The organism is Streptomyces sp. NPDC048419 (assembly GCF_043200415.1).
GTDB lineage: Bacteria > Actinomycetota > Actinomycetes > Streptomycetales > Streptomycetaceae > Streptomyces.
Map to the genome: position 1 here is coordinate 169,216 of NZ_JBICXT010000002.1, position 55,523 is coordinate 224,738.

A 55,523-nucleotide genomic window follows, 5' to 3' on the forward strand; every position below is an offset into this window, starting at 1 on the left:
TGAGATGGTGCCCGCGGATGACTGGCCGCGAACGGCGCGGCATTGTGGGGACCGGGACCGTACACGTCCGGTTCGGAGTCAACCCCCAGCGGGAGGCATCACCACCATGGCGCGCGAGTCGGAGTCCGGACTGCCCATCGAACCGGTCTACGGGCCTGAGGACCTGGCGGGCTGGGACCCGGGCGGGAAACTGGGCGAACCGGGGTCGTACCCCTTCACCCGCGGTGTCTACCCGTCGATGTACACGGGCCGGCCCTGGACCATGCGCCAGTACGCCGGATTCGGTACGGCCACGGAGTCCAACGCCCGCTACCGGCAGCTGATCGCCCACGGCACGACCGGCCTGTCCGTCGCCTTCGACCTGCCCACCCAGATGGGCCACGACTCCGACGCCCCCCTCGCGCACGGCGAGGTCGGCAAGGTGGGCGTGGCGATCGACTCGATCGACGACATGCGGGTGCTGTTCGGTGGCATCCCGCTGGACAAGGTCTCGACCTCGATGACGATCAACGCGCCGGCCGCCCTGCTGCTGCTCCTGTACCAACTGGTGGCCGAGGAGCAGGGGATCGAGGCCTCCCGGCTCACGGGCACGATCCAGAACGACGTGCTGAAGGAGTACATCGCGCGCGGGACGTACATCTTCCCGCCCAAGCCCTCGCTGCGGCTGACCGCCGACATCTTCAAGTACTGCCGGGCCGAGATCCCGAAGTGGAACACGATCTCGATCTCCGGCTACCACATGGCCGAGGCGGGCGCGTCCCCCGCGCAGGAGATCGCCTTCACGCTCGCGGACGGCATCGAGTACGTCCGCACGGCGGTCGCCGCCGGCATGGACGTGGACGACTTCGCGCCCCGGCTGTCCTTCTTCTTCGTGGCCCGTACGACGATCCTGGAGGAGGTCGCCAAGTTCCGTGCCGCGCGCAGGATCTGGGCCCGCGTGATGCGGGAGGAGTTCGGCGCGAAGAACCCGAAGTCGATGATGCTGCGCTTCCACACGCAGACGGCCGGGGTGGAGCTGACGGCCCAGCAGCCGGAGGTGAACCTGGTGCGGGTCGCGGTCCAGGGCCTGGGCGCGGTGCTCGGCGGCACCCAGTCGCTGCACACCAACTCCTTCGACGAGGCGATCGCGCTGCCGACGGACAAGTCCGCGCGCCTCGCGCTGCGCACCCAGCAGGTGCTGGCGTACGAGACGGACGTCACGGCGACGGTCGACCCCTTCGCGGGCTCGTACGTCGTCGAGAGCATGACCGACGACATGGAGGCGGCCGTCGTCGAGCTGATGCGCAAGGTCGAGGACCTCGGCGGCGCGGTCGAGGCCATCGAGCGCGGCTTCCAGAAGGCCGAGATCGAGCGCAGCGCCTACCGGATCGCGCAGGAGACGGACTCCGGCGAGCGGGTCGTGGTCGGCGTCAACCGCTTCCAGCTGGACGAGGAGGAGCCGTACGAGCCGCTCCGCGTCGACCCGGCCATCGAGGCCCGGCAGGCGGACCGGCTGGCCGGGCTGCGCTCCGAGCGCGACCAGCCCGCCGTGGACGCGGCCCTCGCGGCGCTGAGGAAGGCGGCCGCGGGCGAGGACAACGTGCTGTACCCGATGAAGGACGCCCTGCGCGCCCGCGCGACGGTCGGCGAGGTGTGCAACGCACTGCGGGAGATCTGGGGCACCCACGTGCCGTCGGACACCTTCTGACATGTCACACTCCCTTCCATGCTCGGCGTCATAGATCTCCCCACCTACCTGGCAGGACTCGTCCTCATCGTGCTGCTGCCCGGTCCCAACTCGCTGTACGTGCTCTCCGTGGCCGCCCGCCGCGGGGTGCGCGCCGGATACACCGCCGCGGCCGGCGTGTGGTGCGGCGACACGGTCCTGATGACCCTCTCCGCCGCCGGCGTCGCCTCGCTGCTGCAGGCGAACGCCGTGCTGTTCGGGATCGTGAAGTACGCCGGCGCCGGGTATCTGACGTGGCTCGCCATCGGGATGATGCGGGCCGCGTGGGGGATGTGGCGGACCCGGCGCGAGCGCGCCCTGGAGCAGGAGGCCGCACCCGCGGCGGCCGACGAGCGGCCCTACCGCCGTGCGCTGGTCGTCAGCCTCTTCAACCCCAAGGCGATCCTGTTCTTCGTCGCCTTCTTCGTGCAGTTCGTCGACCCGGGGTACGCCTACCCGGCGCTGTCGTTCGTCGTGCTCGGCGCCTTCGCCCAGATCGCGAGCTTCCTCTACCTCAGCGCCCTGATCTTCGGCGGCACCCGCCTCGCCGCCGCCTTCCGCCGCCGCAAGCGCCTGTCGGCGACGGCGACCTCGGCGGCCGGTGCGCTGTTCCTGGGCTTCGCCCTGAAGCTGTCGCTGGCGAGCTCGTAGCGGCGGTCAGCGCAGGCCGAGCCTGGTGACGTAGGACCGCAGCGCGCCGTCCGACTCGCCCGCCCAGCCGACGTATCCGTCCGGGCGGACCAGGAACAGGCCCTGTCCGTACGGCTGCTGGGGCGGGCCCTGGACGACGTGGACCGACCGGAGGTCCAGGGCCGGTGCCTCGGTGCCCAGCGCCAGCAGGGTCCAGTGCGGGCCGCGGAAGGCGTCGAAGAGCCGTACGTCCGCCTCCTGGGCGTCGGGGGCGCGGTCGCCGGCCCGTGGCGTGGCCGCGGCCGGCCGTGTGTCCTCGCTGAGGGTGGACTCCCGGTAGCCCAGGCCCAGTTGCATCGTCGCCGCGCCGCGCCGTACCTCGCCGCGGTGCACGCCGGTGGAGACGCCGAGCATCTGGGCCGCGATCGGGCGCCGCTCCTCCTCGTAGGTGGCCAGCAGTGCCGGGTCCGCGCCGTCCGAGAGAACGGCCCCCAGCTTCCAGCCGAGGTTGTAGGCGTCCTGGACGCTGGTGTTGAGGCCCTGGCCGCCCGCGGGGGAGTGGACGTGCGCCGCGTCCCCGGCGAGGAACACGCGCCCGGAGCGGAAGCGGTCCGCGAGGGCCGCGCGCGGGCGGAACTCCGAGGCCCAGCGGACCTCCGTGACGTCCTCGGGCGCCAGGTGCGAGCGGGCGGCGGCCACCTTGCGGATGCCGTCCAGGGAGGTGTCCAGGACGCTGCCCTCCGGGAACTGGGCGACCAGCTGGAAGTCCTCCGTGCCGGCCAGTGGGCAGATCGCCATGTAGCCCGCGCCGTCCCCGCTCGGCGGGAAGACGTGCCAGTTGTCGCGGTCCAGGCCGGTGATCCGCACGTCCGAGACGAGGACCGGGTTCGGGTCGACCGTCTCCCCGGTCATGCCGATGCCGAGCGCGCGCCGCACGGCCGAGCGGCCGCCGTCCGCCGCGACGACGTACCGGGCGCGCAGGTCCGGCCCGGAGGCGAGGTGCAGGGTCACGCCGGTGTCGTCCTGGTCCAGCCCGGTGACCTCCTGCCCGAAGCCCACCCGGCCGCCCAGCTCCACCAGCCGCTCGAACAGGATCTCCTGCGTCCGCCACTGCGGGACCATCCACGGCTCGGTGAACGCCGAGTCGCCCGCCGCGTTCTTGATCTCGTCCCGGTCGAGCATCACGTGCTCGCCCGCCCGCTCGCCGTCCTGCCAGATCATCCCGACCGGGTAGGGCCCGCCGGCCGCGAGGATCGCGTCCAGCACGCCGAGGTCCTCCAGGACCTCCATGGTGCGCGGCTGGAGGCCCTTGCCGCGCGAGCCCGGGAAGAGGGCGTCCGCCTTCTCCAGGACCAGCGCGTCCACGCCCCGCCGGGCGAGGTCGACGCCCAGGGCCAGCCCGGTCGGGCCCGCGCCCACGATCACGACATCCGCAGTCCTCATGATCCAGTCTCCTTAACGCTGTTAAGTGCCGTCGCCCACGAGAGTGCCCTTAACGCTGTTAAGCTGTCAAGCGTGAGTACGGAGAAACGCGCGCCCCTCGACCGCAAGCGGGTCGCCGACACCGCGCTGAAGCTGCTGAACGAGGTCGGTCTCGACGGCCTGACCCTGCGGGCCATCGCCAAGGAGCTGGACGTCAAGGCACCCGCTCTGTACTGGCACTTCAAGGACAAGCAGGCGCTGCTGGACGAGATGGCGACGGAGATGTACCGGCGGATGGTCGCCGGGACCGCGCTCGACCCCGCCGACACCTGGCAGGAGCGGATGCGCAAGTCCTGCCACGGGCTGCGCGCGGCCCTGCTCGCCTACCGCGACGGCGCACGCGTCTACAGCGGCTCACGCTTCACCGGCACCGACCACGCTCGGGAGATGGAGGAGAACCTGCGCCTGTTCACCGCCGCCGGCTTCACCCTCGCCCGGACGGTCCGCGCGAACGCCACCGCGTACGCGTACACCGTCGGCTTCGTCATCGAGGAACAGGGCGTCCAGCCCCTGCCCGGGGAGCGGCGTGAGGGCTACGACGTGGCGGACCGCGCCCGCATGCTCGCCGACTTCCCCCTCGCGGCCGCGGCCGGCACGGAGATCTTCGAGGACTACGACCGGCACTTCGAAGAGGGCCTGCAGCTGGTGATCGCCGGGGTCGAGGCGCGGTACGCCGGGTAGCCCAAGGGTGGCACCGCGCAAAAGCGACGGGGCGGCCTCCGGGATCCGAGGATCAGGAGGCCGCCCCACCGTCGTGCCGAAGGCGTGAGCGTCACATGGTCTCCCTGCGGGACTCGCTCACCGCTTCACGGACTTCTTCAGGGCCCGGGCGCGGCGGACCACCCGGCGGGCCGTGGAGTTGCGGGGGAGGAAGGCCAGGCGCTCGGGGAGGCCGCCGGGCAGGCCCAGCGAGGTGAGGCGCTTGCGCTTGAAGTAGCGCTTGGTGCGCGGCTTGAGGTGCCGGGAGAGATAGCGCTCCGCCGCCGTGCGCAGACCCGGGTGGATCTGGGACTGCATGGTGTAGCTGAGCGCGGCCATCAGGCCGTCCAGCGTGTCCGCGGCGACCGTCGCCTCGCTCTTGCTGCCCTGAAGGTCCGGGATCAGCGCGTCGGCCAGGACGGCCGGGACCCGGTTGCTGTTCTGGTACGGCGTCAGGCGCTCCAGGAGCGGCTCGGTGCCGATGCGGGCGACCGGGAGGCCGTAGAACGAGGACGCAGTGAACAGCGCCGTGGAGAAGCAGCCCACGACCAGTGCGGGCGGCGACTTCTCGAAGAGGAGCTCGGCGAGGACCGGCAGGTCCAGCACGGTGAGGTCGACGCCGAGCTTGTCCGCCTCGGTCTCCAGCGCACGGCTGTAGCGGGCCGGTGCCGTCGGGTGCGGCTTGAAGACGATCGCCCGGTGGCCGCGCTCGACCGCCCCGCGCATCATCCGCACATGCAGGTCCTCCTCCTCCTCGGGGGAGAGGATGCCCAGCGCGGACAGGTACTGGCCAAGGAGCAGCGCCGAGTCGTCCGGCAGGACGGGCAACTCCGGTACGGAGGCCGTGAGTTCGCCCATCACCTTCAGGAAGGCCTCGGCCGGCAGGACCTGCGCGGGGACCCCGAACTCGGTCAGCAGCATCGGGGTGAGCCCCGGCACCAGATCCAGGTGCAGCAGCCGCCGCACCCGCGTGCCGACCAGCGGGTCGAGCTTGTTGCGCGTGGGGCCGTAGCTCATCAGGCCGTCGGCGTAGACATCGACGGGCGCGTCGGTGAACAGCTGGGCCACGCTCAGCGCGGGGGCGACCTGGATGGACTCCAGGACCAGCTCCACCCGGTCCTCGCCCAGGTCCCAGAGCATGCGCAGATAGCGCTCGAACAGCGGGACGTCGTCCGAGCGCGGGGTCCAGGACCCGGGGTGGAAGGGACGGATGGCCTCGTTCCAGGACACTATGGCGTCGAAGCGGTCGCGCAGCGGCTCGAAGCCCGGCATCTCGTCCACGGGCACGGTGACCTCGGGCGTCGCGGAGTTGTTGAAGACCAGCAGCAGCCGGCGGGCCGGCTCCTGACCGTCCCTCTCCTGGAAGCAGTCCGAGTCGATCGCCGCGGCCAGCGTCGCGGCGCCGTACAGGGTCGAGACGCAGAAGATACGAGTGGTCCGGGACATCAGGCAGCCGCCTTCGCAGTGGTGACCCGGCGGCGCAGCCGCCGCAGCTTGGAGGAGCGGTGGAAGTCCATGGTCTCCAGGACGTCACCGAGGGCGTCCTGCGGCATCCGCTTGATCGCCGCCGCGCTCATGCTCCGCAGCTGCCTGGCCACCGACGGCTCCCACTTGCTCTCGTCGGAGAGATGGTGGGCGATGATCGCGCAGTACGTCCGCACGGCCTTCGGCAGCAGCTTGTCCGCGTCCGGATCCTGCGCGGTCTCCTCGATGACCTGGTCGAAGGCGCGGATGAAGTCGAGCTGGCGGACGTCGCCGATCTGGGTCAGCGAGGAGGCGACCCCGCGCCGGTAGAAGACGCCGAGCAGGCTCACCACGGCGAAGGACTCCGCCTCGCGGTGCAGCTTCCAGATCCACGGCCGGTCCTCCGCGGTGCGCAGGCCGTCGGTGAAGTGGAGCAGGCCCTTGTCGAGCAGCCTGCGGTGGTAGGCGCCGGCCCACGCGTACGCGTAGTCGACGGAGGTGCTGCGGTCGGCGGGCAGGATGGCCTCACGCGGGTCGAACGCCTCCCAGCGGCGCCCGATCGGTACCCGGTGCACGCTGCGTGCGCGGGCGGTGGCCTGGACATGGTCGGTACGGACGAAGTCACAGCCCAACTTCTCGATGGCACCGACCAGTTCGGCGAAGTAGCCGGGGGCCAGCCAGTCGTCGCCGTCCAGGAACGTCAGGTACTCGCCCTGCGCGGCGTCCAGGCCGGTGTTGCGCGCGGTGGCGAGACCCCCGTTCTTCTCATGGCGGATGTAACGCACCTGCGCGACGTCCGAGAGTTGCTCGGCCGCGCGTTCGAGAATGGCCGGAGTTTCGTCCTTGGAATGGTCGTCGACCAGGATGAACTCGAAATCCTGTCGAGCGTTCGACCGAAGGCTTCTAAGGGTGTCCGGGGCGTATTGCTGCACGTTGTAGAACGGCACGATGACGGAAAGCTTTGGCACGTGCGAAAGCGTAGGAGGCCGTCCGTCGGGGGAACTTTCCGGTACCCGTACAGAGGGTGAACTGAATGTGTCGGATCGGTGCATCGCATGTACTTCCGGGGCTTCGGCGAGCCAGTTCGGCTCTCGGCGGGGTGTTGTTAACTTTTTGTTGAGGTGCGGTTGGGCCGCTCCTCGGAATTGCTTCCTAGCGTCTTCGATGTGCCACCAAGTACCTCGAAGCCCACGCGAATCGCCGTACTCGCGGACTCCGACACCCGCTGGAAATGGGGTGCGCTGACCGCGACTCGTATCGCTCCGGGTCCGTCCATGGAAGCCGCATCTCTTGACGACGCGCAAGTCGGTCTCGAGCTGAACGGATTTCTGCTGCGCGGACGGGCGACCCCAACTGCCCGCCAGCTGGCGGAGGTCGGCGTGCGCGCGGACTCCGTCAAGGAGGTCTCGGCCGTCGAGTTCCTGCGCGCCATGGCCGAGGAGTCGTACGACGTCGTCGTGCTCGCGCTCGTCGGCGGCGGCGTCCAGGCGATGCTGCACGGCCTGGGGCGCGTGTGGGAGGGGCGCGCCGACCGCCCCGTGGTCGTCACCGGCTACGTCGGCGTCGTCTACGAGAAGCTCGCCGACGGCCTGCTGCTGCGGCACGGCGCGGACCTCGTCCTCGCCAACTCCCGCCAGGACGCGGAGCGTTTCAGGGCCGTCTACGAGGGAGTGGGCGCCGACGCCTCGTCGGTGACCGAGGTGGCACTGCCGTTCCTCGGCGGTGCTCCCTACGAGGGCGAACGCGAGCCGTCTGCGGAGCAAGGGCGCAGGCCCTACACCGTGGTGTTCGCCGTGCAGCCGTCCGTCCCGGACAACCGCAGGGACCGGGTGTACCTGCTGAACCGGCTGATCCAGCACGCCCGGCTGCACCCCGAGCGCGAAGTACTGCTGAAGCTGCGCTCGCGGCCGGGCGAACACACCACCCACATCGAGGAACTGCCCTACCAGAAGCTGGTCCAGCGGCTCGAGCCGCCGGCCAACTTCCGCCTGGTGTACGGGAACATGGGCGAGGTCCTCGACCGCACCGACCTGCTGGTCACCATCAGCTCGACGGCCGCGCTGGAGTCCCTGCACCGCCGCATCCCCACGGTCGTCCTGACCGACCTGGGCGTGCGCGAGACGCTCGGCAACCACCACTTCGTCGGCTCGGGCTGCCTCGCCTCCTGGGACCAGCTCGACGACGGGCACCGGCCCGTCCCCGACGCGGAGTGGGTGGCCCGGCAGGGAGTCGTGGCCGCGGGTCCCCCCTCCGGGGGAGGGTCCTACGAGGCGGCCTTCGACGCGGCGCGCGAGCGCATCGCCAAGCTGCTCGGCCGGCCCGGCGGCCTGGCGCCGCTGACCCCGTACTACACACCCGCGACCGCCCCCGGCTACCTGCCCGGGATCCTCGCCCGCCACCACCTCGGCCCCGACGGCAGCCCGCTGCCCGGTGCCCCCGCCGCCGGCAAGGAACCCGGACCGGTCCGGCAGATCGTGCGCAGGGCGGCGCGCGGTGCCTACCGGCACGGAGTGCAGCGGGTCGCGCCCGTCATCCGGCGGATGGGCGAGCTGTGAGCCGCACGACCCCATTTCAAGGAGCTGACCCCATGTTCAACCCGCAAGCGGGCCAAGGCGTTTCGGTACGCCGGGTGCTCGCGGTGATCCCCGCGCGCGGCGGCTCCAAGGGCGTGCCCGCGAAGAACCTGCTGCCCGTCGGCGGCGTCCCGCTGGTGGCGCGTGCGGTGCGCGAGTGCCGGGCGTCCCGGCTGGTGACCGACGTCGTGGTGTCCACCGACGACCAGGCCATCGCGGCGGCGGCCCGCGAGGCCGGCGCCGAGATCGTGCTGCGGCCCGCGGCCATCGCCGGGGACACGGCGACCTCCGAGGCGGCGGTGCTGCACGCCATGGACGCGCACGAGGCGCTGCACGGCTCGCCCGTGGACGTGGTGCTGCTGGTGCAGTGCACCAGCCCCTTCATCATCCGCGAGGACGTGGACGGAGTGGTCGAGGCCGTCGTGCAGAACGGCGCCGACACCGCCCACACCGTGGCCCCCTTCCACGGCTTCGTGTGGCGCGACGCGGACTCCACCGACGACATGGCCGTGGCCGGCAGCGTCGCCGAGGCCGACGCGGCCACCGGCGGCGGCTACGGCGTCAACCACGACAAGTCCTTCCGCCCGCGCCGCCAGGACCGTCCCCAGGACTTCCTGGAGACCGGCGCGGTCTACGGCATGGACGCAGCCGGCTTCCGCAAGCACCAGCACCGCTTCTTCGGCCGCACCGAACTGGTCCGCACGGACCCCGCGCGCGTGCTGGAGATCGACGACCCGCACGACATGGCGCGGGCCCGGGCGCTGGCGCCGCTCTTCGACGCGGACCGCCCCGGTTCGCTGCCGACCGCCGACGACGTCGACGCGGTCGTACTGGACTTCGACGGCACCCAGACCGACGACCGGGTGCTGATCGACGCCGATGGAAAGGAGTTCGTCTCCGTGCACCGCGGAGACGGCCTCGGCATCGCCGCCCTGCGCAAGAGCGGGCTGAACATGCTGATCCTCTCCACGGAGAAGAACCCGGTCGTCGCCGCACGGGCCCGGAAGCTGCAGATCCCGGTCCTGCACGGCATCGACCGGAAGGACCTCGCACTGAAGCAGTGGTGCGAGGAGCAGGGCATCGCGCCCGAGCGCGTGCTCTACGTCGGCAACGACGTCAACGACCTCCCGTGCTTCGCCCTCGTGGGCTGGCCCGTGGCGGTCGCGAGCGCCCACGACGTGGTACGCGGCGCCGCCCGTGCGGTCACCACCGTCCCCGGTGGCGACGGCGCGATCCGAGAGATCGCCAGCTGGATCCTCGGCCCCTCTCTCGACTCCCTAACCAAGTAAGGACAGTTCTGCCATGAGCACCAACTCCCGCCTGCGTAAGTTCGGTTCCTCGCGCCTTGCCGGACCGGGCCAGCCGGTCTACATCTGCGGCGAGATCGGCATCAACCACAACGGCGAGCTGGAGAACGCGTTCAAGCTGATCGACGCGGCCGCCGAGGCCGGCTGCGACGCCGTGAAGTTCCAGAAGCGCACCCCCGAGATCTGCACCCCGCGCGACCAGTGGGACATCGAGCGCGACACCCCCTGGGGCCGGATGACCTACATCGACTACCGCCACCGCGTGGAGTTCGGTGAGGACGAGTACCGCCAGATCGACGAGTACTGCAAGGAGCGGGACATCGCCTGGTTCGCCTCCCCGTGGGACACCGAGGCCGTCGCCTTCCTGGAGAAGTTCGACATCCCCGCCCACAAGGTCGCGTCCGCGTCCCTGACCGACGACGAGCTGCTGCGCTCGCTGCGCGCGACGGGCCGCACGGTCATCCTGTCCTCCGGCATGTCGACCCCGAAGCAGATCCGCCACGCGGTCGAGGTGCTGGGCAGCGACAACATCCTTCTCTGCCACGCCACTTCGACGTACCCGGCGAAGGCCGAGGAGCTCAACCTCCGCGTCATCAACACCCTCCAGGACGAGTACCCGAACGTCCCGATCGGCTACTCCGGCCACGAGACGGGCCTGCAGACCACCCTCGCCGCCGTGGCCCTCGGCGCCACCTTCGTCGAGCGCCACATCACCCTGGACCGCGCGATGTGGGGCTCCGACCAGGCCGCCTCCGTCGAGCCGCAGGGCCTGACCCGCCTGGTGCGCGACATCCGCACCATCGAGGCCTCCCTCGGCGACGGCGTCAAGAAGGTCTACGACTCCGAGCTCGGCCCGATGAAGAAGCTGCGCCGTGTCGCGGGCGTCGTCGCCGAGGCGGAGATCGCCGCCGCCGCGGGCGAGCCGGTCTCGGTCTGAACGGTCTGAACACCCTGTAACGCTCTACGACGGGACGGTCGTACGAAGGATGAGCCCCCGCGCCGGGTCAGCCGGCCCCCACACTCTCGCGTTCGTCGAGAGCCCGGTACAGCTGCTCAACGTGCTGGAGTGGGCGCACCTCCATGCCCTCGGGGCCCCGGAGGCATCCGACGCGACATCAGCTCTCACGCTCGTCGTGCTGTCCCCGACCGACCCCATGTCCCGCGGCCAGCTGCGCCGGATGGCCGAGCTGGCGCGGGACGAGGGGCATCAGGTCCGCTGGGAGGAGGCGCGCGGAGGTCCGGGCGCCCCCTTCCAGACCATCGGCGGCCTGACGCCGCTGCTGCGGCGGGCGCGGCGGGTCGTGATGGGCGACCCGTTCTCCCGCTACGTACAGCTCCTGCTGACGATCACCAAGGCCCGTGACCTCGTCGTCGTCGACGACGGCACGGCCACGATGGAGTTCGTCGCGCAGCTCGCCCGCGGGGAACGCCTGGTGCGCTGGCACCGCAAGGGCGGCCGCCCGGGCGCCCGCGACCTGATCTTCGCGCCCGTCTCCTCCTCGGCCCGCCGCCGGCTGACGCCCAGCGACAGACGCAACGTGGAGGTCTTCTCCTCCATGCCGGTGGACGAGAAGCCGGAAGGGGTGACCGTGACGGCGAACGACTTCGCCTGGACCCGGGCCCGCTTCGGCCCGCCCCGGATCACCAAGGGCGCCGACATGGTCGGCACCTCGCTGGTGGAGACCGGCGTGGTCGACGGCGACCACTACCTGGAGGCCGTCCGCTCCCTGGCCAAGGCCCACGGCGCCACCCGCTATTTCGCGCACCGCCGCGAAAGCACCGACAAGCTCCACCGCCTGGCCGCGGAGACGGGCCTGGAGATCGTCCGTCCCGACCTTCCGCTCGAGCTGATCGCCCGCCGCGGCCCGGTGGGCCGCGTCATCCTCAGCTTCCCCTCCACGGTCGTCCACACCCTCCCGCTCGCCCTGGCCGGCACGGAGGTCCGCGTAGCGGTCTGCGACATCGACCCGGCCTGGCTGACCGAGAACGCCTCGCCCCGGGCCCAGGGCTTCCTGTCCGGCGTGACGGGCAAGGCCCGGGACGTGACGCGCCTGTCGGCGGTCACAGCGGCCTGAACGCTCCGTGAGGGGGCCCGGCCCCCCTCAGCCGTCCTTCTGTGCCAGCAGGTACGCCCGCGGCCGCTTCTCCTCGCCCGTCGGCTCCCGCAGGACGCGTGCCCGTAGGTGCAGGCCGGCCTTGACCAGGTGCTCCGCGACGGAGTCGGGCGTGCGCCAGTAGTAGTCGAGGGCGATGTCGTGGCCGAAGCGCTCCGTCATGCGGAGGTGGCCCTGCTCGTCGCCGCTCTGGAAGCCGAGCAGAACGTGGCCGCCGGGCACCAGGACGCGGTGGAACTCGGCGAAGGCCGTCGGCAGGTGGTCGTCCGGGACGTGGATGACCGAGTAGAGGGCGAGCACACCGCCCAGCGTGGCGTCCGGCAGATCCAGCGACGTCATCGAGCCCACGTGGAAGCGGATCCCGGGATGCGCCTGCCGGGCGAGGGCCACCATGCCGGGGGAGACGTCCACCCCGAAGGCCGGGACACCGAGGGCGTCGAGCCGCGCGGTGACATACCCGGGACCGCTGCCGACGTCCGCGACGGGCGCCGTACCGGACGCCCGGACGAGTTCGGCGAAGGCGGTGACGAGGGCCAGATCCAGCGGCCGGTCACCCAGATGGTCGGCGAACTGCTCGCTGTAGGGCTTGGCGATCGCGTCGTAGGAGACTCGTGTGGTGTACAGGAAATCCGGGCCGGCCGGTTTCTCGGAGCTCACGCGCCGCACCCTACTGGGGGGCGCCAGGCACCCGGGCGCCGTCCCGACAGATGGAACAGAACCGCCGAGGCGGTGCGGAGCGTGGTATGCGTAGAGAAAACACAGGTTTACCCATCTCAACTCGCAGCCATGCGTCGAGCGGCCAGTTTTTCTTCCCCTCAGGGGTTGAACTTTTGTTGATCGAGGGTCGGTCGGCCACTGTGGCGTCCTACCCTGCAGAGGGTGAAGCAACTGATGTCTCTTGAGCCCGAGGTCGATCTTCCCGGGGAAGCCGCGCTTCCCGGCACGCTGCCCGAGGATCTGCGTGCCGAACTCGTAGCCTTCCGGCGCGACTTGCACATGCACCCCGAACTCGGCAACCAGGAGTTCCGCACCACCGCCGCGATCAAGGAACGGCTCGAGGCCGCGGGCCTGGCGCCGCGCGTGCTCGCCATGGGTACGGGACTCGTCTGCGACATCGGTGAGTGGGACGGCGCGACGCCCATGCTCGGCCTGCGCGCCGACATCGACGCCCTGCCCATCCCGGACATGAAGACGGAGTGCGCCTACCGCTCCACCGTCCCGGACCGCGCGCACGCGTGCGGGCACGACGTGCACACCACCGTGGTCCTCGGCGCCGGCCTGGTCCTGGCCGGCCTGCACCGCCGCGGCCTGCTCCCGCGGCCGGTCCGGCTCATCTTCCAGCCCGCCGAGGAGGTGCTGCCCGGCGGCGCCGCCGACGCGATCGGGTGCGGCGTGCTCGACGGCGTGGGCCGGATGATCGCCGTGCACTGCGACCCCAGGGTGGACGCCGGCCGTATCGGCCTGCGTGAGGGCGCCATCACCTCCGCCTGCGACCGGCTCGAGATCGGCCTCGACGGACCCGGCGGGCACACCGCCCGGCCCCACCTGACCACCGACCTGGTCACCGCCGCGGCCCGCGTCGTCGTCGACGTGCCCGCCGTGATCGGCCGGCGCGTGGACACCCGCAGCGGGCTCGCCATCACCTGGGGCCGGATCGAGTCCGGGCACGCCCCGAACGTCATCCCGCAGCACGCCGAGCTCTCCGGGACCGTCCGCTGCCTCGACCTCGCCGCCTGGCGGCAGGCACCGGACATGGTCGTCGCCGCCATCGACGAGGTCGCCAACCTGCACGGCGCCAAGTCGGAGATCAACTACGTGCGCGGCGTCCCGCCCGTGGTCAACGACCCGGACGTGACGGAGCTGCTGCGCGACGCCATGACCGCGCGCCGGGGCGCGCAGTCCGTGGAGAGCACCGAGCAGAGCCTCGGCGGCGAGGACTTCTCCTGGTACCTGGAGCACGTGCCCGGCGCCATGGCCCGCCTCGGCGTCCGCACCCCGGGCGAGCGCACGGTGCGCGATCTGCACCAGGGCGACTTCGACGCCGACGAGTCGGCGATCACCGTGGGCGTGGAGCTGTTCACGGCCGCGGCACTGCTGGACGCGGACGCCCGCTGAGCGGCCGGGGCCCCCGCGGGGGCCCTCCGCCGTCCGGCGCAACCCGGTTGTAAGCCATTCGTTCACCCATCGAAATCAACCGCGGACGACCGCAAGGCACCAAGTTCAGACGGTGTTTGCCTCGAATCGATAACGGCTTCGCGAGAGGTGTTTTTCTGACATCTACGCGCGTTACGATGCCGCGAAGCCAACGCCGCCGGGGCGTTCCGGCTCGAGCACTGGCATGGTGCTCACATCAAGCGCCGACGAGGCGCTCAGGTCAGGTGAAGGAGCCTTCCCGTGCGCCGGGTAGCCAAGCTTTCCGCTGCGTGTATCGCCACCGCAGCTCTCGCACTGTCTGCCACTGCATGTGGCAGCACCTCGTCCGACAGTGGCAGCTCCTCGTCCGCCTCCTCCGGCGGCGGCAAGGGTGTCAAGATCGGCCTCGCCTTCGACGTCGGCGGCCGTGGAGACCGTTCCTTCAACGACTCCGCCGCCCGTGGCGCCGACAAGGCCAAGAACGACTTCGGCGGCTCGATCAAGGAGCTGACCGCCAAGACCTCCGACACGGAGGCCGACCGCGAGCAGCGCCTGACCGACCTGGCGGACGCCGGTTACAACCCCATCGTCGGCGTCGGCTTCTCCTACGCCACCTCGATGCAGAAGGTCGCCGCGAAGTACCCGAAGATCAACTTCGGCATCGTCGACTCGGTCGTCGAGGGCAAGAACGTCAACAGCATCACCTTCACCGAGGAGCAGGGCTCGTACCTGGCCGGTGTCGCCGCGGCGCTGAAGACCAAGAAGAACCAGGTCGGCTTCATCGGTGGTGTCGACACCCCGCTGATCAAGAAGTTCGAGGCGGGTTACGTCCAGGGCGTCAAGGACACCAACGCCAAGGTCAAGGTCGACGTGCAGTACCTCACGCACGGCTCCGACCTCTCCGGCTTCTCCAGCCCCGACAAGGGCAAGGAGGCCGCGCAGGGCATGCTCGACAAGGGCGCCGACGTCATCTACACGGCGGCCGGCTCCTCGGGCAACGGCGCGATCGAGGCCGTCCACGGCGTCAAGGGCGCCTGGGCCATCGGCGTGGACTCCGACCAGTACAACATCCCTGGTCTGGCCGCGTACAAGAGCTCGATCCTGACCTCGATGGTCAAGAACGTGGACGTCGGTGTGTACGACTTCATCAAGTCCGTGCACGACGGCAAGCCGCTGACCGGCAACCAGGTCTACTCGCTGTCCAAGGGCGGTGTCTCCCTGGCGACCAGCGGTGGCTTCATCGACGACATCCAGCCCAAGCTGGACGCCGCCAAGAAGAAGATCGTCGACGGCTCCATCAAGGTCAAGACCACTCCGTGACCTGACGGTTCCCGCCGGACCACGGCTCGGCGAAGGGGCGCTCGACAACCCCCTCGCCGAGCCATAACAATGTGTCAACTCTACGCGTGTAGCGTGGAGTTGCCGCGCTAGCGTCGCCGACGCCTGCCCTCGCCTACGCAGCCCCTTTCCCCCAGGAGAGTGCGCCATCAACGCGTCCAGCCCTCCCGCAGCCGTCGAACTGCGCGGCATCACCAAACGCTTCCCCGGTGTCGTCGCCAACAAGGACATCGACATCACCGTCGCCGCGGGCACCGTCCACGCGCTCTGCGGTGAGAACGGCGCCGGCAAGTCCACCCTGATGAAGATCCTCTACGGCATGCAGCAGCCGGACGAGGGCACCATCGCGGTGGGCGGCGAGCGGGTCGTCTTCAACAACCCCGCAGACGCCATCGCGCGCGGCATCGGCATGGTGCACCAGCACTTCATGCTCGCCGACAACCTCACCGTGCTGGAGAACATCGTCCTCGGCGCGGAGAAGCTGCACGGCATCGGCGCCAAGGCCCGCGCCAAGATCAAGGAGATCTCCGAGGCGTACGGTCTGAACGTACGGCCCGACGTCCTGCTGGAGCAGCTCGGTGTCGCCGACCGTCAGCGCGTGGAGATCCTCAAGGTCCTCTACCGCGGCGCCAAGACCCTCATCCTCGACGAGCCCACCGCCGTCCTCGTGCCGCAGGAGGTCGACGCCCTCTTCGACAACCTGCGTGAGCTGAAGGCCGAGGGGCTCACCGTCATCTTCATCTCCCACAAGCTGGGCGAGGTGCTCTCCGTCGCCGACACGATCACCGTCATCCGGCGCGGCACCACGGTCGGCACGGTCGACCCGCGCAGCACCACCTCCAAGCAGCTCGCCGAGCTGATGGTCGGCAGCGAACTGCCCACGCCCGAGACCGAGGAGTCCACGGTCACGGACGTCCCGATGCTGGCGGTGTCGGGGCTGCACATGAGCCAGACGGACCTCGACGGCGTCGAGCGGATCATCCTCGACGAGATCGACTTCACCATCCACAAGGGCGAGGTCCTCGGGATCGCCGGTGTGGAGGGCAACGGCCAGTCCGAGCTGGTCGAGGCGATCATCGGCATCCGCGACCCCGACGCCGGCTCCGTCACGCTCGACAGCACGGACATCTCCCACGCGCCCACCCGCCGCCGCCGCGAGGCAGGCGTCGGCTACATCCCCGAGGACCGCCACCGCCACGGCCTCCTCCTCGAGGCCCCGCTGTGGGAGAACCGTATCCTCGGCCATGTCAGCGAGCGCCCCAACTCCCACGGCCAGCTGCTCGACATCAAGGGCGCCCGCGCCGACACCGAGCGCATCATCGAGGCCTACGACGTCCGTACGCCGGGCATCGAGGTGACCGCGGCGTCCCTGTCCGGCGGCAACCAGCAGAAGCTGATCGTCGGCCGCGAGATGAGCCACTCGCCCAAGCTGCTCATCGCCGCCCATCCCACCCGCGGTGTGGACGTCGGTGCGCAGGCCGCGATCTGGGACCACATCCGCGAGGCCCGCCGCGAGGGCCTGGCCGTGCTGCTGATCTCCGCCGACCTGGACGAGCTCATCGGGCTCTCCGACACCCTGCGGGTGATGTACCGCGGCCGTCTGGTCGCCGACGCCGACCCCGCCACGATCACCCCCGAGGAGCTGGGCTCCGCCATGACGGGTGCGGCCTCCGGCCACCTGGAGCACGCAGAGGACGACGACCGATGAAGAAGCTGACCCAACGCATCGACAAGGAGCGGCTGCTCCTCGGCATCGCGGCGCCCCTGCTGGCGATCGTCGCCGCGATCGTCGTCACCACGCTGGTCATCCTCGCCACCGGCAAGAACCCGGGCGACGCCTTCAGCGACATGGTGACCTACGGCTCCGCCAGCGACAGCCAGGTCTACATCCTGAACAAGGCGACGACGTACTACCTGGCGGGTGTCGCGGTGGCCATCGGCTTCCGCATGAACCTGTTCAACATCGGCGTCGACGGCCAGTACCGGATCGCCGCGTTCTTCGCCGCGGTCCTCGGCGGGGCGCTGACCCTGCCCGGCTGGATCTCCATCCCGCTGATCATCCTGTGCGCCATGGCCACGGGTGCCCTGTGGGCGGCCATCGCGGGTGTGCTGAAAGTGACCCGAGGGGTCAGCGAGGTCATCTCGACCATCATGCTGAACTCGATCGCCACCGCGGTCATCGCCTACCTCCTCCAGCCGGGGAAGCTCGCCGAGCTGCAGAGCGGCGGCACGGTGGTCTCCACCAAGCCGCTGCCCAAGAGCTCGTACTTCTTCAGCTTCAACACCGGCGCCTCCGGTGAGCTGTGGGGCTTCATCGTCATCGCCGTGCTCGTCGGCATCGCGTACTGGTTCGTGCTCGGCCGCACCCGCTTCGGCTTCGACCTGCGCACCGTCGGCCAGTCCGAGAGCGCGGCCTCCGCGAGCGGTGTGTCGGTGAAGAAGATGGTCGCCACCAGCATGATCATCTCGGGTGCGGTGGCCGGTCTGATCGGCATGCCGACCCTGCTCAACGACAGCCACCAGTTCAGCAACGACTTCCCGTCGGGCATCGGCTTCACCGGTATCGCCATCGCGCTGCTCGGCCGCAACAACCCCGTGGGCATCGCCCTCGGCGCCCTGCTGTGGGGCTTCCTGGAGCGCACCACCAACCACCTGGAGTTCCAGGGGTACGACAAGGAGATCCTCGGCGTCATCCAGGGCGTCATCGTCCTGTGCGTCGTCATCGCCTACGAGGTCGTACGCCGCTACGGCCTCAAGCGCCAGCAGCAGCGGGTCGGCGCCGAGCTCGCCGCCCAGGCCGCCGCCCCGACCGAGAAGCAGGAGGTGGCGTGATGAGTGCCACGATGACCGACACGCCGCCGCCCGCGGCGCCCAAGGCGGACACCGGCCGCTCCGGCTCGGGCCGCCCGATCGGCCGGATCCTCACCATCCTCGCGGCCGGCCTGGCCCTGGTCGCCGTGGTCCGCATCATCACCGGCGCCGACCAGCTCACCTCCGAGGGGCAGATCTCCGCGGCCCTCGGTCTCGCCGTGCCGATCGGTCTCGCCGGTCTCGCGGGTCTGTGGTCCGAGCGGTCCGGCGTGGTCAACATCGGCCTCGAAGGCATGATGATCCTCGGCACCTTCGGCGCCGGCTGGATCGGCTGGCAGTCCAGCCCCTGGCTCGGCCTGCTGTGCGGCATCGGCTTCGGTGTCCTCGGCGGCCTGGTGCACGCCGTCGCCACCGTCACCTTCGGCGTCGACCACATCGTCTCCGGTGTCGCGGTCAACCTGCTCGCGCTGGGCGCCACCCAGTACCTCGCCAAGCTCTTCTTCTCGGAGGGCAAGGCGGCCGACGCGGGCGGCAACCCCAAGCAGTCCCCGCCGGTGGGCTCGCTGCCCAACTTCGACATCCCCGGCCTCTCGGACGCCCTGCACTCCGTCGAGAACCACCACTGGTTCGTGATCTCCGACATCGCGGGCATCCTCGGCGGCCTGGTCACCGACCTGTCCGTGGTGACGATCCTGGCCATGGTGCTCTTCATCGGCAGCTGGTGGGTGCTGTGGCGCACCTCGTTCGGTCTGCGCCTGCGCTCCTGCGGCGAGAACCCGATCGCCGCGGAGTCCCTCGGCGTCAACGTCTACCGCTACAAGTACGTGGCCGTGGCCATCTCCGGCGGCCTCGCCGGCCTCGGCGGCGCCTTCCTCGCACTGGTCACCTCGCACACCTACCTCGAGGGCCAGACCGGCGGGCGCGGCTACATCGGCCTGGCGGCCATGATCTTCGGCAACTGGCGGCCGGGCGGACTCGCCATGGGCGCGGGCCTGTTCGGCTACTCCGACGCGCTCCAGCTGCGCAACGGCGGCGAGACCGTCCACGCCCTGCTGCTCCTGCTGTTCGTGCTCCTGCTGGCCCTGGCCGGCTGGAAGCTCTACAAGAAGGCGCTGTGGCAGGCCGCGACCAGCGCGGTCATCTCCGTGCTGATCCTGGCCTGGTACCTGACCACCGACGAGGTCCCGAGCGACTTCGTGGGCGCCACCCCGTACGTCGTCACGCTGCTGGTGCTGTCGCTGTCCGCGCAGCGCCTGCGGATGCCGAAGGCGGACGGCATGCGCTACCGGAAGGGCCAGGGCAAGTGACCTCGCAGGCCGGCGTCGACTGGGAGGCGCTGCGCGCCGTGGCCCGCGAGGCCATGACCCACGCGTACGCCCCCTACTCGGGCTACCGCGTCGGGGTCGCCGCCCTGGTCGACGACGGCCGGACGGTCTCCGGCTGCAACGTGGAGAACGCCAGCTACGGCCTCGGCCTGTGTGCCGAGTGCGGGCTGGTCTCGGAGCTGCAGCGCACCGGGGGTGGCCGCCTGACGCACTTCACCTGCGTCGACGGCCGCGGCGAGATCCTGGTCCCGTGCGGCCGCTGCCGCCAGCTGCTCCAGGAGCACGGGGGCCCGGACCTGCTGCTGGAGACCCCGGCGGGGATCCTCCCGCTCTCGGAGATGCTGCCCCAGGCCTTCGGCCCGGACCATCTCACCCAGTAACTCCCGTGCGGCCCCTCCGACTTCGGCGCAGGGGCCGCGCACTTCCAGGAACCTCGGAAGGAACGCACGTCATGGCCATGGACGTTATCTCCGTCATCCGCACCAAGCGGGACCGCGGCGAACTCAGCGACGAGCAGATCGACTGGGTCATCGACGCGTACACCCGCGGGGAGGTCGCCGACGAGCAGATGTCCGCACTCGCGATGGCCATCCTGCTCAACGGCATGAACCGCCGTGAGATCGCCCGCTGGACGGCCGCGATGATCGCCTCCGGCGAGCGGATGGAGTTCTCGTCGCTGTCCCGCCCGACGGCCGACAAGCACTCGACGGGCGGCGTCGGCGACAAGATCACGCTTCCGCTGGCGCCTCTGGTGGCCGCCTGCGGCGCGGCGGTGCCGCAGCTGTCGGGCCGCGGCCTCGGCCACACCGGCGGCACCCTGGACAAGCTGGAGTCGATCCCGGGCTGGCGCGCCCTGCTGTCCAACGAGGAGATGCTGAACGTCCTCGACACCACCGGCGCGGTGATCTGCGCGGCGGGCGACGGCCTGGCCCCCGCGGACAAGAAGCTCTACGCGCTGCGGGACGTCACCGGCACGGTCGAGGCGATCCCCCTGATCGCCTCCTCCATCATGTCCAAGAAGATCGCGGAGGGCACGGGCTCCCTGGTCCTCGACGTGAAGGTCGGCACCGGTGCCTTCATGAAGACCATCGAGGACGCGCGGGAGCTGGCCTCCACCATGGTGGGCCTGGGCACCGACCACGGCGTGAAGACGGTCGCGCTGCTGACGGACATGTCGACCCCGCTGGGTCTCACGGCGGGCAACGCCCTGGAGGTCCGCGAGTCGCTGGAGGTCCTGGCGGGCGGCGGCCCCTCGGACGTCGTGGAACTGACCCTGGCCCTCGCCCGCGAGATGCTCGACGCGGCGGGCGTGCACGACGCCGACCCGGCGAAGGCGCTGGCCGACGGCTCCGCGATGGACGTCTGGCGCCGCATGATCGCGGCCCAGGGCGGCGACCCGGACGCCGCACTGCCCACCTCCCGCGAGCAGCAGGTGATCAAGGCTCCCTCGGCGGGCGTCCTGACCCGCCTCGACGCCTACGGCATCGGCGTCGCTGCCTGGCGCCTCGGCGCGGGCCGCGCCCGCAAGGAGGACCCGGTGCAGGCGGCGGCGGGCGTCGAACTCCACGCCAGGCCGGGCGCCACGGTGGCCGCGGGCCAGCCCCTGCTGACCCTGCACACCGACACCCCCGAGCGCTTCGAGTACGCGCTCCAGGCCCTGGAGGGCTCCTACGACATCGGGGCCGCGGACACGGAGTTCAAGGCGGCGCCCGTCGTGCTGGAGCGAATCGCCTGACCCTCGCCGCGTCGCGAAGGGGCCGGTCCCGCGGGACCGGCCCCTTCGGCCTGTCCGGGCTCAGCCGAGCAGGGCGGCCACCACCACGAGTACGGGCACGGACAGGATCGTCGACAGCAGGATCGAGTCCCGCGCCAGGCCCTCCGCCACCCGGTAACGGCTCGCGTACGTGTACAGGTTCTGCGCGGCCGGCAGCGCCGACGTCACCACCACGTCGAGGAGCCGGGAGCCGTGCAGGCCGAAGACACCTGCAGCGAGCGCCCAGGCGACCACCGGCTGGCCCACCGCCTTCAGGGCCACCGAGAGGAACACCGGGCCCTTTTCGGCGCCCCGGCCCGGCATCGTGCTGCCGCACAGGGAGATGCCGAACGCCAGCAGGACCGCCGGGACGGACATGTTGGCGATCAGCGTCAGCGGGTCCATGACCGGGTCCGGGACGCGGACACCGGCCGCGGCGACCGCGACGCCGGCGAGCGAGCAGACCGCGATCGGGTTGCGCAGCGGCGTGAGCAGCCGCATCCACAGCGGGCCCTTCTCGCCCTTGCCGGACAGGTCGAGGATCGTCAGCGCGATCGGGGTGACCGCGATGATCTGGAACAGCAGCACCGGCGCCACCAATGAGGCGTCGCCCAGCACGTACACGGCGATCGGGATGCCGAGGTTGCCGGAGTTGACGTAGCTGGAGCACAGGGCGCCGATCGTGGTGCGGCCCACGCCCCAGCCCCGTACGGCACCGACCGCGACGAAGACACCGGCGGCCGCCGCCGTGCTCATGGCCGTCACCAGCAGCCGGCTGGAGAAGATCACCGACAGGTCGGCCTTCGCGAGGGTCGTGAAGAGCAGCGCCGGTGACGCCACGTGGAAGGCCAGCTTGGTCAGCACCTCGCGCCCGTGCTCGCCGAGATGGCCCCGCCGGCCGATGACGTAGCCGACCGCGATGACGACCGCGATGACCGCGAAGCCCGTCAACACCCCCTGCACGGCGCCTCCTCAGGGCAGAGGAAGCCGTCGGGTATCCGAGGCGGTGCTGATCCGTGGGGCATACAGCCAACCCTCCGGGGGAGAAGGGCCGCAGGTCAATGTGATCCCGGTCGGCGGACACGGCAGTACCGGAGGCGGGTCCGCGCGAACAGAAGTGCGCGACCCGATGAGTTCCGGGTGTCCGGCCGGTCTACAGATCGTGGATGCCGTGACACCCGCCGTACTCGTCCTGCCCGGCCCCGTCACCCGTGACGAGGTGACCGGGCTCTGCGACGACGTGCGCGACCTGCTGGAGTCCACCGGCGCCGGGGTCGTCGTGGTCGACGTCGCGGCCATAGGGCCCTCGGGGCTCGGTGCCGTCGATCTGCTCGCCCGGCTGGAGCTGTCCGCCCGCCGGGCCGGGGGCCGGATCCGGCTGCGGGACCCCACCCCCTCCCTACACGCCCTCCTGAATCTGGTCGGGCTCCGCTTCGAGATGGAGGGGCAGGCCGAACAGCGGGAACCACCGCTTCGTGTCCAGGAAGAAGTGGAACCCGGTGAGCCCGCCGTCTGAGATCTCCAGCACCTGCACCGCCCACGGGGTGTAGCCGCCCTGCTCCGGGTCCGGCTTGTACTGGGCGAACCCCGGCAGGCCGTTGACCTGCACCGGCACCAGACGGGAGCCCTCACAGGCCGCGCCCAGCGTCGTCATGAAGCCCGTGATGTCGTCGTGGCCGGTCAGCCACAGGTCGAACGGCGGCATCGTCATGACGGCGTCCTCGTGCAGCAGGGTCGTCAGCGCCGTCATGTCGTACCCCTCGAAGGCCGCGACGTAGCGGTCGAGGAGTTTCTGCTGGTCCTCGTCCAGCGGGTCGGAGACGGCCGCGTGCACCGCCTTCTCGTCCCGCTCGGCGAGCGTCGCACGGGCCCGCTGGAGCGCGCTGTTGACCGAGGCGACCGAGGTGTCGAGCAGCTCGGCGACCTCGCTCGCCTTCCAGGCCAGCACCTCGCGCAGGATGAGCACAGCGCGCTGCTTGGACGGCAGCTGCTGGAGCGCGGCCATGAAGGCGAGCCGCACGGACTCCTTGGCGACGGCCGCCTCCGCCGGGTCGTCCGTCGTGGGCAGCACGCGGTTGTCCGGCATCGGCTCGAGCCAGGTGTTGTCCGGGCGGGGGGAGAGGGCGGCCTGGGCGAGGGGCGTCGACTCGCTCAGGTCCATCGGCCGGGCGCGCTTGTTGCCCGCCGTCAGCATGTCCAGGCAGACGTTCGTCGCGATGCGGTACAGCCAGGAGCGCAGGCTGGAACGGCCCTCGAACTTCTCGTAGCTCCGCCAGGCGCGGACCATGGTGTCCTGCACCGCGTCCTCGGCCTCGAAGGAGGAGCCGAGCATGCGGTAGCAGTAGCCGGTCAGCTCGACCCGGTGTTTCTCCAGCCTGATGTCGAGGTCCGCTGTCGTCGTCCCCGTACCGTCGCTCATCGTCCACCCACCCCTGTGGATTGTCTGTCGCGCGCCTTTGCGCCCAGCACCTTGGAAGCTACCGCAGGGCACTGACAATGGCGTCCGGAGTGGGAGAAGGCGCAGGTCAGGAGGGGGTGGTGGGGCAGCGACTACGCCGTGACCGGCGGCCGCGCGGCGACCCGCGCCGCGCGCGAGCCGAACACCGTGATCGTCACGACCCCCAGCACGGCCAGCAGGCCGACCCCGACGGTCCCGGACCAGCCCGTGGCGTGGAAGGCCACCGCGCCGACCGTGCTGCCGGCACTGGAGCCGATGTAGTACGCGGACTGGTAGAGGGCCGCGGCCTGCGCGCGTCCGTGGGTCGCCGTCTTGCTGACCGCCGACGACGCGACCGCGTGGCCCGCGAAGAACCCGGCGGTGATCAGCACCAGGCCCAGCAGGACCGGTACGAGGGACCCGACGAGGGTCAGCAGCAGGCCCGCCGCCGTCGTGCCGCCCGCCAGGTACAGGGCACCGCGGCGGCCCAGCCGCCCGACCAGCCGGCCCGCGGTCGAGGCGGAGACCGTGCCCACCAGGTACACCAGGAAGATCGACCCGATGATGCCCTGCGGCAGTGAGAACGGCGCCTCCGTCAGGCGGTAGCCGATCACCGTGTAGACGCCGCCGAAGACCGTCATGAACAGCGCGCCGATCGCGTACAGCCGGCGCAGCAGCGGGTCGGCGAGGTGGTCGCGCACCGTACGGGCCAGGACCCGCGGCCGCAGCGAGCCCGCCTTGAAGTGGCGCGGGGCGGGCAGCAGCAGCCGGAAGGCCACCGCGCAGCCGACCGCGATCACGCCGATCACGCCCACCGCGACACGCCAGCCCCACTCCTGCGCGACCCATCCGGTGATGACACGGCCGCTCATCCCGCCGACGCTGTTGCCCGCGACGAACAGCCCGATCGCCGTGACCAGCGCCCTGGGCCGGACCTCCTCCGCCAGGTACGCGGTCGCCGAGGCGGGCAGCCCGGCCAGCGCCGCACCCTGCACGGCCCGCAGCACGACCAGTGTGGTCAGCGAGGGCGCGAAGGGGACCAGGAGCCCCACCGTCACCGCGACGGCGAGCGAGCCGGTCATCACCGTACGGCGGCCGAACCGCTCCGACAGGGCGCTCATCGGCAGCACGAACACCGCGAGGCCGCCGGTCGCGCCCGCCACCGTCCAGCTCGCCGAACTCGCCGCCACCCCGAACTCGCCCGAGATCAGCGGCAGCAGGGCCTGCGTGGAGTAGAGCAGCGCGAAGGTCGCGACGCCCGCGAGGAAGAGGGCGAAGCTCATCCGGCGGTAGCCGGGGCCGCCCGGGGTCAGACGGGTGTCGGTGGCAGGGGCGAGGGGAGCGGCGTCCACGACGGTGGACGCCCCGGTATCGGCGGGAGACATGCTTCGAAGCTACGTACGCCCCTACTCATCCGTCCAATGCACGGAATTGCCATAATCGTTCCCATGGCGCATCAACACAGCTCACGGCCTCGCCTGTCACCGTCCAGTGACACAGAAGACATGGTGATGTTGCTGGCTCCCCGTCTCGCGCACTTCGCGGGAGTCGCCCGTACCGAGCACGTCACCCGGGCCGCGCAGGAACTCCAGGTGCCGCAGTCGACCCTGTCCCGGGCCATGGTCCGCCTGGAACAGGACCTGGGCGTCGACCTGTTCGCCCGGCACGGCCGCACCGTCTCCCTCACCCCGGCCGGCCGTACCTTCCTCGCCTCGGTCGAGCGGGCGCTCGCCGAGATCGAGCGGGCCGCCGACGAGGTCCGCGCGGACGCCGACGCCACCACCGGCAAGGTCGCCTTCGGCTTTCTGCACACGATGGGTGCGGAGACGGTCCCGGGCCTGCTCCAGGCCTTCCGCGTCGACCATCCGCGCGTCCGCTTCAGCCTGGTGCAGAACTACGGCGAGGCGATGCTGGAGAAGCTGCGGGCGGGGGAGCTGGACCTCTGCCTGACCTCGCCGGTCCCGGACGCCCCGGGGCTCGTCGCCCGCCGTCTCGACGAGCAGAAGCTCCGTCTGGTCGTGCCCGCCGACCATCCGCTCGCGGCCCGCCGCCGCATCCGCCTGGCGGAGGCGTCCGACGAGACCTTCGTGACGCTCGAACCCGGCTACGGCCTGCGCCGCATCACCGACCACCTCTGCCTGGAGGCCGGCTTCCGGCCCAGGATCGCCTTCGAGGGGGAGGAGACGGAGACGCTCCGGGGCCTGGTGGCCGCGGGCCTGGGCGTCGCCCTCCTGCCCCCACCGACCGTGCCCCGCCCGGGAGTTGCCGAACTGGCCATCACCGGCCAGCGGGCGGTGCGCGAGATCGGGGTGGCCTGGCTCGACGGCCACCCGGACACACCCCCGGTGGCGGCCTTCAAGAAGTTCCTGCTGTCGAGGAGAGGCAGCCTGCTGCCCGACTAGCCGTCGGTCATCGGCGCAGTGACTTGCCGAACCCCACGGCCAGCGGCATCCGCAGCCCCAGAGGGGGCGGAGCCGCGAACGCGTCCTCGACCGGCCGGGAGTAGGCCCGCCCGAACAGGCTCCCCATCACGAAGTTCTCGGCCAGCGCCTGCACTTCACCGCGGTACTGATGCAACCCGTGCCCGTCGGAGTGGACTTCGAAGCGGCACACGTCCCGGTTCGCCTTCTTCGCCCGCGCCGCCAGCCGGAAGGACAGCTCGGGGTCGCAGACACCGTCGTTGGTGCCGTGCACCATCAGCACCCGGCGCCCGACCAGCTGCTTCACCGGTTCGGGCGAGGCGGCGACGTCCTCCTCCGGCAGCCAAGGGCCTATCGCCAGCACGGAGTTGACGGCTTCGTGCCCGCCCGCGCGCAGCGCCGCCCGGCCGCCCATGTCGACACCGGCGAGGCAGATCGAGACGTCGCCGTACCGTCGTACGACCTCGTCGGCGGCCCAGGTGGCGTCGCGCGCCAGATGGGCCTCGCTGCCGTTCCAGCCGCGGTAGCGGTAGTGGACGACATGCGTGGCGAGGCCCTCGTCGCGGCCCGCGCGGGCCAGCCGTCTGCCCAACGCGCGTACGGATGCTGTCGCCATCATGGGGGACGGTCTGCGGGCCGATTCCTCGGCACCGCCGGGGAGCAGCAGGACCACTCCGCTCACCGCTGTCGGCTCCGGGCCGAGTGCCCGCCCCAGCCGGGCCCGGATCGGCATCGCTTGGTGCGCCATGACAGAACAGTGTCAGAAGCATGGGTGTACTCGACCCGTACTTGCGGTCACCGTTACGTATCGACGGAACTGTACAGCGCGCGGTCTACGCGCGTAGGGGATAGAGTGCGGAAATGACGAGCCAGGCCATCTCGAAGACCCCGACGCCGGACCGGATCCGCCGGGCGCCGAAGGTTCTGCTGCACGACCACCTCGACGGCGGCCTCCGCCCGGGGACGATCGTCGAACTCGCCCGTGAACAGGGCTACTCACGCCTCCCGGAGGCCGACCCCGGCAAGCTCGGGCTCTGGTTCCGCGAGGCCGCCGACTCCGGTTCGCTGGAGCGGTATCTGGAGACCTTCTCCCACACCGTCGGCGTGATGCAGACCCGCGACGCCCTCGTCCGGGTCGCCCGCGAGTGCGCCGAGGACCTCGCCGAGGACGGCGTGGTCTACGCCGAGGTGCGGTACGCCCCCGAGCAGCACCTCGAAGGCGGGCTCACCCTCGAAGAGGTCGTCGAGGCCGTCAACGAGGGCTTCAGGCAAGGGGAGCAGCTGGCCCGCGCGAACGGCCACCGGATCCGCGTCGGTGCCCTGCTCACCGCCATGCGGCACGCCGCCCGCGCCCTGGAGATCGCGGAACTCGCGAACCGCTACCGGGACTTGGGCGTCGTCGGCTTCGACATCGCGGGAGCGGAGGCCGGTTACCCGCCCACCCGGCACCTCGACGCCTTCGAATACCTCAAGCGCGAGAACAACCACTTCACCATCCACGCCGGCGAGGCCTTCGGGCTGCCGTCCATCTGGCAGGCACTCCAGTGGTGCGGCGCCGACCGGCTCGGGCACGGCGTGCGCATCATCGACGACATCGAGGTGGAGGCCGACGGCTCGGTGAAGCTCGGCCGGCTCGCCTCCTACGTCCGCGACAAGCGCATCCCGCTGGAGCTGTGCCCCAGCTCCAACCTCCAGACCGGCGCGGCGGCGTCGTACGCCGAGCATCCGATCGGTCTGCTGCGCAAGCTGCACTTCCGTGCGACCGTGAATACGGACAATCGACTTATGTCGGGCACGAGTATGAGCAGGGAATTCGAGCACCTGGTCGAGGTGTTCGGTTATTCGCTCGACGACCTCCAGTGGTTCTCCGTCAATGCGATGAAATCAGCGTTCATTCCTTTCGATGAACGACTCGCGATGATCAATGACGTGATCAAGCCCGGATACGCCGAGCTGAAGTCCGAATGGCTGTTCCAGCAGACCGCCTCCACCAGCGGTTCTGTGGATTCGGAGGCATGACCGAAAAAATCGGGGTGTGAGGGATGCGGACGGGTATTCACAACCCGTCCGCATTTCGATGTTTGCGGCGGGCGGGTGTGCGTGTTTACGGTCTTGGACACCGCTCACTTCCCCGTAATCCATTTCGAGGACGCATTTTCATGAAGCAGTCTGCTGCCAAGACCCTCGGTGTCGCCGCTCTCGGTGCTGCCTTCGCAGCCACGGGCGCGGGTGCCGCGAACGCGGCTTCGGCGGTTCCGGACGCCTCCGGAACGCTGGACTCCGTCACCAGCCAGCTCCCGGCGCAGAACGTCTCCCAGGCGCTCCCCGGCGCCCAGGCGGCGGTGGCCCAGGGCAAGCCCGCCATCGAGCGCGGTCTGGCCTCCGTGCAGCCGGCCGCCCAGCGGGCCATCGCCGACGGTCCGTCCACGCCGGTCGCCGGCCTGCTCGGCGGTCTGCCGGTGCAGGGTGGCGTGCCGGTGAAGGGCCTGCCGCTCGGCTGATCCACCCGCACAACGCGCCGATGGGGCGCACCCCTTGGACACGGGGTGCGCCCCATCGGCGTACGTACGAGCAGCTGTCACCAGGCCGTGCGGGCGGCCGCCTTCTCCTCCGAGGGCAGCAGGATCCACAGCGCTATGTAGAGCAGGAACTGCGGGCCCGGCAGCAGGCAGGAGAGCAGGAAGATCACGCGCATCGTGGTCGCGGAGGTGCCGAAGCGCCGCGCCAGACCGGCGCACACGCCGCCGATCATGCGGCCGTGGGTGGGGCGGACGAGGGCGGACATGTGCGGCTCCTTCGTGAGCGTCGGTAAGAGGGAGCCGGTGCGGCTTCCTCATCTGCCTTCAACGCTACGGTGACGAAGGGGGCAAAGCGTCGCTCTACGGTGCGATCCCTACCCTGGGAAACGTCGGGGTCCGACCCTGAGCCGCTTCCTCCTGGCGGACGGCCGCGTGATCCCTCCGCTCCGACCTGCGGCGGAGCCAGGAGCGGGCCGCGGGGACGACGGCGAGGTGCGCGACGGCCACGCCCATGGTGTTCAGCAGCAGCGAGTCGACGTCCGGGACCCGCCCCGGCACGCCCGTCTGCAGCAGCAGGATGCCCAGCGAGACCAGGGCGCCCGCGGCGACCGTACGGACGAAGGAGGCGAACGGGGAGGCGTCGAGCCTGCCGTGCGCCATCGGCAGCAGCACCCCGAGCGGCGCGAGGAGGGCGAGGCCCTCGGCGATACAGCGGGCCGCCACCGGTCCGCCCAGCGCGAGATCGGCCCGGATGCCGGCGAACGGGCGCAGATTGGGCGGCATCACCCAGGGCACGTCCAGCGGACGCAGCGTGAGCCAGGCGACGAACGCGAGGTGTGCGACGAGGAGGACACCCCCGGTCACACGGATGCGGATCGCGGCGCTGCCGCCGATGGAGCCTTGACGCTGCACGCCCCCCTAGACGCGGTCACCGGCAGGATCGGTTCCGGGTCGCCCCCAGGTACCTGTGTGAGGCTTGCGCCACACGCCCCCGTCGGGCCACGTTCACCTCCGGAGACGCTGCGGGCGGTGCCGGGCCCCTGCGGCCCTCCCGCGCCGGGTCAGCCGCCCGTGACCCCGCTCGACGGCGGCTGCGTGGTGCCCGGGCGGGAGCGGACCTCGTCGGTGCACTCGTAGCGGCGCAGCGGCTCGCGGCCGGGGCCGCCGAGGATGACCGAGCCGTCGCCCTGGGCCGCCGCCGAGTCGGAGAAGGTGCAGACGACCTGGGCGAGGGCGAAGGACGTGAGGTCGCCGGGCGGGGTGCTGAGGCGGAGTGTGTCCTCGGGGTCGCCGGCGCGCGGGCCGCCCACGGTCATGCCGCCGCGCACGTCCGTGGTGTACCCGGCCTCCTTCTCGGAGGCCGAGGGCGTGGCCGCGAGCTGGTCCAGCAGCCCCTGCGCCACCAGCACCCGCCGCTGCGAGTCCGCGGTGTCCGGCACCCGTACCGTCCGGTCCACTGCGACCAGCGACGAGCCGCACAGCAGGAACACCTGCACCGGCAGCCCGCGCGAGGCCTGCGCCGCGACCTCCGGCTCGGGGAGCGAGCACTGCACCTTCGAGGGCGCCGCCCCGAAGTCCGTGGGCACCTCGGTGGACCGGATGCCGCACCCGGCGAGCAGCGCGGCCATGCCGACGAAAAAGGGGACCGTCAGCAGGCGTCGTACGGTCATGAGGCGTCCCCGTTCTTCCCCGAGTCCTTCTCGGACTCCTCCGCGAGCTCCGACGCGTCGCGCGGCAGCCGCAGCGTGAACACCGCACCCCCCTCGGGCGAGTTCGCGGCGGTGATCTCGCCGCCGTGGATGTGGGCGTTCTCCATCGCGATGGACAGGCCCAGGCCGCTGCCTTCGGAGCGCGGCCGGGAGGCGCTCGCCTTGTAGAAGCGGTCGAAGACGTGCGGCAGGACGTCCTCGGGGATGCCGGGGCCGTGGTCCCGTACCGCGATGACGATCTCGTCGTCCGTCGCCCGCACCGCGACCCGCACCGGGGAGCCGCCGTGCTTGAGGGCGTTGCCGATCAGGTTCGCCAGGATCACGTCCAGGCGGCGCGGGTCGAGCCGGGCGTGGGCGCCGCGTTCGAAGTCCAGGTCCACCGCGTCCAGCCAGGCGCGCGCGTCGATGCAGGCGGTGATCTGGTCCGCGATGTCCACGTCGTCGAGGACCAGCCGGGCGGTGCCCGCGTCGAAGCGGGTGACCTCCATCAGGTTCTCGACGAGGTCGTTGAGCCGGCGGGTCTCGCTGACGACGAGCCGTACGGCGGGCTCGATCATCGGGTCCATCGACCCCGACTCCGCCTCCAGCTCCTCCTCCAGGATCTCGGTCACGGCGGTGATCGCGGTGAGCGGCGTACGGAGTTCATGGCTCATGTCCGCGACGAAGCGCCGCGACGCGTCGTCGCGCGTGGCCATGTCGTCGACCCGTTTCTCCAGCGCCTCGGCCGCGTGGTTGAACGTCCGTGACAGATCGGCTAGTTCGTCCGTCCCGGACACCCGGAGCCGGGTGTCCAGCTTGCCCTCGCCGAGCCGCCGGGCGGCCACTCCCAGCCGCTGCACGGGCTTCAGCACCGTCGAGGCGGCGGCCTGTGCGAGCAGCGCGGAGCCGATCAGCGCGAGGCCGGTGGCGATCCCGAGCGACCAGGCGAGAGAGTTGAGGTCCTTGGCCTCCGGCTCCAGCGACTTGAGCATGTAGCCCGTCGACCCGCCGTCGATCACCCGTGTTCCGGCCACCAGGTACGGCGTGCCGTGGTCGACGACGCGCTGCCAGTACAGGTGGTACGCGTACTTGTTGCCGGAGTCGACCGGCTGCCTCTTGTTCACGGCCGCCCGCAGCGACGCGGGCACGTCCTGGAGCGAGAAGCCGTCGAGTCCGCCCGAACTGCCGTACACGGTGCGGCCGTCGGAGTCCTTGGCGACGAGCAGCACGCTGAAGCGCTGGCTGGTGTTCGCCATCTGCCCGGCGGTGTGCTGCAGTTCGTCCTGGGTGGGGTGCGGGGGCAGGGTGCCCGCACGGGTCTGCATCGCCTGCCGGAAGTCGCCGAGCACCGCGTCCTGGGTGCGGGTGAGCACGGCCTCGCGGTTGAGCCAGTACGCGATGCCCGACGCGGACACGGCCGCGGTGAGCGCCACCAGCCCGAACACGACGACCAGGCGCAGCCGGAGACTGGTGAACCGCAGTCGCGACAGGTGTCCCTTGCGCGTCGCGGCCCAGCCGCGAACCCCCCCTTGCGCTGGTGTCACTGAGGGGTGTCCAGCCGGTAGCCCACACCACGCACGGTACGGATCAGCGTCGGGGACGACGGGACGTCCTCGACCTTGGCGCGCAGCCGCTGGACACAGGCGTCCACCAGGCGGGAGTCGCCGAGGTAGTCGTGCTCCCACACCAGCCGCAGCAACTGCTGCCGGGACAGGGCCTGTCCGGGCCGCCGGCTCAGTTCGAGGAGCAGCCTGAGCTCGGTCGGGGTGAGCTGGAGGTCCTCGCCGTTCTTGGTCACGGTCATGGCCGCGCGGTCGATGACCAGCGAGCCGAAGGTCGCCGAGTCGTTCGCCTCCCGCTCGCCGCGCCGCAGCACGGCCCGGATGCGGGCGTCGAGCACCCGCCCCTGGACGGGTTTGACGACATAGTCGTCGGCGCCGGACTCCAGGCCCACCACCACGTCGATGTCATCGCTGCGCGCGGTCAGCAGGATGATCGGCAGCTGGTCGGTGCGCCGGATGCGCCGGCACACCTCGAACCCGTCGATGCCGGGCAGCATCACGTCCAGCACGATCAGGTCCGGCCGTTGCTCGCGCAGGAGCTTCAGACCGTCCTCACCGGTGGCAGCGGTGGCAACCCGGTGTCCCTGGCGCGTAAGAGACAGCTCCAGGGCCGTACGGATGGCGTCGTCGTCCTCGATCAGCAACAGGGAAGGCACGACGCTCATTCTGGCCCATGGCAGGCCACGGTTTCGACTCCTGTACGGGTACGTGCACGTACCGCTCCTCTCTGTGACCGGGCTGTGCTCCTTGTACGAGGGACCCCTGTGACAGGTCTGTGACAGTCGGCTGACACGGCGATGAAGGTGCCCGGGCAAGCTTTTCGGCACAGGCAAGGAAGGACCGCCTGAGAAGACCGAACACCGGAAAGTCCACGACGGGGGGCGCGAGATGAACACGCTGCACGGCACCAGCATCAGCGCAGTGATCACGCGCCTGCACGACGTGAACGGGGGCCGGGGTTCAGAAAAGTCCGGTGCCGTGAGCGGGCGGGGGTGCGCTCGCGGCGCCGGGCGTCAGCACACCGGGTACATGTCGGTGGTTGACATCACGGGGGAGACCCACGGGGGAAGCGCGTACAGGGAGGACACGGGGGAACGTCGCTCGCTGTCGGAGGCGGAGTTCACCGCCTACGTCCAGGAGCGCCGCGCCTCCCTGTACGCAACCGCCTACCACCTGACCGGTGACCGCTTCGAGGCCGAGGACCTGCTGCAGAGCGCGCTGTTCTCGACGTACAAGGCATGGGACCGGATCAGCGACAAGGCGGCGGTCGGCGGATACCTCCGCCGCACGATGACCAATCTGCACATCAGCGCGTGGCGCCGCCGCAAGCTGAACGAGTACCCGACCGAGGAACTGCCGGAGACGCCCGGCGACACGGACGCGATGCGCGGCACCGAACTGCGCGCCGTCCTGTGGCAGGCGCTCGCCCGGCTGCCCGAACTCCAGCGCACGATGCTGGTCCTGCGCTACTACGAGGGCCGCACCGACCCGGAGATCGCGGACATCCTCGACATCAGTGTCGGCACGGTGAAGTCCAGCATCTGGCGGTCGCTCCGCCGGCTGCGCGAGGACGAGGTCCTCAGCTTCGGCCGTGACGAGGAGGACGCCTTCGGGGAGCTCGTCGCCTGAGGGTTCGGGGGAAGCAGGTAACGGGGGAAGCACGGGGGAACGGTCGCCGGGGGGACCCACGGGGGAAACGGGGGTCACGGGGGATCGGTAACCCGGGGGGAAGCACCACGGGGGAACGGGGGAGAGCGGGGCTGGAGGGCCGGGGGGTCCGTCCAGTCCCGCTTTTCGCATGTGCGCAGGTTTCGTATGTGTGCCGACGGGCGGCCGGGGCGCCCGCGTTCAGCTCGTGGGCGCCGCCGCCGGACGCCGGCCCACCGCGACGGCGGCCAGCCGGCCCAGGGCTTCGTCCCGGTCGCAGGCGTGCGCGCCGAGGGCGGTCTGCCGGGCGATGATCGAGCGCTCCTCGCGCATCAGGCGCCAGCCGCGGCGGACCAGGAACGGGACCGACTTGCGGCCCTCCCTGAGGTCGCGCAGGAAGCGGCGGCGGAAGGTGCGCACCGCACCGCGGTTCAGGCACAGGGCGTCGGCCAGCAGCCCCAACTCCCGGCAGCGCCCGACGATCTCGGCCGCGAAGATGCCCTCCGCGATGAACACCGGGGTCCGCCCGACGTCGACGGTCTCCTCGCCGGTGCGGGCGGACAGGGAGAGGTCGTAGACGGGGATGTTCGTACGGCCCGTGCGGCACAGCTCCGCGATCGCGGCGACGGCCGTGTCCGTGTCCCAGGAGTCCGGGTGGTCCCAGTCGATGTCACCGCTGCCCGCCACCAGGGGCAGCGTCGGGTCCGCGCCCTCCTTGTAGAAGTCGTCGAGACGCAGCACGGGGAGGCCGGAGCGGGCGGCGACGAGGGACTTGCCCGAGCCCGAGGGGCCGCAGAGCAGCACGACGCGGGCGGGCGAGGAGGGATGGATGCTCACGGGACACCAGTTTGACGTATCGCGTACGCCCTGCCGACCCCGCGGGTCGGCTTTTGAGCACACATCACACGTCAACTACCCTTCGTGTCGAACCGATTACTCGACGCATCCGAAGGTGGCCCCCGCCATGGCACGACACTCGTCCCCCCTCAACTCCACCGCCGCGCGCGCCCTGATCGCCGTGGCCGCCGCGGCGGCCGCCCTGGGCGCGGGTGCGGCGACGGCGTCCGCGGCCTCCGCCGCGCCCGAGGCCGGTCCGGTGAAGGACATCGGGGGCGACGTCACGATCCTCAGGGGTGCCGCCGGCGACCCGCACGGCAACGGCATCGACATCCCGCTCTCCCAGCTGACCGGCCCGGTCACGCAGACCGGCCCGGTCGGCGCCGTCCCGGCGCTGGAGGGCGTCGCGGGACTGCTGGGCGGCGGCGCGAGCGGCCTGTCCTGACGGCGGCCGAGTCGCAGCCGCGCACATGAGAGAGCCGCGTCTTCCCCGGACGGAGGGAGGACGCGGCTCTCGGTTCTGCGGAACGGGCGGGCTCAGTACGACGAGCCGGACGCGCCCAGCGCACCCGTCGGGTGCCAGACGGTCTTCGTCTCCAGGAACGCCGTCATGCGGTCGATGCCCGGCTCCGCCGACCAGTCGACCTCATCCACAGGCTGTGGACGGAGAACCCGCTTGAGGTTGTCCGCCGCCGCGATCTCCAGCTCCTTCGCCAGGACGTCGTCGCCGCCGGCGCCGGCGAGGTCGATCGCGTTGACGTCCTGGTGCGCGGCCAGCGGCGTCGCGATCTCCGCCGTACGGCCGGACAGGACGTTGACGACGCCGCCGGGGAGGTCGGAGGTGGCCAGCACCTCGCCCAGCGACAGGGCGGGCAGCGGGGACTTCTCGCTCGCGATCACGATCGCCGTGTTGCCGGTCGCGATCACCGGGGCGATCACCGAGACCAGGCCCAGGAAGGGCGACTCCTGGGGCGCGAGGACCACGACCACGCCCGTCGGCTCCGGCGAGGAGAGGTTGAAGAACGGGCCCGCGACCGGGTTGCCGCCGCCGACGACCTGCGCGATCTTGTCGGTCCAGCCCGCGTACCAGACCCAGCGGTCGATCGCGGCGTCCACCTCGGCGGCGGCCTTCGTCTTCGACAGGCCCTGCGCGTCGGCCACTTCGCGCACGAACTGCTCGCGACGGCCCTCCAGCATCTCCGCGATGCGGTAGAGGATCTGGCCGCGGTTGTACGCCGTCGCGCCGGACCACGCGCCGACCGCCTTGCGCGCGGCGACCACCGCGTCACGGGCGTCCTTGCGGGACGAAAGGGGCGCGTTCGCCAGCCAGTTGCCCTTCTTGTCCGTCACCTCGTACACCCGGCCGCTCTCGGAACGCGGGAACTTCCCGCCCACGTACAGCTTGTAGGTCTTGAAGACAGAAAGTCGCTCGACTGCACTCATTTATCGCTCGCCCTCCGGGCTCGACGGGGCGAGGTACGCCTCCAGGCCGTGGCGGCCGCCCTCGCGGCCGAAGCCCGACTCCTTGTACCCGCCGAACGGCGAGGTCGGGTCGAACTTGTTGAACGTGTTGGACCAGACGACGCCCGCACGGAGCTTGTTCGCGACCGCGAGGATGCGCGAGCCCTTCTCCGTCCAGATGCCCGCCGACAGGCCGTAAGGGGTGTTGTTGGCCTTGGCGACGGCCTCGTCGGGGGTGCGGAAGGTCAGCACCGACAGCACCGGGCCGAAGATCTCGTCGCGGGCGACGGTGTGCGCCTGGGTGACGTTCGTGAACAGCGTCGGGGCGAACCAGTAGCCGCTCTCCGGGAGTTCGCAGGCCGGGGACCAGCGCTCGGCGCCCTCCGCCTCACCCCGCTCGACGAGCGTGGTGATGCGGGAGAGCTGCTCCTCGGAGTTGATCGCGCCGATGTCCGTGTTCTTGTCCAGCGGGTCGCCGAGCCGGAGCGTCGACAGCCGCCGCTTGAGGGAGTCCAGGAGTTCGTCCTGGATCGACTCCTGGACCAGCAGCCGGCTGCCCGCGCAGCAGACCTGGCCCTGGTTGAAGAAGATGCCGTTGACGATCCCCTCCACCGCCTGGTCGATCGGGGCGTCGTCGAAGACGATGTTGGCGCCCTTGCCGCCCAGTTCCAGCGTGAGCTTCTTGCGGCTGCCCGCGACCGTCCGCGCGATCTCCTTGCCGACGGCCGTGGAGCCGGTGAAGGCGACCTTGTTCACGTCCGGGTGCGCGACGACCGCGGCGCCCGCGTCGCCGTATCCCGGAAGGATGTTGACGACGCCCTTGGGCAGACCGGCCTGCCGGCAGATGTCCGCGAAGAAGAGGGCGGAGAGCGGGGTGGTCTCGGCGGGCTTCAGGACGACCGTGTTGCCCGTGGCCAGCGCGGGGGCGATCTTCCAGGCCAGCATCAGCAGCGGGAAGTTCCAGGGGATGACCTGGCCCGCGACGCCGAGCGGCCGCGGGTCCGCGCCGAAGCCCGCGTGGCCGAGCTTGTCGGCCCAGCCCGCGTAGTAGAAGAAGTGGGCGGCGACCAGCGGCAGGTCCGCGTCGCGCGTCTCCCTGATCGGCTTGCCGTTGTCCAGCGTCTCCAGGACGGCCAGCTCACGGCTGCGCTCCTGGATGATCCGGGCGATGCGGAACAGGTACTTGGCGCGCTCGGAGCCCGGCAGCGCCGACCACTTCTCGAACGCCTTGCGCGCGGCCTTCACCGCACGGTCGACGTCCGCCTCGCCCGCCTGGGCGACCTCGGAGAGGACCTCCTCGGTGGACGGGCTGACCGTCTTGAAGACCTTGCCGTCGGCCGCCTCCACGAACTCGCCGTCGATGAACAGGCCGTAGGAAGGGGCGATGTCGACGACCGAGCGGGACTCGGGCGCCGGTGCGTACTCGAATACGGAAGCCATGGTGATCAGTCCACCGTCACGTAGTCAGGGCCGGAGTAGCGGCCGGTGGCCAGCTTCTGACGCTGCATCAGCAGGTCGTTCAGGAGCGAGGAGGCGCCGAAGCGGAACCAGTGGTTGTCCAGCCAGTCCTCGCCTGCGGTCTCGTTGACCAGCACCAGGAACTTGATGGCGTCCTTGGACGTACGGATCCCGCCGGCCGGCTTCACCCCGACCTGGACGCCGGTCTGGGCGCGGAAGTCGCGCACCGCCTCCAGCATCAGCAGGGTGTTCGCCGGCGTCGCGTTCACCGCGACCTTGCCGGTGGACGTCTTGATGAAGTCGGCGCCCGCCAGCATGCCGAGCCAGCTCGCGCGGCGGATGTTGTCGTACGTCGACAGCTCGCCCGTCTCGAAGATGACCTTCAGGCGGGCCGAGGTCCCGCAGGTCTCCTTCACCGCGGTGATCTCGTCGTACACCTTGATGTAGTCGCCCGCGAGGAAGGCCCCGCGGTCGATGACCATGTCGATCTCGTCGGCGCCCGCGGCGACGGCCTCGCGCACGTCCGCCAGCTTCACGGCGAGCGGGGCGCGGCCCGCGGGGAAGGCGGTGGCGACCGAGGCGACCTTCACGGTCGAGCCGGCCACGGCCTCCTTTGCGACGGGCACCATGTCGGGATAGACGCAGACGGCCGCGGTCGGCGGAGCCGTGCGGTCCGTCGGGTCGGGCCGGACCGCCTTGGCGCCGAGCGCCCGGACCTTGCCCGGGGTGTCCGCGCCTTCCAGCGTCGTCAGGTCGACCATCGAGATGGCGAGGTCGATGGCGTACGCCTTCGCGGTGGTCTTGATGGAACGGGTGCCGAGCGAGGCGGCGCGCGCCTCCAGGCCGACCGCGTCGACGCCGGGCAGCCCGTGCAGGAAGCGGCGCAGCGTCCGGTCGGACGTGGTGACGTCCGTCAGTGCGTGAGCTGCGGAGGGTGCATTAGTGGGCATGGTCACCAGACGAGCATATCTACGCGCGTAGCGGCTGTACAGCCCGGGAACTGGATCGCCTGCGAGGGCCGGGGCCCTGCAACGCCCTCCAGGGGCGCGGGGAACTGCGTGACCAGCCATTCACGACCCGTACCCGCCGACGGACAACGGGCCCCACGGCGCCCGAGCGACCCGTCTACGGCACAATCGCAGGCATGACGACCCCCGACCCCCAGCCATCGACCCCGGCACCGCAGCAGAGGGACCGCGCCTACCGTTCCCCCATGGGCATCGCCGGAGGCGTCCTGCTGCTGGCCATCGTGGCCTGGCTCGGCATCGACGCGATCGTCTCCGGACGCGACCGCACACCCTGGCTGGCGCTCGCCGCGATGATCTTCCTCGTCCCGCTGATCGCTGCCTTCACGCTGCGCCCCGCGGTGTTCGCCGGCGAGGAGCGGCTGCGCATCCGCAACCCCTTCCGGCTCGTCACGGTGCCCTGGGGCGAGGTCGTCTCGCTGCGCTCCGGCTACTCCAACGAGGTCGTCGCGAAGTCCGGCCGCAAGTACCAGCTGTGGGCCGTCCCCGTCTCGCTGCGGGCCCGGAAGAAGGCGGCGGCGCGCGACGCCAAGGTGAACTCGCAGCGCGCCGCCGAGGCGAGCGGCCGGGGCGGGCGCCGCGGCGGCGGTATGGGCGGCGGCTTCGGACTCGGCGGCCTCTCCCGCGGCGCCCCCGACGTCTCCGACGGACCGGCCCGCGCCGAGTCCGACAAGGTCATGGACGACCTGCGCGAACTCCTGGAGACCAAGGGGGAGTCGGAGGCGGCACAGGGCGAGGTGACGGTCCGCTGGGCGTACGAGATCGCGGTACCGACACTGGCCGGTGCGGTACTGCTGGCGATCCTGGTGGCGATGGGCTGAGCGAGGCGCTTCGCGGTACGGCGAACGGGGTGCCCGGACCGGGCACCCCGTTCGCCGTGTGAAGCTGCCGGCCGTTCTTCGCGTACGCCTCAGATGCCGGCCGCCGTCGACAGGTCCCGCTTGATCGCCGTGAGGCGGTCGGTCGCGGTGGTGCGGGCCGTCGGGAGGTCGGCGTGGGTGGGGACCGGGACCACGACCTCCAGGTAGCACTTCAGCTTGGGTTCCGTGCCGCTGGGGCGGACGACCACGCGGGCGCCGTCGAGCGTGTAGCGCAGGCCGTCGGTGGGCGGGAGCGTGTCCGTGCCCTGGGTGAGGTCCTCGGCCCGGGTGACGGTCAGGCCCGCGAGCTCGGTCGGCGGCTGCTCGCGCAGGCGGCGCATCGCGTCGGTGATGACCGAGAGGTCCTCGACGCGGACCGAGAGCTGGTCGGTGGCGTGCAGACCGTGCTCCACCGCGAGGTCGTCGAGCAGGTCGGGCAGCGTACGGCCCTGCTCCTTGAGCTCGGAGGCCAGTTCGGTGATGAGCAGGGCGGCGGTGATGCCGTCCTTGTCGCGTACGCCGTCGGGGTCGACGCAGTAGCCGAGGGCCTCCTCGTAGCCGAAGCGCAGGCCCTCGACGCGGGCGATCCACTTGAAGCCGGTGAGGGTCTCCTCGTACGGCAGCCCCGCCTTCTCGGCGATGCGGCCGAGGAGGGAGGACGAGACGATCGACTCCGCGAACGTGCCCCGGGCGCCGCGCCGGACGAGGTGGGCGGCGAGCAGGGCGCCGACCTCGTCACCGCGCAGCATGCGCCAGTCGCCGCCGTCCTTGACGGCCACGGCGCAGCGGTCGGCGTCGGGGTCGTTGGCGACGATCAGGTCCGGGTCGGTCTCGCGGGCCCTGGCGAACGCGAGGTCCATGGCGCCCGGCTCCTCCGGGTTGGGGAAGGCGACCGTGGGGAAGTCCGGGTCCGGCTCGGCCTGTTCGGCGACGAGGACCGGCTCCGGGAAGCCGGCCCGGGCGAAGGCGGCGAGGAGGGTGTCCTTGCCGACGCCGTGCATCGCCGTGTAGACGGTGCGGGCGGTGCGCGGGGAACCGGCGGCGAGCACGGCGTCCGTGCGGGCGAGGTAGGCGTCGAGGACCGAGTCGCCGAGGGTCTGCCAGCCGGCGTCCGGGCGCGGTACGTCCGCCAGGGCGGCGATCGCGTCGATCTCGGCGGCGATCTCCGCGTCGGCGGGCGGCACGATCTGCGAGCCGTCGCCGAGATAGACCTTGTAGCCGTTGTCGCGCGGCGGGTTGTGGCTGGCGGTGACCTCCACGCCGGCGACCGCGCCGAGGTGCCGTATGGCGTACGCCAGGACCGGGGTCGGCAGCGGGCGGGGGAGCACGGCGGCGCGGAGCCCCGCGCCCGTCATGACCGCCGCGGTGTCGCGGGCGAAGTCGGCGGACTTGTGGCGGGCGTCGTAGCCGATGACGACGAGGCCGCCGCGCCGGCCTTCGGCGTTGAGGTACGCGGCGAGACCGGCGGCCGCCCGGATGACGACCGCGCGGTTCATGCGCATGGGACCGGCGCCGAGCTCACCGCGCAGACCCGCGGTGCCGAACTGGAGCGTGCCGCCGAACCGTTCGGCGAGTTCGGTGACGTCCCCGGCCTCGATGAGCTTGGCGAGCTCGTCGCGGGTCTCCGCGTCGGGATCCTCGGCGAGCCATGCGTCGGCGCGGGCGAGCAGTTCCTCGTGCACGTCGGGGTCAGCCTCTCGTGTTCGTCAAAACCAGCCCCCTGGGGGGTGCCCCCTCCGGGGGGAGTCTGAGGAATGGGGGTCCAAGGAGCGGAGCCCCCTGGTGCGTCGCCTACAGCCGGCCGAGCACCTGGGCCAGCAGAGAACCCATCCGCGTGGCCGAGTCACGGCCCGCCTGCAGAACCTCCTCGTGGTTCAGCGGCTCGCCGGTCATCCCTGCGGCGAGGTTCGTCACGAGGGAAATACCCAGCACCTCCGCGCCGGCCTCACGCGCCGCGATGGCTTCCAGCACCGTCGACATGCCCACCAGGTCGGCCCCGATCACCCGGGCCATGCGGATCTCGGCCGGCGTCTCGTAGTGCGGGCCGGGGAACTGGGCGTAGACGCCCTCCTCCAGCGTGGCGTCGATCTCCTTGCACAGGGCGCGCAGGCGCGGGGAGTACAGGTCGGTCAGATCGACGAAGTTGGCGCCGACGATCGGGGAGGTCGCCGTCAGGTTGATGTGGTCGCTGATCAGCACCGGCTGGCCGGGGCGCATGCCCTCGCGCAGGCCGCCGCAGCCGTTGGTCAGGACCACGGTCTTGCAGCCGGCGGCGACGGCGGTGCGGACGCCGTGCGCGACGGCGGCGACGCCGCGGCCCTCGTAGTAGTGCGTCCGGCCCAGGAAGACCAGCGCGCGCTTGTCGCCGAACAGGTAGGAGCGGATCTTGCCGCCGTGTCCCTCCACCGCCGGGGGCGGGAACCCGGGCAGCTCGGTGACCTGGAGCTCGGCCTCGGGTGCGCCGAGGGCGTCCACGGCAGGCGCCCAGCCGGAGCCCATCACGAGGGCGACGTCGTGGGTCTCGGCGCCGGTCAGTTCGCGCAGGCGCGCGGCGGCGGCGTCGGCGGCGCCGTGCGGGTCGCCCTGGATGTCGTCCGGAAGAAGAGATGCGTTCACGCGCACGAGAGTAGCCGGTCTGGGCCTACGCGCGTAGATGACAGAGCTCACGGGATGGCGATCGTTGTCTTGTCGTTTCCAACGAAAGCCGTGCCGCGACGGGGCCTCTGCGGCTCATGTGACCTGGCTGTGCGCCGGCTGTGCCCGGCCGCGGCGGCGGGCCGTGATCAGCAGGGGCGTTTCCGCAGCTCCATCACGTAGTCGTGCGGAGCCCCCGCGGACTCCGCCGCGTCGGCGATCTCGCCCAGATAGCGCGCCGCCGGCAGACCGCCCTCGTAGCCGTCGAGGACGTACGTCCAGGCGGGCTCCTCGCCCTCCAGCGTGTGCACCCGCGTCCGCATCCGGCGGTAGATGCCGAGCCCGACGCCCTCCCACCGGTCCATGGCCTCCTCGTCGGGCGGCGCGATGTCGTACAGCGCGACGAAGACCTGGCAGAAGGGGTCCTCGACGATCGTCGCCAGGGCGCCCTCCCAGCCCATGTGCTCGCCCCCGAACGTCAGCCGCCACCCGTTCAGCCAGCCGGTGGCGCGCAGCGGCGAGTGGGGAGCGCGACGGGACATCAGCCGCGCATCGAGGTTTCCGGCATACGCGGCGTAGAGCGACATGCGTCGAGAGTACGGCAGCGGACACACGCGTCCCGCCGGTACCGCGGGCCCCTTGCCAACCCATTGCCCCGCACCGGCGGAACCCGTGGCCCGCGCCCCCCGGGCAGAAGCACCTTGAAGAGTGCGGGACAATGGGGTACGTGACTCGGATCGTGATCATCGGTGGCGGACCCGGCGGATACGAGGCGGCCCTGGTGGCCGCCCAGCTCGGCGCGGAGGTGACCGTCGTCGACTGCGACGGTCTGGGCGGAGCGTCGGTGCTGACCGACTGCGTGCCGTCGAAGACCCTTATCGCCACGGCAGAGGTGATGACCACCTTCGACTCGTCGTACGAAGAGCTCGGCATCATCGTCGCCGACGACACCCCGCCGCTGGAGCAGGCCGCGCGGGTCGTCGGCGTGGACCTCGGCAAGGTCAACCGGCGGGTGAAGCGGCTCGCCCTCGCCCAGTCGCACGACATCACCGCCTCGGTCACGCGCGCGGGCGCCCGGGTCATGCGCGGCCGGGGCCGCCTCGAGGGCATGCAGGCCCTGGACGGCTCCCGCAAGGTCGTCGTCGCGGCCGCCGACGGCACCGAGGAGACCCTCACCGCCGACGCCGTCCTGATCGCCACCGGCGGTCACCCGCGCGAGGTGCCCGACGCCCTGCCCGACGGCGAGCGCATCCTCAACTGGACGCAGGTCTACGACCTGAACGAGCTCCCCGAGGAGCTCATCGTGGTCGGCTCCGGTGTCACCGGTGCCGAGTTCGCCGGCGCCTACCAGGCCCTCGGCTCGAAGGTCACCCTCGTCTCCTCCCGCGACCGCGTGCTGCCCGGTGAGGACCCGGACGCCGCCGCCGTCCTGGAGGACGTCTTCCGCCGCCGCGGCATGAACGTCATGGCGCGTTCCCGTGCCGCCGCCGCCAAGCGGGTCGGCGACCGTGTCGAGGTCACCCTGTCCGACGGCCGCGTCATCACCGGCACGCACTGCCTGATGGCGGTCGGCGCCATCCCGAACAGCCAGGGCATGGGCCTGGAGGAGGCCGGCGTCAGGCTGCGCGACTCCGGGCACATCTGGACCGACAAGGTCTCCCGCACCACCGCCCCGGGCGTCTACGCCGCGGGCGACGTGACCGGCGTCTTCGCGCTGGCGTCCGTCGCCGCCATGCAGGGACGTATCGCCATGTACCACTTCCTGGGCGACGCGGTGGCCCCGCTGAACCTGAAGACGGTCTCCTCCAACGTCTTCACCGACCCCGAGATCGCGACCGTCGGCTACACGCAGGCGGACGTCGACGGGGGCAAGATCGACGCCCGGGTCGTCAAGCTGCCCCTGCTGCGCAACCCGCGCGCCAAGATGCAGGGCATCCGCGACGGCTTCGTGAAGCTGTTCTGCCGGCCGGGCACGGGGATCGTGGTCGGCGGTGTGGTCGTCTCACCGCGCGCCTCGGAACTGATCCATCCGATCTCGATCGCCGTCGACAACAATCTGACGGTCGAACAGATCGCGAACGCGTTCACCGTGTATCCGTCCCTTTCGGGGTCGATCGCGGAGGTCGCGCGCCAGCTCCACACGCGCAAGACGAGCGGGGAGATCTAGGCTCTGTCCAGCGGCCGGATCCGACTCCCCGCTGGTCACAGGGAGTTGTCGAGCATGCGTGCGGCATAGGCGGGGTGGGTAGGCCCTATACCACTTCTCGGTCTTCAGTGTGAACAACTTCTGTTATTCGGCGCAAACTGCTGAAACCAGACGGTCGTTGGGGTTACTGTCAGTTTCGTGTTCGCTGCAGAACGTCGCCAATTGATCCTCGAAATGGTGCGAGCGAACGGGGCCGTGTCGCTCCGTGAGCTCGCCCGCGTCGTCCAGACCTCCGAAGTGACCGTACGGCGGGACGTGCGCGCACTGGAGGCAGAAGGACTCCTCGACCGCCGGCACGGCGGTGCGGTACTGCCGGGCGGGTTCACGCGGGAGTCCGGCTTTCCGCAGAAGTCACATCTCGCGACCGCCGAGAAGACCGCCATCGCGGACCTCGCCGCCAACTTCGTGGAAGAGGGCGAGGCCATCGTGGTCGGGGCGGGCACCACCACCCAGGAGCTGGCCCGCCGGCTCGCCCGGGTGCCCGGGCTCACCGTCGTCACCAACTCCCTGCTGGTCGCCCAGGCGTTGGCCCATGCCAACCGCGTGGAGGTCGTGATGACCGGCGGCACCCTGCGCGGTTCCAACTACGCGCTCGTGGGCAGCGGAGCCGAGCAGTCCCTGCAGGGGCTGCGGGTCTCGCGGGCCTTCCTCTCCGGAAGCGGGCTCACCGCCGAGCGCGGGCTGTCCACCTCCAACATGCTCTCGGCGTCCGTCGACCGGGCACTGGTGCAGGCGGCGGCCGAAGTCGTCGTCCTCGCCGATCACACCAAGCTCGGTACGGACACCATGTTCCAGACCGTGCCCACGGACGTGATCACCCGGCTGGTGACGGACGAGCCGCCGGCGCACGACGACCGTGCGTCGACCGAACTGCAGGCCCTTGCCGATCAAGGTGTGCAGATCGCGGTGGCCGGTGCGTCCGGGAACTCGGGCGGTGATTCGGTCCCCCCGCGCCAGCCGCGCCGCGACGTAGCCCTGCCGGGACCTCGGCGCGGGCCGTCCGGGCTCAGGACGGCGACGGTGCTCGGTGAGACTTCGGCGGGGGCGGAGCAGCGGGCCCGGGTTGCGGATATGCGGCGGCGTTAGGGGTTCGCGCCTCAGCGCCGTGGGGGCCTGCGTTCGTGGGCGGGTGCCAGTTGGTCGTGGCTTGTCGCGCAGTTCCCCGCGCCCCTTGGGGCGTTGCGGCTAGGCGGCTTTCAAACCCTGCAAGGTCAAGGTCAGCAAGCGGTCTGCCAAGGCCGGGTCTGCCGGGGATTCCTCCGCTGCCAGTGCGATCGCATGGGTCAGTTGGAGGAGGTCGCCGATGGTGACGTCCGGGCGGATCCTTCCCGCTTCCTGGGCGCGGCGCAGCAGGGCGTCGCCCGCCTCGTGGATCGGGTCGCTGCATCGGGACAGGGCCGACGTGGTGTCGGAGGAGACCGACAGCAGGGCCCGCGCCAGGCCGCGGTACTCGCTCGCGTGCGTGACCGTCTCGCGGAGCCAGGTCACCAGGGCCGTGCAGGGCTCGGGGGCGCCGAGCAGTTCCCGGGAGCGGGTGAGCAGGTCGCCGACCGCGTCCTCGAAGACGGCGCTCAACAGGGCGTGCCGGTTGGGGAAGTGGCGGTAGAGGGTGCCGATGCCGACGCCCGCGCGGCGGGCCACGTCCTCCAGGGACGCGTCCGTGCCATGGGCGGCGAAGGCGGAGCGGGCCTCGGCGAGCAGCCGCTCGTAGTTGCGGCGGGCGTCGGCCCGCATGGCCCGCGGCATCACGGGTGTCACCGTGGCACCGCCGCGCGCGGAGGTCTCCGCCGACGTCGTGTCCACCAAGCCTCCCGCCCGTCTTCGTCTGCGCCCCCTTCTGCCTCAAGGATGCCATCGCCTCGGGGGACGGGGGAGGAGAACGAGGCGCCCGGCGGACCGATGCTCAAGTCCGCCGGGCGCCTCGTGAACGCTCCGGTCGTCAGTCCTTGATCTCGCAGATCGCGGCGCCGGAGGTGAGGGAGGCGCCGATCTCGGCGGACAGGCCCTTGATGGTGCCGGACTTGTGCGCGTTGAGCGGCTGCTCCATCTTCATGGCCTCCAGGACGACGACGAGGTCGCCCTCCTTGACCTCCTGGCCCTCCTCGACGGCGACCTTGACGATCGTGCCCTGCATGGGCGAGGCGAGGGTGTCGCCGGAGGCGAGGGGGCCGGACTTCTTGGCCGCACGCCGCTTGGGGCGGGCACCGGCCGCGAGGCCCGTGCGAGCCAGGGACATGCCCAGCGAGGACGGCAGGGAGACCTCAAGGCGCTTGCCGCCGACCTCGACGACGACCGTCTCGCGGCCCGGCTCCTCGTCCGTCTCCGCGTCGGCGGGGGCGGTGAAGGGCTTGATCTCGTTGACGAACTGGGTCTCGATCCAGCGGGTGTGGACCGTGAACGGGTCGGCGCTGCCGGTCAGTTCGGGGGCGAACGCCGGGTCCTTGACCACCGCGCGGTGGAACGGGATGGCCGTGGCCATGCCCTCGACCTGGAACTCCTCCAGGGCGCGGGCCGCGCGCTGCAGGGCCTGGGCGCGGGTGGCACCGGTGACGATCAGCTTGGCCAGCAGGGAGTCCCAGGCCGGGCCGATGACGCTGCCGGACTCGACGCCGGCGTCCAGGCGCACGCCCGGACCGGACGGCGGCGCGAACAGGGTGACCGTGCCGGGGGCGGGCAGGAAGTTGCGGCCCGGGTCCTCGCCGTTGATGCGGAACTCGAAGGAGTGGCCGCGCAGTTCGGGGTCGCCGTAACCGAGTTCCTCGCCGTCGGCGATGCGGAACATCTCCCGCACCAGGTCGATGCCGGCGACCTCCTCGGTGACCGGGTGCTCCACCTGCAGACGGGTGTTGACCTCCAGGAAGGAGATCGTGCCGTCGTTGCCGACGAGGAACTCCACGGTGCCGGCACCGACGTAGCCGGCCTCCTTGAGGATGGCCTTGGAGGCGGAGTACAGCTGCGCGACCTGCTCGTCCGACAGGAACGGCGCCGGCGCCTCCTCGACCAGCTTCTGGTGGCGGCGCTGCAGCGAGCAGTCACGGGTGGAGACGACGACCACGTTGCCGTGGCTGTCGGCCAGGCACTGGGTCTCCACGTGGCGGGGCTTGTCGAGGTAGCGCTCGACGAAGCACTCGCCCCGGCCGAAGGCGGCGACCGCCTCGCGGACGGCCGACTCGTAGAGCTCCGGCACCTCTTCGAGGGTGCGGGCGACCTTCAGGCCGCGTCCGCCGCCGCCGAAGGCGGCCTTGATGGCGATGGGCAGGCCGTTCTCCTGGGCGAAGGCGACGACCTCCTCGGCACCGGACACCGGGTCGGGCGTACCGGCCACCAGCGGGGCGCCGGCCCGCTGGGCGATGTGCCGGGCGGCCACCTTGTCACCGAGATCGCGGATGGCCTGCGGCGGCGGGCCGATCCAGGTCAGCCCGGCGTCGAGGACGGCCTGGGCGAACTCCGCGTTCTCCGACAGGAACCCGTAGCCGGGGTGGACGGCGTCGGCTCCGGCCTCGCGGGCGGCGCCCAGGACTTTCTCGATGTCCAGGTAGCTGCTCGCCGGGGTGTCACCGCCCAGGGCGAACGCTTCGTCCGCGGCGCGGACGTGCAGAGCGTCGCGGTCCGGGTCCGCGTAGACGGCCACGCTCGCGATCCCGGCATCCCGGCAGGCCCGGGCCACGCGGACAGCGATTTCGCCACGGTTGGCGATGAGCACCTTGCGCACGATTGAGGCTCCCTCCTTGAAACAAGCCGAGTTTAGGGACTGGCTACACGCCACTACGACCCGTCCCCAATGGTGAGCTTGCCCACACGGAGCGTGATACGAGGCTCGCTCGACCCTCGAAAGCCCTTGTCGCGCCGCGGCACGCAGGACTCCTTCGAGAAACCCTAGCTCTCCCATGTGGTCAAGGTCTCTGTGAGAGCGTGCTGCGGGCCACTCGGTTTCTTTGTGGAGTCCCTACGAATGGCCCAACGAATCTTTGCCCTCCGCAGAACCCTTGTCCCGGGGTTTACCCGTTAGTAGCGTTCACGATGTCCGAGACGTACTTGGGGTAACAGCAGCCGCGCCCGGCCTGATTCGGGCACGGCGGTCGAAAGTGGGTGGGGAACCGGTGGTACGCAGACCGGTGGCATGGGTCGTGGCGATCGTGCTCTTCGTGGAGGCGTTCGGTGTCGCCGCGCTCAACTGGTTCCTCGGGGTCGTCGTCGACCGTCAGGACATGTCCCTGGCCGGACTCGACTCCGACATGATGGCGAACTCCTCGAAGATCGGCGGGATCGTCTTCGGGCTCTACTTCGCCCTGTGCGGCCTGGTGGCGCTGCTCGTCGCCCTGCGGGACCGCCCGCCGGCCGGCTTCGGGCGCATCCTGCTGATCAGCGCGGCCGTGGTGCACGCGCTGCTCGGGGCGTTCGCCTGGGGCCTGGTGGGCTGGAGCGCGTTCCTGTTCATGGTGGTCGTGCTGGGGCTCATCGTGCTGCTGCTGATGACCTACGACAGCCCGGCGGAGCCGACGGACGCGGTCCCGCCCGCGGCACCCCCGGAGAACGACGGCGGCAAGGACGGCGCGGGTTCGCCCGTCACTTCTCCGCCGGCGCCCACAACTCCGTGATGCCGACGCCCAGTTGGGCGAGGAGCCGGCGGAGCAGGGGCAGGCTGATGCCGATGACGTTGCCGTGGTCGCCGTCGATGCCCTCGATGAACGGCGCGCTGCGGCCGTCGAGCGTGAACGCCCCCGCGACGTAGAGGGGTTCGCCCGAGGCGACGTAGGCGGCGACCTCCTCGTCGGTGGGCTCGCCGAAGCGGACCACGGTGGAGGCGGTGGCGGAGGTGTACCGGCCGCTGACGGTGTCGTAGACGCAGTGGCCGGTCTGGAGCGTGCCCGCGCGTCCGCGCATCGACTTCCACCTGGCCGTCGCCTCCTCGGCGTCGGCCGGCTTTCCCAGCGCCGCGCCGTCCAGGTCGAGGACGGAGTCGCAGCCGATGACCAGGGCGCCGTGCGCGTCCGGCCTGGCCGCGACCACGGAGGCCTTGGCCTCGGCGAGTGCGAGGGCGAGTTCGGCGGGGGTGGGGGCGCTCACGGCGTCCTCGTCGACGCCGCTGACGATGACCTCCGGTTCGAGGCCGGCCTGGCGCAGCAGATTCAGCCGGGCGGGCGACTGGGAGGCGAGGATGAGGCGGCGGCGGGGCACGTCTGTCATGCGCTCAGGGTAGTCGCGCCGGATCGCGCCGCGGGCTCGGCGGGGGCTACCTCAGGCCGATCACGATCATCGCCAGGATCATGGCCAGGGCCATGAGAAGGCCGAGCCGCCGCATCTTGTCCTGCATGTCGCGCAGTTCCTTGGGCGGCTCGTTCTCGGGGTCTGACCACAGCATGTTTCCAGCGTGCGGCGGGCCTTCGCCGGGCGCCTGAGTACGGGTACTCAAGTTGACGCCCGGCGTTGCACCGATGTGCGCGGTTCCCCGCGCCCCTGGGGGGCTTCGGTTACCCCGGCCAGAAGGTGCGCGCCCAGGAGGTGGGGCTCGGTTGGGGCAGGCGGTGGGTGGCGATGCGGGACGGGTCGGACCACGTGTCGCGGTCCCGGGTCGCGCCGGGCGGGACGAAGGCCTGTGCCGCGGCGCGGGCGCGGACCACCGCCAGGGCGGCGGCGAGCTCCTCCGCGGTCGGGTTGCCCCGTACGACCTTGATGTTCATGACGGCTCCCTGCCGGACTAGAGGGGGATGTTGCCGTGCTTCTTGGGCGGCAGCGACTCGCGCTTGGTGCGCAGCTGGCGCAGGCCGCGGACGAGGTGGGCGCGGGTGTCGGACGGCATGATCACCGCGTCGACGTAGCCGCGCTCGGCCGCGATGTAGGGGTTGAGGAGGGCGTCCTCGTACTCCTGGATCAGCCGGGCCCGGGTCGCCTCCAGGTCGCCTGCGGCATCCGCCTCGGCGATGGTGCGGCGGTGCAGGATGTTGACCGCGCCCTGGGCGCCCATGACGGCGATCTGGGCGGTCGGCCAGGCGAGGTTGAGGTCTGCTCCCAGGTGCTTGGAGCCCATGACGTCGTAGGCGCCGCCGAACGCCTTGCGGGTGATGACCGTGATCAGCGGGACGGTGGCCTCGGCGTAGGCGTAGATCAGCTTGGCGCCGCGGCGGATGATGCCGTCGTGCTCCTGGTCGACGCCGGGCAGGAAGCCGGGGACGTCGACGAAGGTGATGACGGGGATGTTGAAGGCGTCGCAGGTGCGCACGAAGCGCGCGCCCTTCTCGGAGGCCTTGATGTCCAGGCAGCCGGCGTACTGCATCGGCTGGTTGGCGACGACGCCCACCGGGTGGCCCTCGACGCGACCGAAGCCGGTGAGGATGTTCGGCGCGAACAGCGGCTGGGTCTCGAAGAACTCGGCGTCGTCGAGGATGTGCTCGATGACGGTGTGCATGTCGTAGGGCTGGTTCGCGCTGTCGGGCACGAGGGTGTCCAGCTCGAGGTCCTCACCGGTGACGGCGAGGTCGGCCTCCTCGGGGTAGACCGGGGCCTCGGAGAGGTTGTTGGACGGCAGGTACGACAGCAGCTGCTTGACGTACTCGATGGCGTCCTTCTCGTCGCCGGCCATGTGATGGGCCACGCCGGAGGTGGAGTTGTGGGTGCGGGCGCCGCCCAGCTCCTCGAAGCCGACGTCCTCGCCGGTGACCGTCTTGATGACGTCCGGGCCGGTGATGAACATGTGCGAGGTCTGGTCGACCATCACCGTGAAGTCGGTGATCGCGGGGGAGTAGACCGCGCCGCCCGCGCACGGGCCGACGACCAGGCTGATCTGCGGGATGACGCCGGAGGCGTGGGTGTTGCGGCGGAAGATCTCGCCGTACGCGCCGAGCGAGGCCACGCCCTCCTGGATACGGGCGCCGCCGGAGTCGTTGATGCCGATGACCGGGCAGCCGGTCTTCAGCGCGAAGTCCATGACCTTGACGATCTTCTGGCCGTAGACCTCGCCCAGCGCGCCGCCGAAGACGGTGAAGTCCTGCGAGAAGACGGCGACCGGGCGGCCGTCGACCGTGCCGTAGCCGGTCACGACGCCGTCGCCGTAGGGGCGGTTGTTCTCCAGGCCGAAGTTGGTGGAGCGGTGCCGGGCGAACTCGTCGAGCTCCACGAACGAGCCCTCGTCGAGCAGCAGCTCGATCCGCTCACGGGCCGTCAACTTGCCCTTGGAGTGCTGCTTCTCGACGGCGCGTGCGGAGCCGGCGTGCGTCGCTTCCTCGATACGGCGCTGGAGATCCGCGAGTTTGCCCGCGGTGGTGTGGATGTCGATCCCTGGGATCTCTTGACGCTCTTCCGGCTCGGACATCGGGATGCGGCTCCCTGCCTGCTCAAAAGGGGGGACGGTTACTCATCCGTAGAGTAGTGGGGGGCCTACGAATCAGCAGTGCGGCGTTTCACACACCTAGGGTGGCTTGCATGACGCCGCGAGATGCTTCAGACGACAGCCGCTGGTCCGATCTGGACCGGCCTCCCCTCAACGCCAACGCGCTGCACCGCGGTCTGGTGCAGGAGGGCGGGCTGTGGCGTGACGTGGAGGTGGTGCCGAGCACCGGCTCCACCAACTCGGACCTGGTCGCCCTGGCCGCGGCGGGCAAGGCGGCCGAGGGCTCGGTCCTGATCGCCGAGGAGCAGACCTCCGGGCGGGGCCGCCTGGACCGGCAGTGGACGGCGCCGGCCCGCTCGGGACTGTTCTTCTCCGTTCTTCTGCAGCCGGGCGAGGTGCCGGTCGCCCGCTGGGGCTGGCTCCCCCTGCTCACCGGGGTCGCCGTGGCGACGGGGCTGTCCCGCTCCGCGGGCGTGGACACGGCACTCAAGTGGCCCAACGACCTGCTGGTCTCCATCGGCGGCGAGGAGCGCAAGGCCGGCGGCATCCTCGCCGAGCGGGCCGGGGACGGCGGAGTGGTCGTCGGGGTCGGCATCAACGTCACCCTGCGGGAGGCGGAACTGCCGGTCCCGCAGGCGGGTTCGCTGGTGCTGGCCGGCGCGGTCAGCACCGACCGCGACCCCCTGCTGAGGGCGGTGCTGCGCTCCCTGGCCGAGTGGTACGGGCGGTGGCGCGAGGCCGGCGGCGACCCGGTGGCCTGCGGACTGCAGGAGACGTATGCGGCGGGCTGCGCGACCCTGGGACGGGTGGTACGGGCGGAGCTGCCGGGGGACCGGGCGATCACCGGTGAGGCGGTGGCGATCGACGGTGACGGCCGACTGGTGATCGCCACGGAGAACGGGGTACAGGAGCCCGTCGGGGCGGGCGACATCGTGCACCTGAGGCCCGCCTAGCAGAGTGTGGAGGTACGGCTGCCTGCAGCTGAGCATGACGGGCGGGAGTGAGCTACCGCACACCTGCCGTACAGTTGAGGCCGGTCGATACCTGACCGTGGCAGATCGGAAGGGCAGCAGGCGTGACCGTCGACGACACGGGATCCGGTTCGGACCCGGACGGCCGGGTGGACCCCCATGCCGCCGACCCCGGCGACGACCCGCTCGCGCTGCGCCTGGAGCATCTGATCCTCGGGGCCGAGCGGCGCTACACCCCCTTTCAGGCGGCGCGCAGCGCGGGCGTCTCCGTGGAGCTGGCCACGCGCTTCTGGCGGGCGATGGGCTTCGCCGACATCGGGCAGGCCAAGGCGCTCACCGAGGCCGACGTGCTGGCGCTGCGTCGGCTGTCCGGTCTGGTCGAGGCGGGGCTGCTGAGCGAGGCCATGGCGGTGCAGGTGGCCCGCTCCACCGGGCAGACCACGGCCCGGCTGGCCGAGTGGCAGATCGACTCCTTCCTGGAGGGCCTGACCGAGCCGCCCGAGCCGGGGATGACCCGCACCGAGGTGACGTACCCGATCGTCGAGCTGCTCCTGCCCGAGCTGGAGGAGTTCCTCGTCTACGTCTGGCGGCGCCAGCTCGCCGCCTCGGCCGGCCGGGTCGTGCAGGCCGCCGACGACGAGGAGATGGTCGACCGGCGCCTGGCCGTCGGCTTCGCGGACCTCGTCGGCTTCACCCGCCTCACCCGCCGTATGGAGGAGGAGGAACTCGGCGAGCTCGTCGAGGCCTTCGAGACGACCTGCGCCGATCTGGTCGCCGCGCACGGCGGGCGGCTCGTCAAGACCCTGGGCGACGAGGTGCTGTACGCGGCGGACGACTGTGGCGTCGCCGCCGAGATCGCGCTGCGCCTGATCGAGACGATGGCGAACGACGAGACGATGCCCGAGCTGCGCGTCGGCATCGCCTTCGGCACGGTGACCACTCGCATGGGCGATGTGTTCGGTACGACGGTGAACCTCGCCTCCCGGCTGACCTCGATAGCTCCGCGTGACGCCGTCCTGGTGGACAGCGACTTCGCCCAGGAGCTCATCCGCACCGGGGAGGCCCCCGCCTCCGAGGCCGAAGCGGCCGAGGCCGCGGCCGCCGCGGAGAAGGAGGGCGAGGAGCCCCCGACGTACCGCTTCGCGCTCCAGCCGATGTGGCAGCGGCCGGTGCGTGGTCTGGGCGTGGTGGAGCCGTGGCTGCTGACGCGGCGGACCGACACCCCCTAGGGCCTGTCGCGCAACAGGCCCTGGTCGTTCAGCGCTCCTCGCCGGTCAGCGCGCCCACGCACAGGCCGACGACCGGGAGGCACAGGCCCGGGCCGTCCTCGTCGTGCGTGTGGCTGGGCCGCGGTGCGGGAGGGGGCGTGGTCCGGCCGGGTGCCGGGGTCGGACGGGGCGCCGGAGCCGTCGTGGCCGGCGGCCGGACGGTGGTGGTGGCCGTCGGAGCGTTCGGCGCCTGAGGGACGGTCGTGGTGCCGGTGGTGGCAGCCGTCGGGTCCCCCGGTGACGTGGTCGTGGCCGGCAGCGGCAGGACGCTCGCGCCCGCCGTCGGTGTCCCACTCACCCCGCCGAGCACGGAGGCAGCGGACCGACTCACCCGGGGTACGGCCTCGACGGTGGCGGCGGTGTTGCCCGACCGGGCGGTTCCGGGGCCCGCGTCCTGACGGGGATCGGCCTCCGCGGTGCCGCCGATCCCGCCGACCCCCGATTCCGGCGCCATCCGCACCAGGCTCAGCGCGCCGGCGGCCAGCGCAAGACCGCCGACGGCGAACAGGACCTTGCGGGGGCGGGGCCTGCGATGCCTGCCGCGCCCCACCGGTGTCTCCGTCATCACGAACCCTCCCCGTTGCGCTCGCGCCCCCTGCACGCCGCGGCGCAGGCACGCTACGCGCCGGCGTGGGCGGCCGGGCGGGAGTCGCGGCTATGTCACCCGAACGGGGACAGCGGGCGGAAAGCCTGCGATGATCGGGCCGAGACTTGTTAACCCGCGTTAACCGGAGGGCGTCATGAGTGAGGAGCGGTTCGGGGAGTTCGTGGCGGTGCGGCGGGACGGGGGCGAGGGCGCCGGGCACGTCGCCGAGCTCGTCCTCGACCGGCCCAAGGCCATGAACGCCGTCTCGACCGAGATGGCGCGGTCGATCGCCGGCGCGTGCGCGGCGCTGGGCGCCGACCGTGACGTACGCGTCGTCGTGCTGACCTCCACGCACGAGCGGGCGTTCTGCGTCGGGGCGGATCTCAAGGAGCGGAACTCCTTCACCGACGCCGATCTGGTCCGGCAGCGGCCCCTCGCGCGGGCCGCCTACACCGGGGTCCTCGAACTGCCTGTGCCGACGATCGCCGCCGTGCACGGCTTCGCGCTGGGCGGCGGCTTCGAGCTGGCGCTGTCGTGCGACCTGATCGTGGCCGACCGCACGGCCGTGGTGGGGCTGCCGGAGGTGTCCGTGGGCGTCATTCCGGGCGGTGGCGGCACGCAGCTGCTGCCGCGGCGCGTGGGGGCCGCGCGGGCGGCCGAGCTCATCTTCTCGGCGCGGCGTCTTCAGGCCGACGAGGCGCGGGAGTTGGGACTCGTCGACGAGCTGGTGGAGGAGGGGCGGGACCGGGCGGAGGCGCTGGCCCTGGCCGCGCGCATCGGTGCGCACTCGCCGGTCGGGCTGCGGGCCGCCAAGCGCGCGCTGCGGCTGGGGCACGGGCTCGATCTGCGGGCCGGCCTCGAGGTCGAGGACGCCGCGTGGCGCTCGGTGGCGTTCTCGGGGGACCGGGCGGAAGGCGTGGCGGCGTTCAACGAGAAGCGGAAGCCGCAATGGCCGGGGGAGTAGCGGCACGGCCATCGCTCACCCCACCGCCGTACCAATGACCCGAAACACCCCAAACATCCCTAACCTGGAGTGATGGGTGAGGACAAGCGGCTCGCGGCCGTGGTCGCGTTGGCGCAGGGGATGGCGGCGGCTCACGGTTCGCACGAGGCGTGGCGCTCGGCGGCGGCCGGTGCGTGCCGGGCGCTGGGCGGGAGCTTCGCCGCGCTGTCGGTGTGGGAGCGGGAGCGCGGCCGGCTGCGGGTCCTCGTGAACGTGGGGGAGCTGACCGAGGGGGAGGACGAGTTCCCCGAGGACGAGTCCTATCCCGTGCACCAGTTCC

55 protein-coding genes (1 of these 55 running past the window's edge) are annotated in these 55,523 nt (G+C 71.3%); 28 read left to right on the forward strand and 27 right to left on the reverse strand.

The window, feature by feature from the left end; genetic code table 11:
* Positions 1-106 precede the first annotated feature (106 nt).
* Both ACGFYN_RS04715 and leuE read left to right on the forward strand, forming a co-directional pair.
* The gene (locus ACGFYN_RS04715; RefSeq protein ID WP_393864297.1) at positions 107-1,687 is read left to right on the forward strand and encodes a methylmalonyl-CoA mutase; all 1,581 of its coding nucleotides are present in this window, start codon (positions 107-109) and stop codon (positions 1,685-1,687) included.
* 18 nt (positions 1,688-1,705) lie between these two features.
* Entirely contained in the window at positions 1,706-2,356 is a 651-nt protein-coding gene (leuE, locus tag ACGFYN_RS04720) for a leucine efflux protein LeuE (protein ID WP_393864298.1), read from the forward strand.
* Between the two features lie 6 nt (positions 2,357-2,362).
* Here leuE and ACGFYN_RS04725 read toward each other — a convergent pair whose 3' ends face one another.
* Positions 2,363-3,778 (reverse strand): FAD-dependent monooxygenase, encoded by a 1,416-nt coding sequence (locus ACGFYN_RS04725; protein ID WP_393864299.1) that lies wholly within the window; start codon positions 3,776-3,778, stop codon positions 2,363-2,365.
* Positions 3,779-3,850: 72 nt separating this feature from the next.
* Here ACGFYN_RS04725 and ACGFYN_RS04730 point away from each other — a divergent pair, with 72 nt between their 5' ends.
* Entirely contained in the window at positions 3,851-4,498 is a 648-nt protein-coding gene (locus ACGFYN_RS04730) for a TetR/AcrR family transcriptional regulator (protein ID WP_393864300.1), read from the forward strand.
* 117 nt (positions 4,499-4,615) lie between these two features.
* On the opposite strand, the gene ACGFYN_RS04735 is transcribed toward ACGFYN_RS04730, so the two are convergent.
* Both ACGFYN_RS04735 and ACGFYN_RS04740 read right to left on the reverse strand, forming a co-directional pair.
* Positions 4,616-5,962, reverse strand: a complete 1,347-nt coding sequence (locus ACGFYN_RS04735; protein WP_393864301.1) for an alpha-2,8-polysialyltransferase family protein — start codon at positions 5,960-5,962, stop codon at positions 4,616-4,618.
* A complete protein-coding gene (locus tag ACGFYN_RS04740) occupies positions 5,962-6,948 on the reverse strand; it encodes a glycosyltransferase family 2 protein (RefSeq protein WP_393864302.1) in 987 nt (328 codons plus the stop codon). Before ACGFYN_RS04740 ends, ACGFYN_RS04735 begins: the two co-directional genes overlap by 1 nt.
* Positions 6,949-7,146: 198 nt before the next feature.
* Between ACGFYN_RS04740 and ACGFYN_RS04745 the strand changes: the two genes are divergently transcribed.
* Genes ACGFYN_RS04745 through ACGFYN_RS04760 form a run of 4 tightly spaced genes read left to right on the forward strand, consistent with a single transcriptional unit; the run spans position 7,147 to position 11,935 of the window.
* Positions 7,147-8,535, forward strand: a complete 1,389-nt coding sequence (locus ACGFYN_RS04745; protein ID WP_393864303.1) for a DUF6716 putative glycosyltransferase — start codon at positions 7,147-7,149, stop codon at positions 8,533-8,535.
* 32 nt (positions 8,536-8,567) lie between these two features.
* Positions 8,568-9,842 (forward strand): cytidylyltransferase domain-containing protein, encoded by a 1,275-nt coding sequence (locus ACGFYN_RS04750; protein WP_393864304.1) that lies wholly within the window; start codon positions 8,568-8,570, stop codon positions 9,840-9,842.
* 13 nt (positions 9,843-9,855) lie between these two features.
* The gene (locus ACGFYN_RS04755; protein ID WP_393864305.1) at positions 9,856-10,797 is read left to right on the forward strand and encodes an N-acetylneuraminate synthase family protein; all 942 of its coding nucleotides are present in this window, start codon (positions 9,856-9,858) and stop codon (positions 10,795-10,797) included.
* 49 nt (positions 10,798-10,846) lie between these two features.
* Positions 10,847-11,935, forward strand: coding sequence for a hypothetical protein (locus ACGFYN_RS04760; RefSeq protein WP_393864306.1), 1,089 nt, complete (start codon positions 10,847-10,849; stop codon positions 11,933-11,935).
* Between the two features lie 27 nt (positions 11,936-11,962).
* On the opposite strand, the gene ACGFYN_RS04765 is transcribed toward ACGFYN_RS04760, so the two are convergent.
* The gene (locus tag ACGFYN_RS04765; protein WP_393864307.1) at positions 11,963-12,631 is read right to left on the reverse strand and encodes a class I SAM-dependent methyltransferase; all 669 of its coding nucleotides are present in this window, start codon (positions 12,629-12,631) and stop codon (positions 11,963-11,965) included.
* A gap of 234 nt (positions 12,632-12,865) precedes the next feature.
* On the opposite strand from ACGFYN_RS04765, the gene ACGFYN_RS04770 reads away from it, so the two are divergent.
* From ACGFYN_RS04770 to ACGFYN_RS04800, 7 genes are all read left to right on the forward strand, one after another.
* Entirely contained in the window at positions 12,866-14,089 is a 1,224-nt protein-coding gene (locus tag ACGFYN_RS04770) for a M20 family metallopeptidase (protein ID WP_393864848.1), read from the forward strand.
* Positions 14,090-14,368: 279 nt separating this feature from the next.
* Positions 14,369-15,427: a BMP family protein gene (locus tag ACGFYN_RS04775; RefSeq protein WP_393864308.1), complete on the forward strand. Its 1,059-nt coding sequence runs from the start codon at positions 14,369-14,371 to the stop codon at positions 15,425-15,427.
* 199 nt (positions 15,428-15,626) lie between these two features.
* The gene (locus tag ACGFYN_RS04780) at positions 15,627-17,153 is read left to right on the forward strand and encodes an ABC transporter ATP-binding protein (RefSeq protein WP_393864849.1); all 1,527 of its coding nucleotides are present in this window, start codon (positions 15,627-15,629) and stop codon (positions 17,151-17,153) included.
* Positions 17,150-18,277: an ABC transporter permease gene (locus ACGFYN_RS04785; protein ID WP_393864309.1), complete on the forward strand. Its 1,128-nt coding sequence runs from the start codon at positions 17,150-17,152 to the stop codon at positions 18,275-18,277. Before ACGFYN_RS04780 ends, ACGFYN_RS04785 begins: the two co-directional genes overlap by 4 nt.
* Positions 18,277-19,563, forward strand: a complete 1,287-nt coding sequence (locus ACGFYN_RS04790; RefSeq protein WP_393864310.1) for an ABC transporter permease — start codon at positions 18,277-18,279, stop codon at positions 19,561-19,563. Before ACGFYN_RS04785 ends, ACGFYN_RS04790 begins: the two co-directional genes overlap by 1 nt.
* Positions 19,560-19,961: a cytidine deaminase gene (locus ACGFYN_RS04795; RefSeq protein WP_393864311.1), complete on the forward strand. Its 402-nt coding sequence runs from the start codon at positions 19,560-19,562 to the stop codon at positions 19,959-19,961. Before ACGFYN_RS04790 ends, ACGFYN_RS04795 begins: the two co-directional genes overlap by 4 nt.
* Before the next feature lie 77 nt (positions 19,962-20,038).
* Positions 20,039-21,316 carry a thymidine phosphorylase gene (locus ACGFYN_RS04800; protein WP_393864850.1) on the forward strand — a complete coding sequence of 426 codons (1,278 nt, stop codon included), beginning with the start codon at positions 20,039-20,041 and terminating at the stop codon, positions 21,314-21,316.
* Positions 21,317-21,376: 60 nt separating this feature from the next.
* Here ACGFYN_RS04800 and ACGFYN_RS04805 read toward each other — a convergent pair whose 3' ends face one another.
* On the reverse strand, positions 21,377-22,297 hold the full coding sequence (locus ACGFYN_RS04805) for an AEC family transporter (protein WP_393864312.1): 921 nt from the start codon (positions 22,295-22,297) through the stop codon (positions 21,377-21,379).
* Between the two features lie 166 nt (positions 22,298-22,463).
* On the opposite strand from ACGFYN_RS04805, the gene ACGFYN_RS04810 reads away from it, so the two are divergent.
* Positions 22,464-22,850, forward strand: coding sequence for an STAS domain-containing protein (locus tag ACGFYN_RS04810; RefSeq protein ID WP_393864313.1), 387 nt, complete (start codon positions 22,464-22,466; stop codon positions 22,848-22,850).
* Here the strand turns inward: ACGFYN_RS04810 and ACGFYN_RS04815 are convergent.
* Positions 22,734-23,753 carry a sigma-70 family RNA polymerase sigma factor gene (locus ACGFYN_RS04815; RefSeq protein WP_393864314.1) on the reverse strand — a complete coding sequence of 340 codons (1,020 nt, stop codon included), beginning with the start codon at positions 23,751-23,753 and terminating at the stop codon, positions 22,734-22,736. The two genes, ACGFYN_RS04810 and ACGFYN_RS04815, sit on opposite strands and share 117 nt — an antisense overlap.
* A 131-nt stretch (positions 23,754-23,884) precedes the next feature.
* The gene (locus ACGFYN_RS04820) at positions 23,885-25,156 is read right to left on the reverse strand and encodes an MFS transporter (protein WP_393864315.1); all 1,272 of its coding nucleotides are present in this window, start codon (positions 25,154-25,156) and stop codon (positions 23,885-23,887) included.
* Positions 25,157-25,219: 63 nt separating this feature from the next.
* Here ACGFYN_RS04820 and ACGFYN_RS04825 point away from each other — a divergent pair, with 63 nt between their 5' ends.
* Complete coding sequence (locus tag ACGFYN_RS04825; RefSeq protein WP_393864316.1) at positions 25,220-26,173, forward strand: LysR substrate-binding domain-containing protein; 954 nt, start codon at positions 25,220-25,222, stop codon at positions 26,171-26,173.
* A gap of 7 nt (positions 26,174-26,180) precedes the next feature.
* Here the strand turns inward: ACGFYN_RS04825 and ACGFYN_RS04830 are convergent, their stop codons facing one another.
* A complete protein-coding gene (locus ACGFYN_RS04830) occupies positions 26,181-26,939 on the reverse strand; it encodes an alpha/beta hydrolase (protein ID WP_393864317.1) in 759 nt (252 codons plus the stop codon).
* Positions 26,940-27,052: 113 nt separating this feature from the next.
* On the opposite strand from ACGFYN_RS04830, the gene ACGFYN_RS04835 reads away from it, so the two are divergent.
* Together ACGFYN_RS04835 and ACGFYN_RS04840 are read left to right on the forward strand one after the other, a co-directional pair.
* The gene (locus ACGFYN_RS04835) at positions 27,053-28,210 is read left to right on the forward strand and encodes an adenosine deaminase (protein ID WP_393864318.1); all 1,158 of its coding nucleotides are present in this window, start codon (positions 27,053-27,055) and stop codon (positions 28,208-28,210) included.
* A 140-nt stretch (positions 28,211-28,350) separates the two neighbouring features.
* Entirely contained in the window at positions 28,351-28,692 is a 342-nt protein-coding gene (locus ACGFYN_RS04840) for an ATP-binding protein (RefSeq protein ID WP_393864319.1), read from the forward strand.
* Positions 28,693-28,769: 77 nt separating this feature from the next.
* Here the strand turns inward: ACGFYN_RS04840 and ACGFYN_RS04845 are convergent, their stop codons facing one another.
* The 5 genes from ACGFYN_RS04845 to afsQ1 form a co-directional block, all read right to left on the reverse strand.
* Complete coding sequence (locus tag ACGFYN_RS04845) at positions 28,770-28,976, reverse strand: PspC domain-containing protein (protein WP_393864320.1); 207 nt, start codon at positions 28,974-28,976, stop codon at positions 28,770-28,772.
* A 94-nt stretch (positions 28,977-29,070) separates the two neighbouring features.
* On the reverse strand, positions 29,071-29,622 hold the full coding sequence (locus ACGFYN_RS04850) for a VanZ family protein (protein WP_393864321.1): 552 nt from the start codon (positions 29,620-29,622) through the stop codon (positions 29,071-29,073).
* 149 nt (positions 29,623-29,771) lie between these two features.
* Positions 29,772-30,380 (reverse strand): hypothetical protein, encoded by a 609-nt coding sequence (locus ACGFYN_RS04855; protein ID WP_393864322.1) that lies wholly within the window; start codon positions 30,378-30,380, stop codon positions 29,772-29,774.
* Positions 30,377-31,942 carry an ATP-binding protein gene (locus ACGFYN_RS04860; RefSeq protein ID WP_393864323.1) on the reverse strand — a complete coding sequence of 522 codons (1,566 nt, stop codon included), beginning with the start codon at positions 31,940-31,942 and terminating at the stop codon, positions 30,377-30,379. The genes ACGFYN_RS04855 and ACGFYN_RS04860 overlap by 4 nt, the downstream gene beginning before the upstream one ends.
* Positions 31,939-32,616 carry a two-component system response regulator AfsQ1 gene (gene afsQ1 / locus ACGFYN_RS04865; protein ID WP_181387337.1) on the reverse strand — a complete coding sequence of 226 codons (678 nt, stop codon included), beginning with the start codon at positions 32,614-32,616 and terminating at the stop codon, positions 31,939-31,941. Before afsQ1 ends, ACGFYN_RS04860 begins: the two co-directional genes overlap by 4 nt.
* 232 nt (positions 32,617-32,848) lie before the next feature.
* Here afsQ1 and ACGFYN_RS04870 point away from each other — a divergent pair, with 232 nt between their 5' ends.
* On the forward strand, positions 32,849-33,589 hold the full coding sequence (locus tag ACGFYN_RS04870) for a SigE family RNA polymerase sigma factor (protein WP_393864324.1): 741 nt from the start codon (positions 32,849-32,851) through the stop codon (positions 33,587-33,589).
* Positions 33,590-33,808: 219 nt separating this feature from the next.
* Here ACGFYN_RS04870 and ACGFYN_RS04875 read toward each other — a convergent pair whose 3' ends face one another.
* Positions 33,809-34,444 carry a uridine kinase gene (locus ACGFYN_RS04875; protein ID WP_393864325.1) on the reverse strand — a complete coding sequence of 212 codons (636 nt, stop codon included), beginning with the start codon at positions 34,442-34,444 and terminating at the stop codon, positions 33,809-33,811.
* 127 nt (positions 34,445-34,571) lie between these two features.
* Here ACGFYN_RS04875 and ACGFYN_RS04880 point away from each other — a divergent pair, with 127 nt between their 5' ends.
* Positions 34,572-34,889 carry a hypothetical protein gene (locus tag ACGFYN_RS04880; protein WP_393864326.1) on the forward strand — a complete coding sequence of 106 codons (318 nt, stop codon included), beginning with the start codon at positions 34,572-34,574 and terminating at the stop codon, positions 34,887-34,889.
* Between the two features lie 92 nt (positions 34,890-34,981).
* On the opposite strand, the gene ACGFYN_RS04885 is transcribed toward ACGFYN_RS04880, so the two are convergent.
* The 3 genes from ACGFYN_RS04885 to deoC are packed head-to-tail and all read right to left on the reverse strand — an operon-like array spanning position 34,982 to position 38,313.
* Positions 34,982-35,887 carry an aldehyde dehydrogenase family protein gene (locus ACGFYN_RS04885; RefSeq protein ID WP_393864327.1) on the reverse strand — a complete coding sequence of 302 codons (906 nt, stop codon included), beginning with the start codon at positions 35,885-35,887 and terminating at the stop codon, positions 34,982-34,984.
* Positions 35,888-37,345 (reverse strand): aldehyde dehydrogenase family protein, encoded by a 1,458-nt coding sequence (locus ACGFYN_RS04890; RefSeq protein ID WP_393864328.1) that lies wholly within the window; start codon positions 37,343-37,345, stop codon positions 35,888-35,890. It lies immediately after the preceding gene.
* Between the two features lie 5 nt (positions 37,346-37,350).
* The gene (gene deoC / locus ACGFYN_RS04895) at positions 37,351-38,313 is read right to left on the reverse strand and encodes a deoxyribose-phosphate aldolase (protein WP_393864851.1); all 963 of its coding nucleotides are present in this window, start codon (positions 38,311-38,313) and stop codon (positions 37,351-37,353) included.
* Between the two features lie 194 nt (positions 38,314-38,507).
* Between deoC and ACGFYN_RS04900 the strand changes: the two genes are divergently transcribed.
* Entirely contained in the window at positions 38,508-39,209 is a 702-nt protein-coding gene (locus tag ACGFYN_RS04900) for a PH domain-containing protein (RefSeq protein WP_393864329.1), read from the forward strand.
* Between the two features lie 89 nt (positions 39,210-39,298).
* Here ACGFYN_RS04900 and ACGFYN_RS04905 read toward each other — a convergent pair whose 3' ends face one another.
* From ACGFYN_RS04905 to ACGFYN_RS04915, 3 genes are all read right to left on the reverse strand, one after another.
* Positions 39,299-40,930 (reverse strand): phospho-sugar mutase, encoded by a 1,632-nt coding sequence (locus ACGFYN_RS04905; RefSeq protein WP_393864330.1) that lies wholly within the window; start codon positions 40,928-40,930, stop codon positions 39,299-39,301.
* 109 nt (positions 40,931-41,039) lie between these two features.
* Positions 41,040-41,864, reverse strand: coding sequence for a purine-nucleoside phosphorylase (locus ACGFYN_RS04910; RefSeq protein ID WP_393864331.1), 825 nt, complete (start codon positions 41,862-41,864; stop codon positions 41,040-41,042).
* Between the two features lie 167 nt (positions 41,865-42,031).
* Positions 42,032-42,469, reverse strand: coding sequence for a gamma-glutamylcyclotransferase (locus ACGFYN_RS04915; protein WP_393864332.1), 438 nt, complete (start codon positions 42,467-42,469; stop codon positions 42,032-42,034).
* A gap of 131 nt (positions 42,470-42,600) precedes the next feature.
* On the opposite strand from ACGFYN_RS04915, the gene ACGFYN_RS04920 reads away from it, so the two are divergent.
* Together ACGFYN_RS04920 and ACGFYN_RS04925 are read left to right on the forward strand one after the other, a co-directional pair.
* On the forward strand, positions 42,601-44,049 hold the full coding sequence (locus tag ACGFYN_RS04920) for an NAD(P)H-quinone dehydrogenase (protein ID WP_393864333.1): 1,449 nt from the start codon (positions 42,601-42,603) through the stop codon (positions 44,047-44,049).
* A 177-nt stretch (positions 44,050-44,226) separates the two neighbouring features.
* Positions 44,227-45,174, forward strand: coding sequence for a DeoR/GlpR family DNA-binding transcription regulator (locus ACGFYN_RS04925; RefSeq protein WP_393864334.1), 948 nt, complete (start codon positions 44,227-44,229; stop codon positions 45,172-45,174).
* Positions 45,175-45,273: 99 nt separating this feature from the next.
* Here the strand turns inward: ACGFYN_RS04925 and ACGFYN_RS04930 are convergent, their stop codons facing one another.
* Together ACGFYN_RS04930 and ACGFYN_RS04935 are read right to left on the reverse strand one after the other, a co-directional pair.
* On the reverse strand, positions 45,274-45,822 hold the full coding sequence (locus tag ACGFYN_RS04930) for a TetR/AcrR family transcriptional regulator (RefSeq protein ID WP_393864852.1): 549 nt from the start codon (positions 45,820-45,822) through the stop codon (positions 45,274-45,276).
* A gap of 205 nt (positions 45,823-46,027) precedes the next feature.
* Positions 46,028-47,800: a biotin carboxylase N-terminal domain-containing protein gene (locus tag ACGFYN_RS04935; RefSeq protein ID WP_393864335.1), complete on the reverse strand. Its 1,773-nt coding sequence runs from the start codon at positions 47,798-47,800 to the stop codon at positions 46,028-46,030.
* Between the two features lie 388 nt (positions 47,801-48,188).
* On the opposite strand from ACGFYN_RS04935, the gene ACGFYN_RS04940 reads away from it, so the two are divergent.
* Positions 48,189-48,686: a hypothetical protein gene (locus ACGFYN_RS04940; protein WP_393864336.1), complete on the forward strand. Its 498-nt coding sequence runs from the start codon at positions 48,189-48,191 to the stop codon at positions 48,684-48,686.
* On the opposite strand, the gene ACGFYN_RS04945 is transcribed toward ACGFYN_RS04940, so the two are convergent.
* The 4 genes from ACGFYN_RS04945 to ACGFYN_RS04960 all read right to left on the reverse strand — a co-directional run bounded on the left by ACGFYN_RS04945 (position 48,655) and on the right by ACGFYN_RS04960 (position 51,397).
* Positions 48,655-49,275, reverse strand: coding sequence for a Maf family protein (locus tag ACGFYN_RS04945; RefSeq protein ID WP_393864337.1), 621 nt, complete (start codon positions 49,273-49,275; stop codon positions 48,655-48,657). The two genes, ACGFYN_RS04940 and ACGFYN_RS04945, sit on opposite strands and share 32 nt — an antisense overlap.
* Before the next feature lie 46 nt (positions 49,276-49,321).
* A complete protein-coding gene (gene mmpB / locus ACGFYN_RS04950; RefSeq protein ID WP_393864338.1) occupies positions 49,322-49,450 on the reverse strand; it encodes a morphogenic membrane protein MmpB in 129 nt (42 codons plus the stop codon).
* A gap of 109 nt (positions 49,451-49,559) precedes the next feature.
* Positions 49,560-49,769: an acyl-CoA carboxylase epsilon subunit gene (locus ACGFYN_RS04955; RefSeq protein ID WP_393864339.1), complete on the reverse strand. Its 210-nt coding sequence runs from the start codon at positions 49,767-49,769 to the stop codon at positions 49,560-49,562.
* Between the two features lie 17 nt (positions 49,770-49,786).
* A complete protein-coding gene (locus ACGFYN_RS04960; RefSeq protein WP_393864340.1) occupies positions 49,787-51,397 on the reverse strand; it encodes an acyl-CoA carboxylase subunit beta in 1,611 nt (536 codons plus the stop codon).
* A 110-nt stretch (positions 51,398-51,507) separates the two neighbouring features.
* On the opposite strand from ACGFYN_RS04960, the gene ACGFYN_RS04965 reads away from it, so the two are divergent.
* A complete protein-coding gene (locus tag ACGFYN_RS04965; RefSeq protein WP_393864341.1) occupies positions 51,508-52,368 on the forward strand; it encodes a biotin--[acetyl-CoA-carboxylase] ligase in 861 nt (286 codons plus the stop codon).
* Between the two features lie 122 nt (positions 52,369-52,490).
* Positions 52,491-53,615, forward strand: a complete 1,125-nt coding sequence (locus tag ACGFYN_RS04970) for an adenylate/guanylate cyclase domain-containing protein (RefSeq protein ID WP_393864342.1) — start codon at positions 52,491-52,493, stop codon at positions 53,613-53,615.
* Between the two features lie 28 nt (positions 53,616-53,643).
* Here ACGFYN_RS04970 and ACGFYN_RS04975 read toward each other — a convergent pair whose 3' ends face one another.
* Positions 53,644-54,219 carry a hypothetical protein gene (locus ACGFYN_RS04975; protein WP_393864343.1) on the reverse strand — a complete coding sequence of 192 codons (576 nt, stop codon included), beginning with the start codon at positions 54,217-54,219 and terminating at the stop codon, positions 53,644-53,646.
* Positions 54,220-54,394: 175 nt separating this feature from the next.
* On the opposite strand from ACGFYN_RS04975, the gene ACGFYN_RS04980 reads away from it, so the two are divergent.
* Both ACGFYN_RS04980 and ACGFYN_RS04985 read left to right on the forward strand, forming a co-directional pair.
* Entirely contained in the window at positions 54,395-55,204 is an 810-nt protein-coding gene (locus ACGFYN_RS04980; RefSeq protein WP_393864344.1) for an enoyl-CoA hydratase/isomerase family protein, read from the forward strand.
* Between the two features lie 72 nt (positions 55,205-55,276).
* Positions 55,277-55,523, forward strand: the start of a protein-coding gene (locus ACGFYN_RS04985) for a diguanylate cyclase domain-containing protein (protein WP_393864345.1). It continues 899 nt past the right edge of the window; only the first 247 of its 1,146 coding nucleotides appear in the window; its start codon is at positions 55,277-55,279; its stop codon lies off the right edge, out of view.

Coding starts and splice junctions, on each gene's coding strand:
- ACGFYN_RS04975 (WP_393864343.1), bottom strand. CDS start 54,219: ATGACGGAGACACCGGTGGGGCGCGGCAGGCATCGCAGGCCCCGCCCC.
- ACGFYN_RS04715 (WP_393864297.1), top strand. CDS start 107: ATGGCGCGCGAGTCGGAGTCCGGACTGCCCATCGAACCGGTCTACGGG.
- ACGFYN_RS04920 (WP_393864333.1), top strand. CDS start 42,601: ATGGGGTACGTGACTCGGATCGTGATCATCGGTGGCGGACCCGGCGGA.
- ACGFYN_RS04915 (WP_393864332.1), bottom strand. CDS start 42,469: ATGTCGCTCTACGCCGCGTATGCCGGAAACCTCGATGCGCGGCTGATG.
- ACGFYN_RS04965 (WP_393864341.1), top strand. CDS start 51,508: ATGACGCCGCGAGATGCTTCAGACGACAGCCGCTGGTCCGATCTGGAC.
- ACGFYN_RS04840 (WP_393864319.1), top strand. CDS start 28,351: ATGAAGCAGTCTGCTGCCAAGACCCTCGGTGTCGCCGCTCTCGGTGCT.
- ACGFYN_RS04760 (WP_393864306.1), top strand. CDS start 10,847: ATGAGCCCCCGCGCCGGGTCAGCCGGCCCCCACACTCTCGCGTTCGTC.
- ACGFYN_RS04855 (WP_393864322.1), bottom strand. CDS start 30,380: ATGACCGTACGACGCCTGCTGACGGTCCCCTTTTTCGTCGGCATGGCC.
- ACGFYN_RS04810 (WP_393864313.1), top strand. CDS start 22,464: ATGAGTTCCGGGTGTCCGGCCGGTCTACAGATCGTGGATGCCGTGACA.
- ACGFYN_RS04900 (WP_393864329.1), top strand. CDS start 38,508: ATGACGACCCCCGACCCCCAGCCATCGACCCCGGCACCGCAGCAGAGG.
- ACGFYN_RS04885 (WP_393864327.1), bottom strand. CDS start 35,887: ATGAGTGCAGTCGAGCGACTTTCTGTCTTCAAGACCTACAAGCTGTAC.
- mmpB (WP_393864338.1), bottom strand. CDS start 49,450: ATGCTGTGGTCAGACCCCGAGAACGAGCCGCCCAAGGAACTGCGCGAC.
- ACGFYN_RS04750 (WP_393864304.1), top strand. CDS start 8,568: ATGTTCAACCCGCAAGCGGGCCAAGGCGTTTCGGTACGCCGGGTGCTC.
- ACGFYN_RS04785 (WP_393864309.1), top strand. CDS start 17,150: ATGAAGAAGCTGACCCAACGCATCGACAAGGAGCGGCTGCTCCTCGGC.
- ACGFYN_RS04845 (WP_393864320.1), bottom strand. CDS start 28,976: ATGTCCGCCCTCGTCCGCCCCACCCACGGCCGCATGATCGGCGGCGTG.
- leuE (WP_393864298.1), top strand. CDS start 1,706: ATGCTCGGCGTCATAGATCTCCCCACCTACCTGGCAGGACTCGTCCTC.
- ACGFYN_RS04815 (WP_393864314.1), bottom strand. CDS start 23,753: ATGAGCGACGGTACGGGGACGACGACAGCGGACCTCGACATCAGGCTG.
- ACGFYN_RS04870 (WP_393864324.1), top strand. CDS start 32,849: ATGAACACGCTGCACGGCACCAGCATCAGCGCAGTGATCACGCGCCTG.
- ACGFYN_RS04820 (WP_393864315.1), bottom strand. CDS start 25,156: ATGTCTCCCGCCGATACCGGGGCGTCCACCGTCGTGGACGCCGCTCCC.
- ACGFYN_RS04880 (WP_393864326.1), top strand. CDS start 34,572: ATGGCACGACACTCGTCCCCCCTCAACTCCACCGCCGCGCGCGCCCTG.
- deoC (WP_393864851.1), bottom strand. CDS start 38,313: ATGCCCACTAATGCACCCTCCGCAGCTCACGCACTGACGGACGTCACC.
- ACGFYN_RS04980 (WP_393864344.1), top strand. CDS start 54,395: ATGAGTGAGGAGCGGTTCGGGGAGTTCGTGGCGGTGCGGCGGGACGGG.
- ACGFYN_RS04725 (WP_393864299.1), bottom strand. CDS start 3,778: ATGAGGACTGCGGATGTCGTGATCGTGGGCGCGGGCCCGACCGGGCTG.
- ACGFYN_RS04890 (WP_393864328.1), bottom strand. CDS start 37,345: ATGGCTTCCGTATTCGAGTACGCACCGGCGCCCGAGTCCCGCTCGGTC.
- ACGFYN_RS04955 (WP_393864339.1), bottom strand. CDS start 49,769: ATGAACATCAAGGTCGTACGGGGCAACCCGACCGCGGAGGAGCTCGCC.
- ACGFYN_RS04830 (WP_393864317.1), bottom strand. CDS start 26,939: ATGGCGCACCAAGCGATGCCGATCCGGGCCCGGCTGGGGCGGGCACTC.
- ACGFYN_RS04960 (WP_393864340.1), bottom strand. CDS start 51,397: ATGTCCGAGCCGGAAGAGCGTCAAGAGATCCCAGGGATCGACATCCAC.
- ACGFYN_RS04755 (WP_393864305.1), top strand. CDS start 9,856: ATGAGCACCAACTCCCGCCTGCGTAAGTTCGGTTCCTCGCGCCTTGCC.
- ACGFYN_RS04770 (WP_393864848.1), top strand. CDS start 12,866: ATGTCTCTTGAGCCCGAGGTCGATCTTCCCGGGGAAGCCGCGCTTCCC.
- ACGFYN_RS04945 (WP_393864337.1), bottom strand. CDS start 49,275: ATGACAGACGTGCCCCGCCGCCGCCTCATCCTCGCCTCCCAGTCGCCC.
- ACGFYN_RS04790 (WP_393864310.1), top strand. CDS start 18,277: ATGAGTGCCACGATGACCGACACGCCGCCGCCCGCGGCGCCCAAGGCG.
- ACGFYN_RS04800 (WP_393864850.1), top strand. CDS start 20,039: ATGGACGTTATCTCCGTCATCCGCACCAAGCGGGACCGCGGCGAACTC.
- ACGFYN_RS04930 (WP_393864852.1), bottom strand. CDS start 45,822: ATGCGGGCCGACGCCCGCCGCAACTACGAGCGGCTGCTCGCCGAGGCC.
- ACGFYN_RS04735 (WP_393864301.1), bottom strand. CDS start 5,962: ATGTCCCGGACCACTCGTATCTTCTGCGTCTCGACCCTGTACGGCGCC.
- ACGFYN_RS04825 (WP_393864316.1), top strand. CDS start 25,220: ATGGCGCATCAACACAGCTCACGGCCTCGCCTGTCACCGTCCAGTGAC.
- ACGFYN_RS04835 (WP_393864318.1), top strand. CDS start 27,053: ATGACGAGCCAGGCCATCTCGAAGACCCCGACGCCGGACCGGATCCGC.